41 protein-coding genes and 2 tRNA genes (1 of these 43 only partly in view) are annotated in these 55,432 nt (G+C 62.8%); 15 read left to right on the forward strand and 28 right to left on the reverse strand.

The genetic code is table 11. The annotated features are described in order from the left end of the window. The 5 genes from CSQ87_RS08040 to CSQ87_RS08060 form a co-directional block, all read right to left on the reverse strand. Positions 1 to 917, reverse strand: the 5' portion of a protein-coding gene (locus CSQ87_RS08040; RefSeq protein WP_100513360.1) for a homoserine dehydrogenase. Its footprint begins 406 nt before the window's first position; the window shows 917 of its 1,323 coding nt (coding positions 1-917); the start codon lies at positions 915 to 917; its stop codon lies beyond the left edge, outside the window. A gap of 368 nt (positions 918 to 1,285) precedes the next feature. Further along, positions 1,286 to 2,887 carry a diaminopimelate decarboxylase family protein gene (locus CSQ87_RS08045; RefSeq protein WP_100513361.1) on the reverse strand — a complete coding sequence of 534 codons (1,602 nt, stop codon included), beginning with the start codon at positions 2,885 to 2,887 and terminating at the stop codon, positions 1,286 to 1,288. A 2-nt stretch (positions 2,888 to 2,889) separates the two neighbouring features. Next, entirely contained in the window at positions 2,890 to 4,686 is a 1,797-nt protein-coding gene (argS, locus tag CSQ87_RS08050; protein ID WP_100513362.1) for an arginine--tRNA ligase, read from the reverse strand. A gap of 28 nt (positions 4,687 to 4,714) precedes the next feature. Next, the gene (locus tag CSQ87_RS08055) at positions 4,715 to 6,133 is read right to left on the reverse strand and encodes an amino acid permease (protein WP_100513363.1); all 1,419 of its coding nucleotides are present in this window, start codon (positions 6,131 to 6,133) and stop codon (positions 4,715 to 4,717) included. Positions 6,134 to 6,295: 162 nt separating this feature from the next. Beyond that, a complete protein-coding gene (locus CSQ87_RS08060) occupies positions 6,296 to 6,499 on the reverse strand; it encodes a hypothetical protein (RefSeq protein ID WP_133122376.1) in 204 nt (67 codons plus the stop codon). Between the two features lie 157 nt (positions 6,500 to 6,656). Between CSQ87_RS08060 and CSQ87_RS11035 the strand changes: the two genes are divergently transcribed. Then, positions 6,657 to 7,538, forward strand: coding sequence for a hypothetical protein (locus CSQ87_RS11035; protein ID WP_207761119.1), 882 nt, complete (start codon positions 6,657 to 6,659; stop codon positions 7,536 to 7,538). 166 nt (positions 7,539 to 7,704) lie between these two features. Here CSQ87_RS11035 and CSQ87_RS08070 read toward each other — a convergent pair whose 3' ends face one another. Then, the gene (locus CSQ87_RS08070) at positions 7,705 to 8,106 is read right to left on the reverse strand and encodes a Rid family detoxifying hydrolase (protein ID WP_100513365.1); all 402 of its coding nucleotides are present in this window, start codon (positions 8,104 to 8,106) and stop codon (positions 7,705 to 7,707) included. A 493-nt stretch (positions 8,107 to 8,599) separates the two neighbouring features. Between CSQ87_RS08070 and CSQ87_RS08075 the strand changes: the two genes are divergently transcribed. Together CSQ87_RS08075 and CSQ87_RS08080 are read left to right on the forward strand one after the other, a co-directional pair. Further along, positions 8,600 to 8,896: a helix-turn-helix transcriptional regulator gene (locus CSQ87_RS08075; protein WP_100513366.1), complete on the forward strand. Its 297-nt coding sequence runs from the start codon at positions 8,600 to 8,602 to the stop codon at positions 8,894 to 8,896. Beyond that, entirely contained in the window at positions 8,893 to 9,339 is a 447-nt protein-coding gene (locus tag CSQ87_RS08080) for a hypothetical protein (RefSeq protein ID WP_100513367.1), read from the forward strand. Before CSQ87_RS08075 ends, CSQ87_RS08080 begins: the two co-directional genes overlap by 4 nt. Positions 9,340 to 9,429: 90 nt before the next feature. Here the strand turns inward: CSQ87_RS08080 and CSQ87_RS08085 are convergent. Next, positions 9,430 to 9,505: transfer RNA gene (locus CSQ87_RS08085), tRNA-Arg, on the reverse strand. A gap of 159 nt (positions 9,506 to 9,664) precedes the next feature. On the opposite strand from CSQ87_RS08085, the gene CSQ87_RS08090 reads away from it, so the two are divergent. Further along, positions 9,665 to 10,297, forward strand: a complete 633-nt coding sequence (locus tag CSQ87_RS08090) for a CYTH domain-containing protein (protein ID WP_100513368.1) — start codon at positions 9,665 to 9,667, stop codon at positions 10,295 to 10,297. A 9-nt stretch (positions 10,298 to 10,306) separates the two neighbouring features. Here the strand turns inward: CSQ87_RS08090 and CSQ87_RS08095 are convergent, their stop codons facing one another. From CSQ87_RS08095 to CSQ87_RS08105, 3 genes are all read right to left on the reverse strand, one after another. Continuing rightward, positions 10,307 to 11,272, reverse strand: a complete 966-nt coding sequence (locus CSQ87_RS08095) for a tetratricopeptide repeat protein (RefSeq protein WP_100513369.1) — start codon at positions 11,270 to 11,272, stop codon at positions 10,307 to 10,309. Positions 11,273 to 11,920: 648 nt separating this feature from the next. Continuing rightward, a complete protein-coding gene (locus CSQ87_RS08100) occupies positions 11,921 to 12,928 on the reverse strand; it encodes a DUF8094 domain-containing protein (protein WP_100513370.1) in 1,008 nt (335 codons plus the stop codon). Then, positions 12,928 to 14,550 carry a hypothetical protein gene (locus CSQ87_RS08105; protein ID WP_100513371.1) on the reverse strand — a complete coding sequence of 541 codons (1,623 nt, stop codon included), beginning with the start codon at positions 14,548 to 14,550 and terminating at the stop codon, positions 12,928 to 12,930. The genes CSQ87_RS08100 and CSQ87_RS08105 overlap by 1 nt, the downstream gene beginning before the upstream one ends. A gap of 109 nt (positions 14,551 to 14,659) precedes the next feature. Here CSQ87_RS08105 and CSQ87_RS08110 point away from each other — a divergent pair, with 109 nt between their 5' ends. Further along, positions 14,660 to 15,658, forward strand: coding sequence for an FKBP-type peptidyl-prolyl cis-trans isomerase (locus tag CSQ87_RS08110; RefSeq protein WP_420868087.1), 999 nt, complete (start codon positions 14,660 to 14,662; stop codon positions 15,656 to 15,658). 590 nt (positions 15,659 to 16,248) lie between these two features. Here CSQ87_RS08110 and nucS read toward each other — a convergent pair. From nucS to CSQ87_RS08160, 10 genes are all read right to left on the reverse strand, one after another. Beyond that, positions 16,249 to 16,992: an endonuclease NucS gene (gene nucS, locus CSQ87_RS08115; protein WP_100513373.1), complete on the reverse strand. Its 744-nt coding sequence runs from the start codon at positions 16,990 to 16,992 to the stop codon at positions 16,249 to 16,251. A gap of 411 nt (positions 16,993 to 17,403) precedes the next feature. Beyond that, positions 17,404 to 17,694 carry a F0F1 ATP synthase subunit epsilon gene (locus tag CSQ87_RS08120; protein WP_100513374.1) on the reverse strand — a complete coding sequence of 97 codons (291 nt, stop codon included), beginning with the start codon at positions 17,692 to 17,694 and terminating at the stop codon, positions 17,404 to 17,406. Further along, entirely contained in the window at positions 17,694 to 19,184 is a 1,491-nt protein-coding gene (gene atpD, locus CSQ87_RS08125) for a F0F1 ATP synthase subunit beta (RefSeq protein ID WP_100513375.1), read from the reverse strand. Before atpD ends, CSQ87_RS08120 begins: the two co-directional genes overlap by 1 nt. A gap of 7 nt (positions 19,185 to 19,191) precedes the next feature. After that, positions 19,192 to 20,103: a F0F1 ATP synthase subunit gamma gene (locus CSQ87_RS08130; protein WP_100513376.1), complete on the reverse strand. Its 912-nt coding sequence runs from the start codon at positions 20,101 to 20,103 to the stop codon at positions 19,192 to 19,194. Between the two features lie 3 nt (positions 20,104 to 20,106). Beyond that, on the reverse strand, positions 20,107 to 21,771 hold the full coding sequence (gene atpA, locus CSQ87_RS08135; protein WP_100513377.1) for a F0F1 ATP synthase subunit alpha: 1,665 nt from the start codon (positions 21,769 to 21,771) through the stop codon (positions 20,107 to 20,109). 66 nt (positions 21,772 to 21,837) lie between these two features. Beyond that, entirely contained in the window at positions 21,838 to 22,656 is an 819-nt protein-coding gene (locus CSQ87_RS08140; protein ID WP_100513378.1) for a F0F1 ATP synthase subunit delta, read from the reverse strand. A gap of 54 nt (positions 22,657 to 22,710) precedes the next feature. Further along, positions 22,711 to 23,247: a F0F1 ATP synthase subunit B gene (locus CSQ87_RS08145; protein ID WP_100513379.1), complete on the reverse strand. Its 537-nt coding sequence runs from the start codon at positions 23,245 to 23,247 to the stop codon at positions 22,711 to 22,713. A gap of 61 nt (positions 23,248 to 23,308) precedes the next feature. Further along, on the reverse strand, positions 23,309 to 23,539 hold the full coding sequence (gene atpE / locus CSQ87_RS08150) for an ATP synthase F0 subunit C (RefSeq protein WP_100513380.1): 231 nt from the start codon (positions 23,537 to 23,539) through the stop codon (positions 23,309 to 23,311). A 189-nt stretch (positions 23,540 to 23,728) separates the two neighbouring features. Further along, a complete protein-coding gene (gene atpB, locus CSQ87_RS08155) occupies positions 23,729 to 24,523 on the reverse strand; it encodes a F0F1 ATP synthase subunit A (protein WP_165776802.1) in 795 nt (264 codons plus the stop codon). A 314-nt stretch (positions 24,524 to 24,837) separates the two neighbouring features. Then, the gene (locus CSQ87_RS08160; RefSeq protein ID WP_100513382.1) at positions 24,838 to 25,884 is read right to left on the reverse strand and encodes a homoserine O-succinyltransferase; all 1,047 of its coding nucleotides are present in this window, start codon (positions 25,882 to 25,884) and stop codon (positions 24,838 to 24,840) included. 228 nt (positions 25,885 to 26,112) lie between these two features. On the opposite strand from CSQ87_RS08160, the gene CSQ87_RS08165 reads away from it, so the two are divergent. After that, positions 26,113 to 26,186: transfer RNA gene (locus tag CSQ87_RS08165), tRNA-Met, on the forward strand. 482 nt (positions 26,187 to 26,668) lie between these two features. Here CSQ87_RS08165 and CSQ87_RS08170 read toward each other — a convergent pair. Beyond that, complete coding sequence (locus tag CSQ87_RS08170) at positions 26,669 to 29,725, reverse strand: HAD-IC family P-type ATPase (RefSeq protein WP_165776803.1); 3,057 nt, start codon at positions 29,723 to 29,725, stop codon at positions 26,669 to 26,671. Between the two features lie 322 nt (positions 29,726 to 30,047). Between CSQ87_RS08170 and CSQ87_RS08175 the strand changes: the two genes are divergently transcribed. Further along, positions 30,048 to 30,317 carry a metal-sensitive transcriptional regulator gene (locus CSQ87_RS08175; RefSeq protein WP_243388891.1) on the forward strand — a complete coding sequence of 90 codons (270 nt, stop codon included), beginning with the start codon at positions 30,048 to 30,050 and terminating at the stop codon, positions 30,315 to 30,317. Between the two features lie 404 nt (positions 30,318 to 30,721). Here the strand turns inward: CSQ87_RS08175 and CSQ87_RS08180 are convergent, their stop codons facing one another. Continuing rightward, a complete protein-coding gene (locus CSQ87_RS08180; protein WP_100513385.1) occupies positions 30,722 to 31,138 on the reverse strand; it encodes a glycerophosphodiester phosphodiesterase in 417 nt (138 codons plus the stop codon). Positions 31,139 to 31,741: 603 nt separating this feature from the next. On the opposite strand from CSQ87_RS08180, the gene CSQ87_RS08185 reads away from it, so the two are divergent. The 3 genes from CSQ87_RS08185 to CSQ87_RS08195 all read left to right on the forward strand — a co-directional run bounded on the left by CSQ87_RS08185 (position 31,742) and on the right by CSQ87_RS08195 (position 35,421). Next, positions 31,742 to 33,823: an alpha-1,4-glucan--maltose-1-phosphate maltosyltransferase gene (locus CSQ87_RS08185; protein WP_243388892.1), complete on the forward strand. Its 2,082-nt coding sequence runs from the start codon at positions 31,742 to 31,744 to the stop codon at positions 33,821 to 33,823. 288 nt (positions 33,824 to 34,111) lie between these two features. Then, positions 34,112 to 34,606: an inorganic diphosphatase gene (locus CSQ87_RS08190; protein ID WP_100513387.1), complete on the forward strand. Its 495-nt coding sequence runs from the start codon at positions 34,112 to 34,114 to the stop codon at positions 34,604 to 34,606. A gap of 248 nt (positions 34,607 to 34,854) precedes the next feature. Continuing rightward, positions 34,855 to 35,421, forward strand: a complete 567-nt coding sequence (locus CSQ87_RS08195; protein WP_165776798.1) for a manganese efflux pump MntP — start codon at positions 34,855 to 34,857, stop codon at positions 35,419 to 35,421. 52 nt (positions 35,422 to 35,473) lie between these two features. Here the strand turns inward: CSQ87_RS08195 and CSQ87_RS08200 are convergent, their stop codons facing one another. After that, complete coding sequence (locus tag CSQ87_RS08200; protein WP_100513389.1) at positions 35,474 to 36,226, reverse strand: hypothetical protein; 753 nt, start codon at positions 36,224 to 36,226, stop codon at positions 35,474 to 35,476. A 276-nt stretch (positions 36,227 to 36,502) separates the two neighbouring features. Between CSQ87_RS08200 and CSQ87_RS08205 the strand changes: the two genes are divergently transcribed. From CSQ87_RS08205 to valS, 4 genes are all read left to right on the forward strand, one after another. Continuing rightward, positions 36,503 to 37,279 carry a winged helix-turn-helix transcriptional regulator gene (locus tag CSQ87_RS08205; RefSeq protein ID WP_100513390.1) on the forward strand — a complete coding sequence of 259 codons (777 nt, stop codon included), beginning with the start codon at positions 36,503 to 36,505 and terminating at the stop codon, positions 37,277 to 37,279. A 118-nt stretch (positions 37,280 to 37,397) separates the two neighbouring features. Continuing rightward, positions 37,398 to 38,030 (forward strand): endonuclease III, encoded by a 633-nt coding sequence (nth, locus tag CSQ87_RS08210; protein WP_100513391.1) that lies wholly within the window; start codon positions 37,398 to 37,400, stop codon positions 38,028 to 38,030. A 143-nt stretch (positions 38,031 to 38,173) separates the two neighbouring features. Further along, positions 38,174 to 39,910 (forward strand): ABC transporter substrate-binding protein, encoded by a 1,737-nt coding sequence (locus CSQ87_RS08215; protein WP_100513392.1) that lies wholly within the window; start codon positions 38,174 to 38,176, stop codon positions 39,908 to 39,910. 108 nt (positions 39,911 to 40,018) lie between these two features. After that, complete coding sequence (gene valS / locus CSQ87_RS08220) at positions 40,019 to 42,775, forward strand: valine--tRNA ligase (protein WP_100513393.1); 2,757 nt, start codon at positions 40,019 to 40,021, stop codon at positions 42,773 to 42,775. 298 nt (positions 42,776 to 43,073) lie between these two features. Here the strand turns inward: valS and CSQ87_RS08225 are convergent, their stop codons facing one another. The 4 genes from CSQ87_RS08225 to CSQ87_RS08240 form a co-directional block, all read right to left on the reverse strand. After that, positions 43,074 to 43,427: a chorismate mutase gene (locus tag CSQ87_RS08225; RefSeq protein WP_243388893.1), complete on the reverse strand. Its 354-nt coding sequence runs from the start codon at positions 43,425 to 43,427 to the stop codon at positions 43,074 to 43,076. A gap of 370 nt (positions 43,428 to 43,797) precedes the next feature. Next, on the reverse strand, positions 43,798 to 44,952 hold the full coding sequence (locus tag CSQ87_RS08230) for an aldose 1-epimerase family protein (protein WP_100513394.1): 1,155 nt from the start codon (positions 44,950 to 44,952) through the stop codon (positions 43,798 to 43,800). A gap of 320 nt (positions 44,953 to 45,272) precedes the next feature. Then, positions 45,273 to 47,435: a transcription termination factor Rho gene (gene rho / locus CSQ87_RS08235; RefSeq protein ID WP_243388889.1), complete on the reverse strand. Its 2,163-nt coding sequence runs from the start codon at positions 47,433 to 47,435 to the stop codon at positions 45,273 to 45,275. Between the two features lie 1,503 nt (positions 47,436 to 48,938). Beyond that, complete coding sequence (locus CSQ87_RS08240; RefSeq protein WP_165776799.1) at positions 48,939 to 50,996, reverse strand: InlB B-repeat-containing protein; 2,058 nt, start codon at positions 50,994 to 50,996, stop codon at positions 48,939 to 48,941. Between the two features lie 371 nt (positions 50,997 to 51,367). Between CSQ87_RS08240 and CSQ87_RS08245 the strand changes: the two genes are divergently transcribed. Further along, positions 51,368 to 52,597 (forward strand): ATP-binding protein, encoded by a 1,230-nt coding sequence (locus CSQ87_RS08245; RefSeq protein WP_100513397.1) that lies wholly within the window; start codon positions 51,368 to 51,370, stop codon positions 52,595 to 52,597. Positions 52,598 to 52,937: 340 nt separating this feature from the next. Here CSQ87_RS08245 and CSQ87_RS08250 read toward each other — a convergent pair whose 3' ends face one another. After that, positions 52,938 to 55,238 carry an InlB B-repeat-containing protein gene (locus CSQ87_RS08250; RefSeq protein WP_100513398.1) on the reverse strand — a complete coding sequence of 767 codons (2,301 nt, stop codon included), beginning with the start codon at positions 55,236 to 55,238 and terminating at the stop codon, positions 52,938 to 52,940. Between the last annotated feature and the right edge of the window lie 194 nt (positions 55,239 to 55,432).

Here is a 55,432-nt window from a genome sequence, read left to right on the forward strand (position 1 = left end):
CCGCGACCGTAGAACATCAGGTCGTCGGCGGCCTCGGCCTTGACGAACACGGCGTTGAAGCTGCCGTGCACGCTGGCGAGCGGGTGCTCGTTCGGGATCAGCGCCGGGTACACGCGGGTGGAGATGCCGGCCTCGGTGTTCTCGCACACGGCGAGCAGCTTGATGACCTTGTTCTCGGCGGTGGCGGCGGCGATGTCGTCGGCGGTGATCTGGGTGATGCCCTCGACGGCCACGTCGTCGATGCGCACGTCGGTGTGGAAGGCGAGGGACGACATGATCGCGGCCTTGTTGGCGGCGTCCTCGCCCTCGATGTCGCCGGTCGGATCGGCTTCGGCGTAGCCCTTGGCCTGCGCGTCCTTGAGTGCCACGTCGAAGTCGAGGCCCTTGGTGGTCATCTCGTCGAGGATGTAGTTGGTGGTGCCGTTGACGATGCCCATGATGCTGGTGATCTTGTCGCCGACCATGGATTCGCGCAGGGGGCGGACGATCGGAATCGCACCGGCCACGGCGGCCTCGAAGTAGAAGTCGACGTGATGGGCTTCGGCGGCCGCGTAGATCTCGGGGCCGTACTTGGCGATCAGCGCCTTGTTCGCGGTGACCACGGAGGCACCGGATTCGATGGCCTTCATCACGAAGGTGTAGGCCGCGGTGGTGCCGCCGATCAGCTCGATCACGATGTCCGCCTTGGTGCACAGACCGGCGGTGTCGGTGGTGAGCAGCGACTTGTCGATCCACGGGACGTTGACCTCGCTGGGGTCGAGGCAGGCCACGCCGACGAGCTCGAGCGGACGGCCGATGCGCTGGGCCAGCTCCTCCTGCTGCTCCACGATCAGACGGGCGGTGGCGGAACCCACCGTTCCGGCTCCCAGCAGTGCCACGCGAATGGGGGTCACGTTCTCTACCGCGTTCTCTACCATGTGTGCGTCCTTCCCGACGACGATGCCTTATGTCTCGATGTGTCTCGATCCTGACGGACGGGACCGCCCATGCGCAGTGTCATACGGATAGGCGTCCCGCCCGCAAAAATACAACCTCATTCATCCTACGGTCGTAAAGCGACAGGCAGGATAACGGCGACCGTTAATCTTTCCCGGCTTCCCCTTGAGGGGAAGCTGTCAGCGATGGTAACGGCCCGATCCCCGGCTTCCCCTTGAGGGGAAGCTGTCAGCGGCAGCTGACTGATGAGGTGACCGCGAATCCTCTCCGACCGTCACCTCATCCGTCCGGCTTCGCCGGCCACCTTCCCCTCGAGGGGAAGGCAAAGAGGTTTCTGCCCCCGATCCGGTCAGTCCTGATCGAGGTCGAGCAGGTCGTCGATGGTCTGGCGACGCAGCATCACGCTCGCACCCTCCTCGCTCACCGCAACCACGGCGGGGATCAGCGCCTGATTGTAGTTGCTCGCCATGGTGCGGCCGTACGCGCCGGTGACCGGTACGGCCAGCACGTCGCCGCGACACAGATCACGCGGCAGACGCACCTCGTGCACCACGATGTCGCCCGACTCGCAGTGCATGCCCACCACGCGGGCGAGCATGGTCTCGTCGGAACCGTGGCGGTTCGCCAGACGGGCCGTGTAGTCGGCTCCGTACAGTGCCGGGCGGATGTTGTCGCTCATGCCGCCGTCGACGGAGACGTACACGCGTTCGTCGATCGGATTGCCCGCGGAATCCTTGGCATCATTGAGATGCACCGGCTTGATCGTGCCGACGCGGTACAGGGTCACGCCCGCGGGGGCGACGATGTAGCGGCCGGGCTCGAAGCTGATGGCTGGGGCCGGCATACCGAGCGCGCGGTTGACGGCGGTGACCGCGTCGCCGAGTCGGCGCAGCTCGACGTCGATGTCCATCGAATCCTCGCCGTCGGTGTAGGCGACGGAGTAGCCGCCGCCGAGATCGACCTCGGGCAGCGTGTAGGCGTCGGTGGCGTAGAAGGTGCGGCGCAGCAGCATCATGCGCTTGGCGGCCTGGATGAAGGCGTTCGCGTCATGGATGTTGGAGCCGATGTGGGAGTGGATGCCCACCAGTTCCAGATCGTCGGAACGGGAGAGGATGTCCTTGAGGACGGCGATGGCCGGACCGGAGGCCACGGCGTTGAACGCGGGCAGCAGGGCCTTGTCTGCGTCGGAGGCGTCGTCGTGCAGGGCGTACGGGGAGTTCTGGCCGATCTTCGGCTCGCTCTCGTCCGCAGACTTTGCGCCCGAGCTCCCGCCGGCGGGAGCTGTCGGCACCGCCGACTGAGGGTGGTCGAACTCCGTATCAGTCGGATGATCCAGCGATCCCAGCGTTTCCAGCACGTCAAGCACGGAGGCGTCGGCTCCGGCGGGCAGCAGCGGCACGCCGAACTTCTGATCCTCATGGGCGGTGGAGATGTATTCGTGGCCGCCGGCGTGGATGCCGGAGGTCACGCGCAGCATCACCCGCGCGCGCTTGCCGAGCCGATGCGCGATCTCGGCGATACGGGCCGGTTCTCCCGGCTCGTCCACCACGATCTTCGCGAATCCCTGTTCGACGGCGAGCGCGATCTCCTCGTCGGACTTGTTGTTGCCGTGCAATACCAGACGGCGGCCGGGGGCTCCGGCGGCGAGCGCGATGCGCATCTCCCCCATCGTGCAGGTGTCCACCAGCATGCCGGCGTCGATCACCTCGCGCACGACGCGCTTGGAGAGGAACGCTTTGCCGGCGAAGCTCACATGGGTGGTGGCGTTGCCGAACGCCTCGGCCGCGGCGCGCACGAAGTGGCGGGCGCGGTCGTTCACCTCGTCGGTGTCGATGAGGTAGAGCGGGGAGCCGAACTCCTCGAGCAGGCTTTCGGCGGTGCGGCCGTGGAAGGTGATCGCTCCGTCGCCGTCGATGGCAGTGGCCTTGGGCCAGATCGGTGAAATGGCCATGATCACATCTTCTCCGGGGCGGTGACGGCGAGCAGGGCGAGGCCGTTGGCGATGACCTGCTTGGCGGCGTCGTTGAGCTTGAGTCGGGCGGCGGCGCGGGCCGGTTCGGGGTTCTTGGCGATCTCCAGGACCTTGCGGTCCGCTTCGGGCAGGGCCTGCTCGGCGTCGGTGAGGGCCATCGGCACCACGCGCTCGGCGGCGTACCACTTGTGGTAGCGGCCGGCGAGGTCCTCGAGGTAGTGGGCCACGCGATGCGGTTCGCGACCGTCTCCGGCCTGCGACAGCATGCTCGGGTACTGGGCGAGCGCGGCGAGCAGATCGCCGTCGGCCTCGGTGTCGAGCAGGGCGAGATCGGCGCCTTCGGTGGTGACTCCGGCCGCGGCGGCGTTGCGGTCCACGTTGCAGGAGCGGGCGTGCGCGTACTGCACGTAGTACAACGGGTTCTCGTTGGTGTGGCTGGCGAGCAGGTTGAGGTCGATGTCGACGCTCTGGTTGTAGTCGGTGCGGGCCAGCGAGTAGCGGGCGGCGTCCACGCCGACGGCCTCGACGAGGTCCTCGAGCGTAACGACGTTGCCGGCGCGCTTGCTCATGCGCACGGGCTTGCCGTCCTTCATCACGTTGACCAGCTGGCCGATGAGGATCTGCATGTTCTCGCCGGGCTTGTCGCCGAACGCGGCGCACATGGCCATCATGCGGCCGATGTAGCCGTGGTGGTCGGCGCCGAGCATGTAGATCGCGGTGTCGGCCGGGTTCACGGTGCGGTGGCGCTTGTTCCAGTAGTAGGCGATGTCGGCGGCGAAGTAGGCGTACTCGCCGTTGGACTTGATGATCACGCGGTCCTTGTCGTCGCCGTGCTTGGTGGAGGCGAACCAGGTGGCGCCGTCCTTCTCGAAGATGTCGCCGCGCTGGCGCAGCTCCTCGATGGCGCGGGTCACTTCGCCGTCCTGGTAGAGGCTGTTCTCGTGGAACCACACGTCGAAGTTCACGCGGAATTCCTTCATGGACTTCTGGATCTCGTCGAACATCATCGGCACGGCGCGCTTGCGGAACTCCTCGCGCAGCTCGGAATCGCCTTCGCCCAGCGGGTTGCCGTCCTTGTCGACGCCGCCGTCCACGCGTTCGAGGGCGTTGAGGTCGACGCCGTCGGCCGCCGCCTCCTTGACCACGCGTTCGGTGATCTCCTCGATGTAGGCGCCCTTGTAGCCGTCGGCCGGGGTCTCCTCGCCGGCCCATGCGGCCACGAGGGACTTGGCGAAGCGGTTGATCTGCTCGCCGTGATCGTTGAAGTAGTATTCGCGCACCACGTTGGCGCCGTTGGCCTCGAGCACGCGGGCCATGGAGTCGCCCACCGCGGCCCAGCGGGTGCCGCCGATGTGGATCGGACCGGTGGGGTTGGCGGAGACGAATTCGAGGTTCAGGGTCTTGCCGGCCAGATGGTCGTTAAAGCCGAACGAGTCGCCGGCGGCGAGCACGGCGTCCACCACCGCGGCCGAGGAGGCGGAGTCGAGGGTGATGTTGATGAAGCCGGGGCCGGCGACCTCGACGGACTTCACGCCTTCGGACTTCGGCAGCTCCTTGGCGAACAGTTCGGCCAGATCACGCGGCTTCATGCCGGCCTTCTTGGCCAGCTGCATGGCGATGTTGGTGGCCCAGTCGCCGTGCGCGCGATCCTTCGGGCGCATCACGGCGATCTTCTCGGCCGGGGGGATGAGATCGCGGGTCAGGGAGCCGGCCATTTCGGAGGAGACCAGCTCTTGGGCAATTTCGTAGATCAGAACACTAAGCGCTTCAGGACTCATTCTCCCAAGTCTACCGACGGCACTGACACTACGGCCTGCCTCCCCGCCGCTTCCGCCACGCCTCGCGGGCGTAGTGGAATCCGTAGCACAGCGCCACGAACGGGATCATGTAGTACAGCGTGCTGCGCTGCGAGGGGTCGAGCACCACGAGCACGAGGGCGAGCACGCACATCACGATCGCCGCCCACGGTACGAACGGATACCCGGGCGCCTTGTATCCCAGCTCGTCCACGGTGTGCCCCTCGGCCAGCCACTGCCGGCGGAACCGGATCTGGCAGACGGCCACCGACGCCCACACCACGATCGTCGCCAGACCGGAGACGGCCACCAGCGCCAGGTACACGGTGCTTGCGGCGATCACCGACGAGAGCAGGGCGAGCAGGCTGCCGGCCATGCTCACCATCACGGCGAACACCGGCACGCCGCGGAAGTTGGTCTTGGCGAGCCGCATCGGCAGCATCCGTTCCTTGGCCAGCGACCATACCATGCGCGAGCACACGTACAGGCCGGAGTTGGCGGCCGAGAGCACGGCGGTGAGCACCACGAAGTTCATCACGTCGCCGGCGAACGGCATGCCGATCGACTGGAACACCAGCACGAACGGACTGGTCTCGACGCCGGACTTGTGCCAGGGGATCAGTGCGGCCATCACGGCGATGGAGCCGATGAAGAAGATCGCGAGACGCAGCACCGTGGTGTGCACGGCCTTGGGGATCGCGGTGCCGGGGTCGCGGGTCTCCCCGGCGGCCACGCCGACGACCTCGGTGCCGGAGAACGCGAACACCACGGTGAGCAGTGTGGAGAAGATCGGCGCGATGCCGTTGGGCAGCAGACCGTCGGCCGTGAAGTTGCCGAACAGGGGCGCGTGATCGTATCCGGCGATCGGGATCGCGCCGAAGATGGCGAGCAGACCGATGACGATGAACGCCACGATGGCGAACACCTTGATCGAGGCGAACCAGAACTCCGATTCGCCGTACAGTCGTACGGACAGGATGTTCAGCGCGAAGACGACCGCGATGAACACCGCGCTCCACACCCATGCGGGACTGCCGGGGAACCAGCGTTGCATGAGGAGTCCCGCCGCGGTGAATTCTGAGGCGAGCGCCACCGCCCAGTTGAGCCAGTAGAGAATCGCGATGGTGAACGCGGTGCCGGGGCCGATGAATCGGTTGGCGTACAGGTGGAAGCTGCCGGCGTACGGCATGGCCACGGAGAGTTCGCCGAGGCACAGCATCACGAAGTAGACGAGCATCGATCCGATGGCGTAGGCGAGGATCGCGCCGAGCGGACCGGCCTGCTGGATCGTGTATCCGGAACTCAAAAACAGGCCCGTGCCGATCACGCCACCGAGCGAGATCATGGTCAGATGGCGAGATTCCATCTTGCGTTCGAGACCGATCTCCTCGGTATTCGCGGCCGTGCCGCCGTTGTTCGCCTCACTCATGCCTGCTCAATCCGTTGTGTGTTGTCCGTGTGTTGTGTGTTGTCCGTGCTATCCGTTGTCTGTGCCGTCCGCGCTATCCGTCGTCCGTTGATCCGTCGATTCGGGCATGGTCATAGCGATCGCGACGATTGCCGACTCTCTATCGTACCGGAGGACGATCGGTCAGCCGGCGAGCGCAGCGATGGCGTAGGAGAGAAAGATCGCGAGGAAGGCGACGGTGGCCACGGAGGCGACCAGTCCGACGACGAAGGCGATCGCGAACAGCGGATCGTGGCGATGGGCGCGGCCGAGCCGCACGCAGCCGGTCAGGATCGCGGCGGCCACGACGGTAAGCGCAAACATCAGCACGAGGAACATGATTGCCATTGTAGGCCGCGGAAACGGGAAGGACGGTGTTCGCAACGGGTTTCGGCAATCCTCGCCGAGTCGGCGCGAACCACCGCGTCGCGTATTCCGATCGCACCCCCTTGTGCCTAAGATGGCAGGGAGAGCAAGAACAACAATGAGGTAAGTGAGGCTCATCATGACATCACATCGCTCACGCCGCCTGCTGGCCTTCGTGGTCGCGATCTTCTCCATGCTGGCGCTGGGGTTGACCGTCGATTCCGCGAGCGCGGCCACCGTCGGCGGACAACAGCCCATGTACCGTCTGTACAATCCGAACAGCGGCGAGCATTTCTACACCGCAAGCAATGCCGAGAGCTTTAGATTGCAACGGTTCGGCTGGAAGTACGAGGGCATCGGCTGGGTGGCACCGACGTCCGGCCGCAACGTCTACCGTCTGTACAACCGTCACGCCGGCGATCACCATTACACGATGAGCGTGGCCGAGCGCAACATGCTGATCGCCAAGGGATGGAAGTATGAGGGCGTCGGCTGGAAGTCCGGCGGCAGCGTGCCGGTGTACCGCCAGTACAACCGTCGCGCGAAGAAGGCCGGCGCGCACAACTACACCACCAACAAGGCGGAGAACAATATGCTGGTGCGTGCCGGCTGGAAGGCCGAGGGCATCGGCTGGTACGCCACGGCCCATGACATCAACACCTGCGCCCCGGTGCAGGGAGTGTACACGAGCCGTGCGGGACGGAAGGTGTCTGTGGCAACGAACTGCACGATTACCGAGAACGGCAAGCGTTACCGTCAGATCAATGTCGTCACCTCCGGAGGCGCGGTGATGAACCACATGAACACGAAGGGCGTCTTCGAGATCACCCTCGATCCGAATGCCAATGGCTGGGGTGGCAACGTCCATGTGTATTCGCTGTATCCGAGGGGCGTGAAAGCCGGGTTCCAAGGAGTGCGTGAGGATGTGAGCCGCAATCGTCTGGTGCAGCACTCCGGCGGTCCGTTCTACTACGACGCCACCAACTACGGCTACTTCATGCAGACCGCGTATTTCAAGTGACCAGTCGGGTGATCGGATAATCAGCCGATTGACTGATTGATCGGCTGATCGTTCCTCGGTGATCCCGATCGGTGGCTCAGATCGGCGAGCCCGATCACCCGTCACCGAAACCGATTGACCCCGTCGGATGCAATATCCGGCGGGGTCAATGCGTTGTCAGCGTCAATCAGTCGACGTCGTTGGAGACGGCGATGGCGTCGATCTCCACGAGGGCGCCCTTGGGGATGTCGTTGCCGCCGAAGGCCACGCGGGCGGGCTTCACGGAGCCGATGAACACCTTGGCGTACTCGGCGTCCACCTCCTTGAAGTCGTCGACGTTCTTCAGGTAGATCGTGGCGCGGGCGATGTTCTCGATGGCGCTGCCGGAGGCGTCGAGGATGTTCTTGATGTTCTTCAGCGCCTGCGCGGCCTGTTCGCCGGCGGTCGGTCCGGCCAGTTCGCCGGTCGCCGGGTCGATGCCCAGCTGACCGGAGACGAAGACGAATCCGTTCGCCTTCACGGCCTGGCTGTAGGCGCCCAGTGCGGCGGGGGCGTAGGCGGTGGCCACCTCTTCCAGCTTGTCGCTCATGATTGTTCCCTTCTGTGTGTTCCGCATGGCGGTGTTCTGCCGATATTTGGATATACCACCGATTATCGGCCGGCGTCTCCGGTTCGCAGCCGCTTTGCCCGGTATTCGGCCGATTAGTGGATTATTTCCCACTATCAGACGTCGAGAAGAGTCTTTTTACCCATCTGAAGCTCCTCAGAACAAGCTATCTTCGTTCTGAGGGCAGATTTGAGCGGTCTGCAACCATCTATCTCCATTATGTGGGGCTTATTCGCATTGATACTGCGAGTATGGGCGTTGCAATTCCAAGGCTCATACATGGCGAACGCCGCTATAAAGGCCCCAAGAATGGAGTTAGGTGTCTGCAAGTAGGCAAAAACTGCCCCAAGAACGGAGATAGCTCCCATCACGGCCGAAAATCAAGGTATTATGAAGGTAACTTCACATGAAGCGAACTTCATATTACTGATTGCCGTCAACTGCCGTCACTCATTGCGATGCGGGAGGTGAACCGATGAAGACCAGAGTCCGTGAATACCGCAAGGCCGCGGGCATGACGCAGCAGCAGCTGGCCGACGCCGTGTTCGTCTCCTCCCGAACGATCATCTCCATCGAGAAGGGGCAGTACAATCCCTCGCTCATGCTCGCCTACCGCATGGCCCGGGTGTTCGGCGTCAGCGTCGAGGAGCTGTGCCTGCTGGAGGAGAACCGCAGGATCGAGGACGGCGAGCCGCCGGCCGAGCCGCCAGTGGAAACCGGCGAGCCGACCGCCGCAGTCATCGAGGACGAAGGCAAGGAGGCCCGATCATGACCGTCATCAACCGCAAGGCGCGCAATCGCGCGATCAGCTACTTCGTCATCGCGGCGCTGAATGTCGCCGCCGCGCTCACCACCGACCCCGAAGCGGCGACGAACATGCTCGCTGGCAGGGCGTTCAACTGGATCCTCGCGGCCACGTTCGCCGTGTACGGCGCGCTGGCGCTGGCGAGCGCGTTTTCGCCGAAGATGGCATTGGCCTCCGGGGAGATGGCTCCCGTGGATGAACGCGACCGCTACATCATCATGAAATCCAACAGCATGACGCTTAAAGCACTGGAAGGCATCAACGTGGCGATCGCCCTCGTGCTGATGGCCGTCTACCTGTTCGTCACGCCCAACGTCACGGTCGGCGTGATCTGCCTGTGCTGCCTGGGATTCGTAATGCTCTGCGCCGTCCTCCGCATGAGCTTCGCCCTGTACTGCCAGCGCGAGTAGCGATCCAAGCCCAGCAATGTCCCCTGAAGGCCCCCTACGACGCAAAAAGGCGGAATTCCACGTCCTGAACACATTGGAATTCCGCCATGCTGGTGGGCTCGATGGGATTCGAACCCACGACCTTCTGTTCCGGAGACAGACGCTCTATCCACTGAGCTACGAACCCGAGCCGCCGTTTGCGAGGCAGACCTCGCGAAACATGCACCACACTAGTTTACACGCCATCCGGACCAAAACGCGGCATACGTGCGGAAAAACCTTCCGCGACCGCCGATTTTCGTTGCAAAGACGCCAAAAATCGCCGGTATGCAAGTACGATGGTGTTATGTCTGACGAATTCGAATATGAACGACGCTTCTTCTGCCGGGAGTTCCCGGCGGAATACGATGATGGGGATGCGCCGCTCCTGATCGTGCAGAACTACTACGTGCATCAGGACGGTTTCGCGCTGCGCGTCCGCATGCAGGCCCACGGCGTGAGAATCCCGATGACCGCCGAAACCGACGGGCTGACCACACTGCTCAACCACCGCGACGCCTTCGACGAGGCGTTCGTGACGGTTCAGGGCACGGCGGTGGGCGGCACACGGTATGAGGCTGCCCGGTCGATCGACCCGAACATCGCGCTGGAGCTCATGTTGCGCGGCGGCGTGCCGATCGTGAAGAACCGGTTCAGCGTGTGGCTGGACGAGGATGGATGGAACATCGACGTGTTCGGCGCGAACAATGCGCCGCTGATCGTCGCGGAGGTGGAGCGCAGCAGCCCGGTGACGAATCTGGTGATCCCTGAATTCTGCACGTCGGAGGTCACGGATGATCGCCGCTTCTACAACGACGGTCTGGCGTCGGAGGCGTTCGTCACCTGGAAGGACGCGTATTTCAAGGAGCTGGAGGAGTTCGGCCCGCAGTTCTCGCAGCTGTTCGGCAAGAACCGCAGGCGCAGCAGTCAGGCGTTGTGAAGCACTGAACTAGTACATCAGCGTGGCGAGACGGCGACGGGCGCGGGCGACGCGCTGGTCGGTCGGCTCGGGGATGGCGAAGTATTCGAGCAGACGCTGGCGGACGGGCTCCACGTCGGCCTTGTGCCCGGAGAGGAAGTCGAGCAGACGGCCGAAGGCGTCCTCGATCTGTCCGCCGATCATGTCGATGTCGGCGACGGCGAGCTGGGCGTTCACGTCGTCGGGGTTGGCGGCGGCGGTTTCGCGTACGACGCGCACGTCGGCGTCGGCGGAGCGGGCGAGCAGCAGGGCCTTGGAGCGTTCGCGGGCGGCCAGCGTATCGTTCGGATCGGCTTCGACGAGACGGGCGTATTCGGCGGCCGCACCGGCGTAATCGCCGTCCGCGGCAAGCTGATGCGCCTTCTGGTGGGCGACCGGGATTTCGGGCTCGGCTGCGGTGCCGGCTGCGGCATCGTCGGACTGGGGTGCGCCGGCGCCTTCCACGTAGGGTGCGGTGCCGGTGACGCCGGCCTGCTGGGCCATCTGGATGATCTGCGGAATCAGGGTTTCGGTGATCTGCTGCATTTCGGCGGCGCCGGGCACGCCCTGCAGAATCGGCATCGGCCGGCCGCCGATCAGACCGTACAGTGCGGGAGCGCCCTGGGCCTGCAGCGCCTGCGCGATGGTGGGGTTCTTGGCGATGTCGATGCGGGAGAGCTGGATCTTGCCTTCGAGCTTGTTGACGGCTTCGCCGAGCTTGCGGGCGATGTCGAAGCAGCGGTCGTCGGTGGGCACCCACAGCAGCAGGAGGATCGGGAAGGTGGCGGAGGTCTGCACCATCGACTGGAAGGTGGACTCGTCGGTGTCGATGACGTAGCCGCCCGCGGCGGGGGCCCCGCCGGCCTGACCGGCTTCGGCGTCCACCTTGTGCTTGAGCGATTCGAGATCGACGGCCCCGGCGAGTGAGAGACCGGGGTTGAACTTCTGTTCTGCCATGTGCGATACCTCCTGATGATCTAGCAATACAGACTACCCGCAGCCGGGAATAGTCCGCGAAAGAATCAACGCCCCGCGAACAGATGGCGCAATGCCACGAACGGTGCGCAGGCTCCCGCTGGATGGACAGTCCAGTGGACTGTCCATAGCAGCATGGCCCCAACGGGCCATGCGTCGCACAACACGACGGGAGCTGGACGCCGGCAGGCGGACTGAGGGTGGTCAAGCGGTACGACGTTCAGTCACCCCAACATCGATCTGACATGAGGCTCTCGCACCAAACCTCGTTCGACCACCCCCAGTCCGCTATCGCGGCCAGCCCCCGCCAGCGGGGGCACAGAGAGCTATCGGCTCAGCCTAAGGGGAAGGCAAGAGTGGATGTATACCCCGAGCCGTGGAAGCTCAGTAACGCGTGCGGCTTCGGTCGGGCAGGAGACGAAGGCGTACAAAGGTACGTCGACCCTCTAACCCGTGAAAACGCGATAACGCGTGCGGATTTGCGACGATGGAAAGTGAAGACGTATTCACATACGTCGAACTTTCCACCCCCGAACCGTGGAAGCTCAGTAACGCGTGCGGATTCGGTCGGGCCGGAGGCGAAGGCGTACGAGGGTACGTCGAGTCTCAGGCCCGGCCGAAGACGCTCCGTTACTGAGCTTCCACCTTGATTGGCTGGCGCTCGGCGCCGACAGCTTGTATCTTCCCGTTGGACGCCTTGGTGGGGATGTAGAGGGCGATGACGTTGACGTAGGTGACTTTCATGGTGCTGGTGGCTTTGCCGTTGCCGAAGAGGGCTTTTTCGGCGTCGGAGGCGGGGAGGGATTCGCGGCCTTCGCCGGCGGAGCGGGTCCAGGCGGAGTTGATTTGGGCGACGACGAGGTCACCGCCGTTGGCGGCTCGCATGACCTTGATCTGGTCGGATTGGGGGGTGAAGGTCTGGGATTGGGTGCCTTTGTTGTCGGCGATGCCTTTTTGGACGGTGGCGGTGAGGGTGGCGAGGTCCTTGCGGAGCTGGTCGTCTTCGAATTGGCTGGCGTATTTGCTGGAGGAGCCGTTTTGGAGGAGGTCGGCGTAGTGGGCGACGGCGTCGGCGGGGGTGGCGACGAGGCCGGTGTCTTTGAGGGTGCCCATGGAGGAGCCGATCTTGGGGATTTCGAAGGCGGGGAGCTGGGCGCCTTGGAAGAGTCGGGCGACGCCCCAGAGCTTGTAATTGCTGCGGGCGGAGTCCTGGTTGAGGACGAGGAGTCGCTGGGACTGCTGGTCGTCGGTGGTGGTGGTGATGGTGAAGACGGATCGGGGCCAGCTGGAGTCGGTGGGGATGACGGTCTGGCTGATCTTGCTGGGGATGGTGCTGTGGGGGTCGTTCTTTTTGGTGGCCTTGGCGATGGTGAGCTGGCTGGCACGAACGGCGAGTTCGGGGCCTTCGACGCGGGCGGAGAGCGACTTGACGTCTTTGCTCTGGTCGGTGGCGTTGAGCACCTTGAGGATTTCGCCGCGGATCTTCTTTTCCTGGCTTTCGCTGATCACGGGGGATGCGGAGGCCGAGGCGGTGGGGGTGGCCACCTTGGGGACGCGCTCGTCGCAGGCGGCGAGGGGAATGAGCATGGCTGCCGAGATGGCGGCTGCTGCGATTCGTGCGATTGTGGACGTGCTCATCACTTGGCCTCCTTGTCGGCGTCGTCGGTGTGGGTTTCGTGGGCGGAATCGTCATCCACGGGTCCGGATTCCGCTACGGAGTCGGCTGTGGTCGCGGCATTGGCCGCGCTTTCGGCACGCAGTCGGGCGAAGTATTCTTCGAGCTCGTTGCTGCTGACGGTGGGGGTGCTCTGCTGGAGCAGGTTGACGGAGGTGGCGTCGGAGACTTCGGGCTCGTTCGTCTGGGTTTCGACGGCTTCCTGGGCCCGGCGGGTGTGGCCGGTGTGGCTGTGCCGACGTCGGCGGCTGCGTCCGCTGGGGGCGGGGGGCTCGGATCCGGGTCGCATCCACGCGGGCGGTTCGGTCGGTTCGGGTTCGGGTGCCGCGGCTACGGCGACCGGCGTGGATTCGACGGTTCGCGCCTTGCGGTTGCGGCGGCGATGCTGCTCGACCGCGAACAGGGATGCGGTGAGGATGGCCATGACGGCGAGGAGTCCGCCGACGAAGAAGCAGGGGGTGGCGAAGTCGGGCACCTTGGCTCGGGTCCATGCCATGTCGACGGTGCCGGTCGGGTTTTCGCTGCCGGATCCGAGGTCGACCAGCACGACCTTGTCGTCGCCGGAGTCCTTCCATTTCAGGGTTGCGGAGCCCTTGCCGCACTGGACGGCGTACCACATGTCGGACTGCTGGAATGCGATTTCGACCTTGTTGGCGTCGCCGGCGGTGGTGCCGTCCGCGGTTTCGGTGGAGAACGTCTTCCAGGTGTCGAGTCCGGTGACTCGCGTGTAGTGCTGGTTGGCCAGCCATCCCGCGGCGTCGCGCGGCGAGGCGACGGCGATGCAGACCGAGGACGCTGCCGAGGTATCGGCCTTGACGCTCACCGTGTTGTCGGCGAGCGCGAGCACGCCGGGGTCGGTGACGGTGTATCGGGTGGAGACCTTGCTGGAGACGGAGACGTTGGGGTTCGGCTTCCAGATGGTCATGTTCAGCCAGCCGAGCACGATCGCCGCGACGGCGAGCAGGGCGAGCGCCGGGGTGACGATGCCGCGCATCACCATGACGTGACGGCGGTGACGGCGTGCGCGCTCTTCGGAGTGCTGGTCGTCGTGATCGTGGTGCCGACGGTGGAAGATCGCGTGATGCCAGTCGGGGGCATTGTCAGCCGGCTTGAAATTGTCTTCCGGCTTGAAAGTGTCCGTCGGCTTGAAGACGACGGTGGTCTCCCCGGCCGATTCCGCGGCGGTCTCCCCTGTGCCGGTCTTATCCGCGGCGTCGTGGTCGGAGTCCGCGCCGTTGGCGGTCCTGCCGGCCGGATCGTGCTTCGTCGTTTCGGACGTGGCGGCGTCGGTTTTTGCCAGAACGTTCTGATGAATGGTCACTCGCGGACCGCCGTGCGGTGGCGCGGGTACGTCGGATGTGCCGCTCATGGCGCGGACGGCCTCCCCCACGCCGTCGAGCACCATGGTCTCGTTGTCGGAACCGTCGAAGTCGTCGTCCACCGAAGGCATATCCAACACCACATGGTCCGGTTCAACGGGCTTCAGCGGAGGCATGTCGAACAGCGCCGGCTCTTCGCGATCCTCGTCCGCGCCGCGCTGTGCCCCTTGGGCTTCCTGCTGATTCTTCGGATTGATTTCACTCATATTGCCCACCATTTTACATTCCCCTATGCACGCCCGTCCCGATCGGGGCCCCGCCGACGGCCGGATCGTGCGCCCGGGGAGGTCAGCTTATCCCGTTAGAGTAAGGGCTATGCATATGAGTCCAAGCAATGTCGGGCGCGCCGTGCGCCGTACTCTCGCCCTCGCCTGCGTGGCCGCGATGGGCCTTTCCCTTGCCGCATGCGGCGGCAGTTCCTCCAGCTCCAGTTCCTCCAGCTCGTCCAGCTCCTCCTCGTCCTCGCTGGCCAAGATGACCGGCATCACCGCCACGGGCGAGCTCGGCAAGAAGCCGACGGTCACGTTCAAGACCCCGTTCGAGGTGAAGAACAACAGCTATCAGATCCTGCAGGATGGCAATGGCGAGAAGATCGCGGACGGCGATCGCGTGTGCACCCAGCAGATGATCATCAACGCCACCGACGGCAAGCAGCTGATGAACACCTGGGACAAGAACACACCGGACTGCACGCTGGTGGTCAACAGCAAGCAGATCGACGCCTCCTTCTACAACCTGTTCAAGGGCATGAAGCTCAACACCACGATCGCGCTGGGCATCAACACCGGTTCCTCGTCCACGTCGGGTTCGTCGGCGAGCGCCTCGGCTTCCTCCACCCAGCAGCAGTACATCAACGTGGTCACCGTGGTGTCGAAATCGAAGGCCGCGACCCGCGCGTCCGGCGACAAGGTGGCGAACATCCCGTCGAATCTGCCGAAGGTGACGTTGGCCAAGAACGGCAAGCCGTCGCTTGATCTCAACGGATACAAGGCCGGCAACAAGCTGGTGGTGCAGACGCTGATCAAGGGCAAGGGCGCGACCGTGAAGTCCACCAACACCGTCGAGGCGCATTACACCGGCTGGCTGGCGTCGAACGGCAAGCAGTTCGATTCCTCCTGGGATCGCGGCGCCCCGTCCGATTTCTCGCTCAGCGAGGTGATCGCCGGATGGACGCAGGGTCTCGCCGGTCAGACGGTCGGCTCCCAGGTCCTGCTGATCATCCCGCCGGATTTGGGATACGGTTCGACCGAGAAGAGCGGCATCCCGGCGAATTCCACGCTGATTTTCGTGGTGGATATTCTGGCCGCCTACTGATCGCTGATCGCCCGGCAATGGAGCGTCATGGACTGAGCGGAGGATTCGACGTACCCCCGTACGCTTTCATCCTCCGCTCGGCCCATGCCACACGCATTGCCTGACGATCAGGCCCGAGAGCATAGCGATTATTGATGAAGCTCCCGCACGGATTGCGGGGGCTTCATCGTATTGGATGCGTCGCTTGACCACCCTCAGTCCGCCTACCGGCGTCCAGCTCCCGTCGTGTTGTGCGACGCATGGCCCGTTGGGGCCATGCTGCTATGGACAGTCCACCGGACTGTCCATCCAGCGGGAGCATGTGCGTCTTTGCCCCCACTGACGGGGCTGTCAGCGGAGCTGACTGGGGATGGTCACACGACAATAGCGCACTCGTCACCTCATCCGACCGGCATCCGCCGGCCACCTTCCCCTCAAGGGGAAGGCAAGGCAGAATACGGGCTCCCATCGGCGGAACGAAGGTACTGTACTCTGCCCACGACGCAGATGATCGTCGGATCATGCATGTGGCATTCGAGGATCGGAAGGCGAAGGCGTACGGGGGTACGTCGAGTCTTCAGATCGTCGAATGACACTCCATGATCCGGCGATCAGAAGAGGCGGAGTTCGTCGGAATCCTGCCCCTTCATCTCGTCGTAGTCGAGGATCAGGCATTCGAAGCCGCGGTCTTTGGCGAGCACCTGCGCCTGGGGGCTGATGGTCTGTGCGGCGAAGATGCCGCGGACGGGGGCGAGCAGGGGGTCGCGGTTGAGCAGCTCGCAGTATCGGGTGAGCTGTTCGACGCCGTCGATGCCGCCGTGGCGTTTGATTTCGATGGCGACGTGTCGGCCGTCGGCGTCCGTGGCCATGATGTCGACCGGGCCGATCGCGGTGGGGTATTCGCGACGGACCAGTTTGGCTCCCTCGCCGATGCGTTCGATCTGCTCGGCCAGATACCGCTGGAGATGATCCTCCACGCCGTCCTTGCGCAGACCGGGGTCGATGCCGAGATCATAGGTCTGGTCGGAGTAGACGTGGTAGAGGGAGACGACGAGGACGTCGGAGGTCTTGTCGGCGCTGACCCGCAGGGTCTTGACCGGCTGCGGTTCGGCCACGGTTTCGGGATCGGACGACGTCTCCCCGGTGGTATCGGCCTGATCTGCCCGATCCGCCAAATCGGTCTCCCTGAGCGTGCAGGGCGCGGCCATCCAGTTGAGCGGCTTGTACGATCCCAGTTCGGAGAAGATCAGGCAGCTCTGGTCGGCCTTGATCAGGATGACCCTTTTCGCCTGAGGCAGGGAGGCGTTGAGACGGCCGGAGTATTCGGCGGAACAGTCGGCGACGATAATACGCATAGGCACCCAGCCTATCAGATGGCCTGCGAGGCGCCGTATCGGCAAACCTGAGGATGCCCTGTCCGCGACCTACCGAGGTCTGACCGGACCTATCTGCGTTCTTAGGGCAGATTCAGGGGCATTGCAGACACCTATCTGCGTTCTTTGGGGCTGATAAGAAGCGTAACCAGAAGTATCCTCCTTGAAATAGCAACGACGATACCGGGAATTCCGTCATCAAACGACCCTCAGAATGAAGATAGGTGTCTGCAGGACAGCCAAATATGCCCTCAGAATGGAGATAGGTCGTAATCTGCCGGCAAGGATCGCATCTCACCTCCGATGACCACGGCTCACCGACCGCCGGATATGAAAAGGCCCCGAAGCGATCCGAGGATCGCCGCAGGGCCAATAGAAAGGAAACCGTACCGATTACTCGGCGGTAGCGGAAAGGTCGGTCTCTTCGCAGGTCTCAACCGCAACGACGAGCTTGTTCTCGTCGAAGGCGATGAATCCGTCGGTGACGTTGAATCCCAGCTTGTTGCCGCTGGGCTCGGTCACCTTGACCAGACCGTTCTTGGTGGCGGTCATCACCGGCTCGTGGTCGGCGAGGATTCCCATGGAACCCTCGGAAGCCGGCAGGGAGACCTCCACCGCCGCGCCCGACCACACAGGGCGGTCGGCCGCAACGATGTTCACGCTGAAAGTGGGCTTGTCGGCCATCAGGCTGCAAACTCCTTCTGCATGTTGTGCCACTTCTCCTCGAGGTCGTCGATGCCGCCGATGCCGGAGAACGCCTGCTCCGGAACGTCGTCATACACGCCGTCGCAGATGCGCTTGAAGGCCTCGACGGTCTCGTCCTTCGGCACGTAGGAGCCGGGACGGCCGGTGAACTTCTCGGCCACGTAGAAGTTCTGACCAAGGAACTGCTCGATCTTGCGGGCACGGTTGACGGTGGTCTTGTCTTCCTCGCCGAGCTCGTCGATACCGATCAGGGCGATGATGTCCTGCAACTCCTTGTTACGCTGCAGAATCGCCTTGACGCGGTTGGCGGTCTCGTAGTGCTCCTTGCCCACGTAGCGCGGGTCGAGGATTCGCGAGGTGGAGGCCAGCGGATCCACTGCCGGGTAGATGCCCTTCGAAGCGATCTCACGGGAAAGCTCGGTGGTGGCGTCCAGGTGGGCGAACGTGGTCGCAGGTGCCGGGTCGGTGTAATCATCGGCCGGCACATAGATGGCCTGCAGCGAGGTGATCGAGTGACCACGGGTCGAGGTGATTCGCTCCTGCAGGGCGCCCATCTCATCGGCCAGGTTCGGCTGGTAACCCACGGCGGAAGGCATACGGCCCAGCAGGGTCGACACCTCGGAACCGGCCTGGGTGAAGCGGAAGATGTTGTCGATGAACAGCAGCACGTCCTGGTTCTGCACGTCGCGGAAGTACTCGGCCATGGTCAGAGCGGTCAGCGGCACGCGCAGACGCGTTCCCGGGGGCTCATCCATCTGGCCGAAGACCAGTGCGGTCTTCTCCAGCACGCCGGCCTCGTCCATTTCGCCGATCAGATCGTTACCCTCACGGGTACGCTCGCCGACGCCGGCGAACACCGACACACCACCGTGGTTCTGGGCGACTCGCTGAATCATTTCCTGAATCAGCACCGTCTTGCCCACGCCTGCACCACCGAACAGACCGATCTTGCCACCCTGCACGTACGGGGTGAGCAGATCGATGACCTTGATGCCGGTCTCGAACATCTGGGTCTTGGACTCCAGCTGATCGAATGCGGGCGGGTTGCGGTGGATGGGCCAACGCTCGGTCACGGTGACGGTCTCGTCGGGCTTCTTGTTGAGGATTCGGCCGGACACGTCGAACACGTGACCCTTGGTCACGTCGCCGACCGGCACCTCGATCGGGCCGCCGGTGTCTTCCACGACGGCGCCACGAACCAGACCATCGGTCGGCTTCAGGGCGACGGCGCGCACGATGGAATCACCAAGGTGCTGCTCGACCTCAAGCATGATCTTGTGGCTGGCTTCGCCTTCGATATTGCCGGCGGCGCTGATCTCCACGGTCAGTGCGTTGTAGATATCGGGCAGGTGACCCACCGGAAACTCAATATCAATAACCGAGCCCTGGACACGAACAACGCGGCCTTGCGACGCTGCCTGGGCATCAGCCTGAGCAGCAGTTGCCGCGGCTACATTTTCTTCTGCCATGGCACTCCTATTCTTTCTCATTGTTCAGCGCGTCGGCGCTGCCGATGATTTCGGTAAGTTCCTGAGTAATGGCGGCCTGACGCGTCGCGTTGAGCTTGCGCGTCAGCTCGTCGATCAGGCTGCGTGCGTTGTCGGTGGCGGTGTGCATGGCGTTCTGCCTGCTTGCCGTCTCGGATGCCGCCGCAGTGAGCAGGCATTCGTGGATACGCGACTGCACGTACTTCGGAAGGACGCGATCGAGGACCTCGTCACGACTGGGCTCGAAGGTGTACAGCGGGCGGGCGGCCGGGACCTCGGGATCCTTGGCCTTCTCGCCCTCGACCTTCACGATCTCCACAGGCAGCATCCGCAGGATGCGCACCTTCTGCACCACCATGTTGATGAACTCGGTGAATACAATGTAGAGCTCGCTCACGCCGCCTTCGTCAGCCGGCTTCATGTATGCGTCCAGCAAGGCATCGGAGATCTTCTCGGCGACTTCAACGCCGGGGGCATCCGAATTGCCTTCCCATGTCGCGGCGACGTCGCGGCCACGGTACTTGTAGTACGTGACGCCACGTCGGCCGTATACAAAAAGCTCGGGCTTCTTGCCCTGGTCATCAAGCCTGCTCAGCAGCCCCTCGGTCTCTCGGATGATCGAGGACGTGTAGGGGCCGGCCATGCCTCGATCCGCCGTGAGGGCGAGGACGGCCACACGCGGGTTGTCCTCGTTCTTCCTCACGATCGGATGCGAGATCTGGGTGTGCTGGGCGAGAGCCTGGACGGCATCGTAAATCGCATCGGAGTAAGGCTTCGCGGCCAGGGCCACGTCGCGGGCCTTGGCGATGCGCGATGACGCGATCATTTCCTGCGCGTTGAAGATCTTCTCCAGCGACGACGTGGAATTGATGCGTGCCTTGTATGCGAGCTGCGATGCCATGGTTTACTCCTCGTCCGCCTTATCGTTGGCAGCTGCCGCCGCGTTGCGCGCGACGAGCTTCTCCTGCTCGATCGGAGCGGGCTGCTCGACGGTTTCCTTCTTGTCGGACACGAGCGGGGTGCCATCGTGCTGGACGAAGGTCTTACGGAACTCCTCGACGGCCGCTTCCAGGGCCTTCTCGGTCTCATCCGTGAAGTTTTCGGTTTCGCGGATGGTGGTGAGAATGTCGGTGTTGTGGTCGAGGTAGTCCAGCAGACCCTGCTCGAACGGCAGGACGTCCTGCAGATCGAGATCGTCGAGCTTGCCGTGGGTACCCGCCCACACCGAGACGACCTGCTGCTCCATGGAGTACGGCGAGTACTGGGGCTGCTTGAGCAGCTCCATCAGTCGCGCACCACGGGTCAGCTGGGCCTTCGATGCGGCATCCAGATCGGAGGCGAACATGGCGAAGGATTCCAGGGAGCGGTACTGGGCCAGCGAGATCTTCAGCGTACCGGCGACCTTCTTCAGCGCCTTGGTCTGGGCCGCGCCACCGACTCGGGACACGGAGATACCGACGTCCACGGCGGGGCGCTGGTTGGCGTTGAACAGGTCGGACTGCAGGAAGATCTGGCCGTCCGTGATGGAGATGACGTTGGTGGGGATGTAGGCCGAGACGTCGTTCGCCTTGGTCTCGATGATCGGCAGGCCCGTCATCGAGCCGCCGCCGAGATCGTCGGACACCTTCGCGCAGCGTTCGAGCAGACGCGAATGCAGGTAGAACACATCACCCGGGTAGGCCTCACGCCCCGGCGGGCGACGCAGCAGCAGCGAGATCGAGCGGTAGGCCTCGGCCTGCTTCGACAGATCGTCGAACACGATCAGGACGTGCTTGCCGTGGTACATCCAGTGCTGGCCGATGGCCGAGCCGGTGTACGGGGCGATGTACTTGAAGCCAGCGGAATCGGAAGCCGGGGAGGCCACGATCGTCGTGTACTCCATGGCGCCGGCCTCTTCGAGGGCCTGACGCACGGAGGCGATGGTGGAGCCCTTCTGGCCGATGGCCACGTAGATGCAGCGGACCTGCTTCTTCGGGTCTCCGGATTCCCAGTTGGCCTTCTGGTTGATGATGGTATCGATCGCGATGGCGGTCTTACCGGTCTGGCGGTCGCCGATGATGAGCTGACGCTGACCACGGCCGATCGGGGTCATGGCGTCGATCGCCTTGATGCCGGTGGCCAGAGGCTCGTCCACAGGGTGACGGTGCATCACATCGGGGGCCTGCGCCTCCAGAATACGACGACCTTCGCTCTTGATCTCACCCAGGCCGTCGATCGGCTTGCCCAGCGGGTCGACGGTGCGACCGAGGTAGCCGTCGCCGACCGGCACGGACAGCACTTCGCCCGTACGGCGGACTTCCTGGCCTTCCTCGATGCCTGCGAAGTCGCCGAGGACCACCACGCCGATTTCGCGAGCATCCAGGTTGAAGGCCAGACCGAGCGTGCCGTCCTCAAAGGTCAGCAGCTCGTTGGCCATGCAGCCGGGGAGACCCTCCACGTGCGCGATGCCGTCGCCAGCGGTCTTGACGTAGCCGACCTCCTGGGCCGGGGCGTCAGACGGCTTGTAGGACTCGACGAACTGGTCGAGCGCCTGGCGTATCGCCGCGGGATCGATGGTCAATTCTGCCATTGATCACTCCTTTTGTTTATTGTCTATACGAGAACGTTCGTAGGGCGTGCGTCGCGGGCCGAAGCCTTACGCGACCGCGCGCTTGAGGTTCTGCAGTTGCGCCGCAACGGTGTTGTCGGTGACTTCCGAACCGACCTGGATGCGCATGCCTCCAAGTACCCTCGGATCGACCACACAGTTGACGTACACGTTCCGGTTCAGCTTGCGCCGGTAGGCGTTCTTGATCCGAACGATCTGCTCGTCCTTCAGCGGCACCGCGCTGGTCACCGTCACCATGGACCGGCCACGGTGTTCGGTGATCATGTCGATCACCCAGTTGATGGTCGACAGATACCGGCGGTTGCGAAGGTTGCGCGTCGCGTGCTCGGCCAGATCAAGGGTGATCTGATCGAGCGGCTGGCCCTTGAGCAGCGTGTCGAGGAACTTGACTCGCTGTTCGGGCTCGGCGTGCGGATCGGACAGACGCTGGCGAACCACGGGAAGGTTCAGCAGCGCCGAATGCAGATCGGCGAGCTGGAACGACACCTGGGCGGTGACGCCGCGGGCGTCGGCGTTGGCGAGCAATGCGTCGATGGCCACGTCCTCGACGGCGTCGGCGATGTGCTCGGGCCGGCTCCAACGGCGGGATGCCACGGCCTGGGCGACCTCGAGGGTCAGCGGATCGACATGGCCATCGAGGATGGTCGTGATCAGCTTCACCTTGTCGTCGGCGCTGCGGGCCGGGTCGGTGAGCGAACGCTCCAGCTGACGGTTGCCGTCGAGCAGTTCCGCGAGGTCGAACAGCTCATCGCCGATCGCCTTCGCATCCGTGCCCTTGGCCGCCAGCTTGTCAAAGAACGCGCTGCGCACGGCCTTCACCGAGCTCAATGAAGTCTCTCCATGCATCGAAAGTTCACCTCCTGCCCTTTGCGTACCCGTCTTGTACCGTACTGGCCATAATCACTTGGCCTTTCCGGCGGAATCCTTGTCGATGTCCTCGATCATGGAGTCGAGCATCGAGGTCTGCACATCGGCGTCCTGCAGCTTGCTGCCGAGGATCTTGCCGGCCAGGGCCGTTGCCAGAGCACCGACCTCGCCCTTCAAGCTCACCAGCGCCTGCTGCTGCTGGGATTCGATGGACTTCTGGGCATTCGCCGTGATCTGCGCGGCATCCGCCTCGGCCTTCACGCGGGCGTCGGCGATGATGTGCGAAGCTTCGGTACGGGCATCGTCGCGGATCTTGGCCGCGTCAACACGGGCGGTGTTGAGCTGATCCTCGTACTTCTTCTTGGCGGCGTCGGCATCGGCCTGAGCCTTCTCGGCCTTGGCGATGCCACCCTCGATCTTTGCGGCCCTCTCGTCGAAGATCGCCTGGAACTTCGGCAGGAAGAACTTGTAGAAGAACACGGCGACGACGACCAGAACGACGGCCGACCAGAAGATGTCGTAGGTCTCCGGAATGAACAGCTTCACGCCATCCACTGCCTGGGTCTCCATATCCGCCTCCTTTCAACTTCCTTGTGTAATTCGGATAATGGTGGGAATACCGTTATTCGATTTAGCGGAAGATGAAGCCGGCGATGAAGCCCAGCAGGGCAAGGAACTCAACCAGACCGAAGCCCAGCCACATCAGGGTCTGGATACGGCCGCCGAGTTCGGGCTGGCGAGCAGTGGCCTCAATGGCCTTGCCGAAGATGATGCCGACGCCGACGCCAGGTCCGATAGCAGCGAGGCCATAGCCGACGGCGGACAGCGAGCCGGTCACCTCAGCGAGAGTGATGAGATCCATTGTTGTTTCCTTTCTTTTTGGGTTCGTAAGAGATACGAATCAAAATCTTTGGTTGTTCGGTTGTTCGGGGGTAAATCCTTGGGGTTCCTGTGCTTCCTCAGGGCTTCCGGTGGGTGCCCATCCGGGATGCTCCGGGGGCTCCGGGACCCGGCGGAAGTTCCGTTCTCCGTGACGATCGGTGTCGCGGGATCAGGCCTCTTCCGGGTAGCTCAGGTTGATGTACACGCACGACAGCGTGGCGAAGATGAACGCTTGCAGCGCGGCCACGAAGGCCTCGAACAGCGTCATGATGAAGCCACCGGCCAGCGTGAGCACGCCGAAGCCCGCCATCATGTTGTGCGACTCGATCAGGAAGAACTGGGTCGCCGCGAAGCACAGCGCCACGATGAGGTGGCCCGCCACCATGTTGGCGAAGAGTCGGATGGCCAGCGATGCGGGGCGGATCAGCACGATGTCGATGAGCTGCATCGGGGCCAGGATGATGTACACGGGAATCGGGACGCCCTCGGGGAGCAGCTCCTCCTTGAGGTAGGCCAGCAGACCCTTCTCACGGATGGCGGCACGCCAGTACTGGACGAACGTCCACACGGCGAACAGCAACGGCATCACGAAGGTGGCGTTGGCCGACATGTTCGCGAAGGGGATGATGCCGCACAGATTGAACACCATGATGGTGAGGAACAGCGTGGTGATCATGGGCACGTAGCGCTTGCCGCGCAGCTCTCCCATGACCTCGTACACGATGTTGTTCTGTACGAACTCGATTAGCCACTCGACGGCTCCCTGCCAGCGACCAGGAATCAGCTTGGCGCGTGCGGCGGTAATGCCGAACACCAGCAACATCACGGCGGTGGCGATGAGACGAACCATCACGATTCGGTTCATCGCAAACGGCGTGCCTGCGAAAATGATCTCTGGAGGAAGGAACTCGTCGATCTGTGGAACATGAAACTCAGCAGCCAGGGCGACGCCTGTCGTCCCCATCAACTCTGCAACGCCTGCCATAGTCCGCGCGCCTCCTCATTTCTCGAACCTGAACAAATATAGCGCGCTCCGAACGCAATTTGTGTCATCAAGATTAACTTTATGATCACAAACCATAGCCTCGTTGCGGGTACATCGTTCGCCGTTACAGAATACCCTGAAATCAGGAAAATCAAAATATCAGCGGGGTCGGTTTCGGACACGGTATCCGTTCAGCCGGAGCGGAAAAAGCGAATCTCACCATACGGACAAATCCGACGGAAAGCCAACATGATGTCGTTTCGTTTTCGCCCCAGCCGTCCCCGATCGGCCGATCAATCCCGGTCCTTCGGTTCGATCACCCCGTATCCGCATCCGTCAAAGGTGTGGAAGTCATCGCCGCGCGGACCGGCCGGACTGCGTCGATACCGCCGGTCGGTGCCGAGACGCTTCTCCGCGCGCAGCCGCGGCACCTCGGTCAGATCGTACGGCGTGGTCTGATACACCCAATTCAGCCAGTTGCGCCACAGCAGGTTGGCGTGCGACCGCCAGGCGAACAGCGGTTCCTGGGTCGGATCGTCATGCGGATAGTAGTTCGTCGGGAACGGGACGTTGTCGAGCCCGCGGGCCATGTCCCGCTCGTACTCCTCGGCCAGCGTCCACTTGCCGTACTCCCAGTGACCGAGGGCGAACACCTCGGAGAAGTCGCGGGTGGAGACCAGACCGGGACCGCTCTCCGGCCCCCAGGTGAGAATCTGCAGATCGGGATTGGACCGGATCGCCTGCTCGTCCACGTCGGCCAGACGGGAGTGCGGCTGCAGCGCGATCTCGTCGAACCCGTTGGTGATGAAGCAGTATTCGTCCTGCAGACGCTGCGGGAACACCCCGAAGATCTTCTGGTCGAGCACGTGCTTGCTCACGCCGTACCGGTAGTAGAGCGCGCCCATCGCGCCCCAGCACAGATACATGGTGGAGAAGACGTGGCTGCCCGCCCAATCGAGGATCTCCTTGAACTCGCCCCAGTAGTCCACGTCCTCGAACGGCAGATGCTCCACCGGGGCGCCGGTGACCACCAGACCGTCGTAGTAGTTGTCTTCGAAGGCGTCGAGGTTCTCGTAGAACTTGAGCAGATGATCGCGGCTGACGTGGGTAGCCTCGTGTGTGCTCGTCTTCATGAAGTCGATGTCGACCTGCAACGGGCTTTTGGAGATCAGCCGAAGCAGCTGCGTTTCGGTCTCGATCTTCTTGGGCATCAGATTGAGGATCACCAGCCGCAACGGACGGACTCGCTGCGTCTCGGCATCGGCCTTCTCCAAGGCGAAGATGCGTTCGGAATCGAGTATCGCGCGGGCCGGCAGACCCTCAGGAATCTTGATAGGCATAGTAATAATTATGTCAGCACGAGACGGAGGTGGCCACGGTCAGGCCGGCGGATCGGCCATGCGCCTTATCGATTCTGGCTATGGCGGATTATCGGCCTCATTGCGACACGCCGAAGAACGCTTGCAATAACAACGATTTTCGCCATGCGACACAAAAACGACGGTTTCGCATTTGACATGCCGGGAAATGTACGTAATATAGTTCAGGTTGTCCGAGATAAGGACCGACGCGGGGTGGAGCAGCTCGGTAGCTCGCTGGGCTCATAACCCAGAGGTCCATGGTTCAAATCCATGCCCCGCTACTAACAAAGGCTAGGAATCGCAAGGTTCCTAGCCTTTTTGTTTCTCCGGTAGTTCACTCTTTGGAGGAGGCCCGAAAAGAGTGAAGTGAAACCGAACAGTTGCGCACACCCCAGCGTCATTTCAACGATGACACAAACGACTTTCGTGTGAACCCAGACAACAACCACTTCACTCTTTTAAGAAGCCTCAAAAGAGTGAACTCGTTATCGACGATTACAGGAACAGCCACAGGTCGACGCCGACGATGAGCACCACCCAAAGCACCAGCAGCAGGATCAATTTGATCCATGCCTCCGTTTTGCTCATCGACGGTTTTTCCGTCTCGATTCTGATCAGAAGCCAACGTCGTCGTTTTCTCATGGACTCACCCTATCAGGACCGAGCCCGGCTTTTTTGGCAAATCCAAGCTTGAATGACCCGATGACGGGCTCTTCAAGCTTGGATTTGCCAAGAACCGGATTCCCCGGACCCTCTACGACCCTTACTTCGCGAAGGAGGCGGGGTTCTGGTCGAAGTGGGCGGCGCAGCCGGCACCGCAGAAGTAATAGGTCTTACCCTCATACTCGCGGGAAGCCGCGGCGGTCTCCGGGTTCACGCTCATGCCGCACACCGGGTCGACGGCCGAGCCGGCACCAGCCTCGTGATGCATGCCGTGCATGTCGTGAGATTCGGAGTGATGACGATTGAACAATGCCATGATGGTTCCTTTCATTGTGTTCATGATTGTTCCAAAACTTCCAGACCCGGCACCAGCCACGCCACCGGCACCAGCCGCGCGACGCCCGGCCTTCACCCGATACGGCCGAACCTTCGCGGGATCGAACCCGCCCAGCCGGCTCGCATTGAGCACCACCGACAGCGACGAGCAGGCCATCGCGGCCCCGGCGATCATCGGGTTGAGCAGCATGCCGGTGAGCGGATACAGCACGCCGGCGGCCACCGGAATGCCAATGCCGTTGTAGCCGAACGCGAATCCGAGATTTTGCCGAATGTTGCGCATGGCGGCGTGGGCCAGATCGATCGCGGTGACCACGCCGGTCAGGCTGCCGCCCATCAGCGTCACGTCCGCGGACTCGATGGCCACGTCGGTGCCGGTGCCGATGGCGAATCCCACGTCGGCCCGAGCCAGCGCGGGCGCATCGTTGATGCCGTCGCCCACCATCGCCACCACATGCCCTTCGGCGGCCAGTCGCGCGATTTCGTCGGCCTTGTTCCCCGGGCGCACGTCGGCCACCACCCGTTCGATGCCGACCTGCGCGGCCACTGCCTTCGCGGTGTCGGCGTTGTCACCCGTCAGCATCACCACGTCGATGCCGCGATCCCGCAGCGCATCCACCGCCTGCCGAGACGTGGGCTTCACCGTATCGGCCACGGTGATCTGCGCGGCGAGCAGCCCGTCGACGGCCACCAGCATCGGTGTCTTGCCTTCGGCGGCGAACCGGTCAAGCTGATCGAGGATCTCGTCCACGCTCTGCGGATCGTCGGGCATCTGCACGTCATATGAATCGATGAATTCCGGATTGCCCACCAGCACGTCATGGCCATCCACCCGCGCCCGCACACCCAATCCGGGCGTCGAGGCGAACTGCGAGTCCGAGGGAATCGTCACGCCACGGTCCTTCGCCCCGGCCACGATCGCCGTGGCCAGCGGATGCTCGGAATCCTGCTCGGCCGCCGCCGCAAGAGCCAGCACACCAACGCCGGAACCATCGGAACCAGCACCAGCAGAGTCAACGGAACCATCAAAACCGCCGGAATCAGAATCACCCGCAACACCATCAGCGCCGGCGGAACCAATACCAATCCCCCGCCACTGCCCATACGGCAGTACGTCCTTGAGCTCGGGACGCCCTTCGGTGACGGTGCCGGTCTTGTCGAGCACGACCACGTCCACACGCGCCGCGGTCTCCAAGGCCTCCGCCGAGCGGATCAGCACACCGTATCGGGCGGCACGTCCGGTGGCGATGGTGATCGACAGCGGCGTGGCCAGACCCAGCGCGCACGGGCAGGCGATCACCAGCACGCTCACCGCGCACACCAGCGCATACGTGATCCGCGGCTGGGGCCCGAACGCCCACCACAACGCGAACGCCCACACGGCGATCAGCACCACCGCCGGCACGAAAACCGCGGAGATGCGGTCGGCCAGACGCTGCACCGGCGCCTTCGAACTCTGAGCGGACCGCACCAGCGCCACGATCTGCGCCAGCACCGTGTCCCGTCCCACCTGGGTGGCCCGGTACCGGATCGATCCCGATCCGTTCACCGTGGCCCCGGTCACCGTATTGCCGGCGCCCTTGACCACCGGCATGGGTTCGCCGGTGATCATCGACTCGTCCACCGAGGTCTGTCCGGAGATCACCACGCCGTCCACCGGCATACGGTCTCCCGGGCGAATCACCACCACATCCCCGACGACCACCTGATCGGCGGGGATCTCCTCGATCTGACCGTTCCGTTCAACCCGGGCGGTTTTCGGCTTCAGGCCCATCAGCGACCGGATCGCGCGACCGGTGCCCAGACGGGCGCGAGTTTCGAGCACCTGACCGATCAACATCAGGGTGATAATCGTGCCGACCGCCTCGTAATACGGTTCGCGCGCCCCGACCGGCAACGCCTGCGGGGCGATCGTGACCACCAGACTGTAGAGGAACGAGGCTATGGTGCCCAGCGACACCAGCGCGTTCATCTCCGGCGCGCGGTGGCGGATCGCGGCCCAGCCGGTGGCGTAGATGGGCCGGCCCGAATACAGCATGACCGGGGCGATCAGGACCAGCTGCCACCATGGATCGAGGTGATAAAGATGGACCATCGTGGCGATGAATACGGGGATGGTGAGGACCGCGGCGACGATGAGCCGGCGGATGAGGGAATGCAGCTCCTCGAGGCGTGCCGCATCGTCGGCGTCGGCGGGATCGGTATCGACGGAATCGGCGTCGGCTGGATCGGAAGAGACGGAGTCCGCCGGAACGCCGGTATCGATGGGTAAAGAGGTATCGGCAGATCCGACAGACCCAGCAGACCTGACAGATCCGGTTTCCGCTGCGACTGCGGCAACCGCCGAATTATGTCCTGTAGCCGAATCATGGTCAGCGGCCGGATCAGGGTTGACGGCCACCGATTCGGACGGGGCCTCAGCGACCACGCTGGATTTCCCAACCACGCTGGATTTCCCAACCACGTGGAGGGTGCCGTGCAGCATGTTCATGCCGCAGGCGAAGCCGTACTCCCCCGGCTGTTGCGGGGTCAGAGTGACCGTGGTGGTGCGGAACGCCGGCAGCACCTGGTCGATGCCGAAGTCGGGGAACACCACATGCGACGAGCATTCGCCGCTTTCCTTGCGATCGAACATCAGCCGCAGCGGCACGCCGGCCTCGGCCTCGATCACCGACGGGCTGTAGCCGCCCTTGACCTCGATCACCGCCTCCTGCACTGATCCTTCGCGGCGGGCGCGGGTGGCCGATTTCGGCGCGAAGAAGAACCACAGCACCCCGACGCTGAGCACCAGCGCCGCGATCACCGCCACCGCGATATCCATCATGACCTCCCCGTTCGCCTTTCCTGCCAACCGACCTCACCATATACCCCATGGGGGTATACTCGCAAGTGTCGGTTCACCGAAGGAAAACACCGGACGGGGAGGACACCGACCGGGGGAACACCGGCCCACGCGGGCGGAACCACGAGGACGGAACCACGTCTATGAAACGAGGACATCAATGACGAACGCCACCTGCGAGCATTGCGACGTGCACGAACCGCACGAAGCTCATGAAGTGCACGAGATTCACGAGACGCACGACCAGCAAGGAGACCGCGACCAACACCGCGAATGCGATCAACACGCCGCCGGCGGGTACATCGAGGACCAGAAGAGGATCATCGCTCGGCTCAGCCGCATCGAGGGGCAGATCCGCGGCATCAAGCAGATGGCCCAGGACGGCGAATACTGCATCGACATCCTCACCCAGATCTCCGCGGCCAACAGTGCGCTGAAGTCGGTGGCGCTGATCCTGCTCGACGATCATCTCAATCACTGCGTACGGCAGGCCGCTGCCGAAGGAGGGGACGTGGCCGACGACAAGCTTGACGAGGCCAGCGCCGCCATCGCCCGACTCGTACGGTCCTGAGGCCGGCCACCCGACTCGTACGGTCCTGAGGCCGGCCACCCGAACGACCTGTCCGAGCGGTCTGTCCGACGCCGGCCACCTGACATTCCCAAGGCCGACTGTCCGATATGCGGGCACGGTAGGGGTAACACCATCAGCCCGCAGCGACGGCAAACAAAAACCAAACCCGATCACACATCAAACGCACAGAATCGCACATCCGCAAACAGCGCCCACGTTCACCGAACAGCGCCGAACGGACCCCGCAACAACCACCGAACATCCCCTGCAACGACGATGCCCCGGCCTGAAATCAGGTCGGGGCATCATGTCGAACGTCAGTCGGTCACCGGTCCAACCACCGCGAGTTTCCGATCATCGTCGATCGGAACGGGCCGCGGCTCCCATCACCGGAGACCTTCCGATCACCAGTGGTTGGCGCCGGGGCCTTCGAACTTGACGTTGAAGCCGCGCTCGTAGTGCAGGAACATGTTGGCACCGTAGCGGTCGACGTCGCGGTGGGTGAAGAGCATACGGATCGCGAAGGCAGTCTGCACGTCGTCAGGCAGGGCGCGGAAGGCCTTGTAGGCGTCCCAGCCGTCCTTGGCAACGGCCTGATCGGAAACGAAGGCGTAGCCGTAGCCGTCCTCGTTCACGTAACCCAGGAAGGGCAGGTCCCATGCGTCGTGCTCGGTCAGCGCGGCCTTGTAGTCCTCCACCTTGGAGAGCGCCTCTTCGGAAATGCCGAAGGAGCGAGCCACTTCGTTGGCGGCGGCCGTCTTGCGATCGGCATAGGCGCCGTACAGTGAGGTGTCGACGGTAATCTGCTTGTTTTCCGCCATAATCATCCTTCCCCCGCATGCTCACCACTGAGGACCATGCGTTTGTTTCAGCGATGTGCGATGTAACATGAAAATGTCACATTCATCACATCTGAGTTATCTGCAATCCACGTCTTGCGGACCGCACATAGAACACCATACCCCACTTTTTCAGGCAAATTTTGCCAGTTCATTCGCTTTTTACAGCGAATTCTTGCTTTTGTCACAAAGACACCATTGATGATCAGTTAGAACAATCAAAATGTTCGGTTTTTGTTATAATTCGTTATAAATTCGCGCTCGGAAAACCAAAAGTTTACTTTTCCATCGGCGTTTCCGGCGTGTCGCACAATCGAGTCAAAAACCGCGGCAAATCGCGTAAAAACGGTGTAAACCCTACCTCTTACAATGAGCGCTATGACTGAAATCAGCAGTAACCAAGTCACGAATTCTCCCTCCACCTCCGCTTCCGTCGATCAGGGGACGCCGACACGGAAGACCAATGGTGACAGCGCCGCCAAGAAGACTTCCGCAGCCCGAAAGACCACCCGGTCCGGACAGGGCGCCCGGAAGACCACGCGTCGCACCGCCCGCAAGACCGTCCCCCAGTCGACGGTCAAGGGCATGGCCATGTCGGCCCCCGCGCCGAGCATCCCGGTCACCGAACCCGGCCAGTTCGGTCGCATCAACGTTCTTGATGTCACCCCCAACGCCGAGGGTGGCGTGTTCCCCGCCCGCGTGGAACTCGGCGAACAGTTCCATGTCACCGCCGAGGTGTTCATCGAAGGCCGCACCAAGGTCGGCGCCACCGCCGTGCTGAAGACCTCCCGAGGCAAGATCATGCAGACCCGTCCGATGACCTGCACCAACCCCGGCCTCGACCGCTGGGAAGTGGATCTGCAAGCCGGCGAGCACTCCGACGTCAAACCATGGGAGGACGGCTTCGCCGACGTCAAGCGCCAGCTGGGCAACTGGAAGGTCGTCGTCGAGGGCTGGGAGGACACCTACGCCACATGGCTGCACGACGCCACCATCAAGGTGGGCGTGCGCGACAACGACGTGGAGAACGCGCTCGACGAGGGCGCCGAACTCCTGCTGCGCTGGGCCAAGACCCGCGACGCCGGACTCAACGCCGCCCAGAAGAAGGTGCTGCGCGACGCCGCCGAGCAGGTGCTCAACAAGGAGCTGAGCATCACCGAGCGTCTGGCCGCCGCCGACTCCCCCGAGATCCACGAGCTGCACGACACCAACCCGCTGCGCGACGGCATCAGCGCCGGACGCCCGGTGAACCTGCTGGTGCAGCGCCCGAAGTCCTCCTTCGCCGCCTGGTACCAGTTCTTCCCCCGTTCCGAAGGCGCCTACGTGGACGAGAACGGCAAGATCGTCCAGGGCACGCTCAAGACGTCCGTCTCCGGACTCGAACGCGCCAAGGCCGAGGGCTTCGACATCGTCTACCTGCCCCCGATCTTCCCGATCGGCGTGACCAACCGCAAGGGCCGCAACAACACGCTGGTGGCCGGCCCCGACGATCCGGGCTCCCCGTTCGGCATCGGCAGCGAACTCGGTGGCCACGACACCGTCGACCCGCTGCTCGGCACCATGGACGACTTCAGGGCCCTCACCGCCAAGGCGCATGAGCTCGGCCTCGAGATCGCGCTCGACTTCGCCCTGCAGTGCTCGCCCGACCACCCGTGGGTCAAGCAGCACCCGAACTGGTTCCGCCACAAGCCGGACGGCACCATCGCCTTCGCCGAGAACCCGCCGAAGAAGTATCAGGACATCTACCCGATCGACTTCAACGCCGACATGGAAGGCATCGAGAAGGAAGTCGAGCGCCTGATGGAGCTGTGGATCGACGCCGGCGTGACGATCTTCCGCGTGGACAACCCGCACACCAAGCCGGTGCGCTTCTGGCAGGACGTGATCGGCGCGGTGACCAAGCGTCACCCGGAGATCCTGTTCCTCGCCGAGGCGTTCACCCGCCCGGGCATGATGCGCGCGCTGAGCTACGCCGGATTCACCCACTCGCACTGCTACTTCCCGTGGCGCAACACCAAGGAGGAGCTGGAGGAGTACCTCAACACCACCAACTGCGACAACGGCTACTACCAGCACAACACCTTCTGGCCCACCACGCCCGACATCCTCACCGCCTACGTGCGCGACAACGGCATCGCCGGCCACGCCGTGCGCGCCGTGCTGGCCGCCATGGGCTCGCCGAACTGGGGCATCTACAACGGCTACGAACTGATCGAGAACCGTCAGCGCCCCGGCTTCGAGGAGCAGATCGACAACGAGAAGTACGAGATCAAGGTGCGCGACTGGTCCAAGGCCAAGGAGTACGGCATCGCCGAGATCCTCACCAGCCTCAACCGCATCCGCCGCGCCCACCCCGCCACGCACAGCTACCACAACCTCACCGTGCTGGACAGCGCCGACGAGAACATCCTCGCCTTCGTGCGCCACACGCCGGCCGAGTTCACCGGCACCGGCAAGCCGGACACGCTGATCGTGGTGGTGAACCTCGACGGACACAACGCCCACCAGTCGATGGTGCACCTCGAGCTGAGCGACTTCGGCATCGAAGGCGACTCGGTCGACGTGCACGACGAGCTCACCGGCCGCGACTTCACCTGGAGCTGGGACAACTACGTGTCCCTCGCCCCGTGGGCCGACGTCGCGCACGTCCTCAGCGTGAAGTACTGAGCGTGCTGCGTGTACTGCGCGGGCCTGCGCACTGAGCTGACGCACTGACGCCGGCGGAGACCAACTTCGCCGGCTGAATCACCCGAAATCCGCGATTGACGGTGCCAAATGGTCGTTTTCCAGCCGAAAAAACGACCGAAAAGCACCACGAATCGCGGATTTCGGGGTTTTAGGCCCCGAAGTCCCGCCAAAGTCGGGTCAAAGTCACGCATGCGCGGGCGGTTTGCCGGGGCATTGAGTATTCTTGGATGCGGTAACACACAATGTCAACTCGCAAAGGAGACAGACATGGCTGAGACGTTCGACGTGGTCGTTGAGATCCCCCGCGGCTCCAAGAACAAGTACGAAGTGGATCACGAGTCCGGCAAGATCCGCCTGGACCGCATCCTCTTCACCTCGATGCAGTACCCGGATGACTACGGCTACATCGACGGCACCCTGGGCGAGGACGGCGATCCGCTCGACGCTCTGGTGATGATTCCGAATTCGGTGTTCCCCGGCTGCATCGTCGAGTGCCGCGCCGTCGGCCTCTACCACATGGAGGACGAGGCCGGTGGAGACGACAAGGTGCTGTGCGTGCCCGCCGACGTCCGTTTCGACAACATCAAGGACATCGACGACGTCTCCGAGTACCACAAGGCCGAAATCAAGCACTTCTTCGAGCAGTACAAGGCTCTGGAGCCGGGCAAGGAAGTCAAGCCCGGTGACTTCTGGACCGGTGCCGCCCAGGCCGAGAAGGAGATCGTGGAGGCCCGCAAGCGCCTCGCCGACTCCGAGAAGTGAGCGACGGTGATCGATCGGGGAAATGAGTGATCGGGAATCAAAAGTCCCGTAACGATCCGATGATCCCCGACCAGTCATCCGACAGAACGCCCGCCGTGCCATACGCCGGCGGGCGTTTTGTATGCCCCACTGCCTAGAATCGAGCGAGTACCTAGGCGTAGGCGGTGATTTGGAAACCGTCGAGGCCCATCCCGTACCGTGGTTCCGCATCGATTCGGCAACCGGGGATGAACCTACATACACCATTCATGATTATCGCAGTTCTGCTTATCGCCGTATCCGTATCCATGGACGCCTTCGCCGTTTCGATCGGCAAGGGTCTTACCGTCACGAAGGTCCATCCGGTCGACGCCCTGAAGACCGGCCTGTGGTTCGGCGGATTCCAGGCTCTGTTCCCCCTGCTCGGCTATTTCGCGGCCTCCACGTTCAGCAAATACGTGATCGCGGTCGATCACTGGATCATCTTCGGTCTGCTCGCCTTCATCGGCGGCAACATGATCCGCGAGGCCTTCGAGGAAGAGGAGGAGAACGAGCGGGAGACCGCCCAGTTCGACTGGAAGCATATGCTGCCGCTGGCCGTGGCGTGCAGCATCGACGCCTTCGCCGTGGGCGTGAGCTTCGCGTTCATGAAGATCAACATCATCGCCTCGGTACTGTGCATCGGCGTGACCACCGGCCTGTTCTCCGCAGCGGGCCTGTACATCGGCCGCGTATTCGGCTCCCGTTGGCAGATGCCCGCGCAGATCGCCGGCGGCGTGGTGCTGATCCTGATCGGCGTGAAGGTGCTGCTCGAGCACATGGGTCTGCTGCCGTAAGCCGTTCCGGCCCGTCAGACCATTGCAGACCATCACAGTCAAACCGTCACGGTCAGAACACCGCGGGCCCGAAGTGCATGGCGAACGCCGCCACGAAGATGCCGTAGCCGAGCATCAGCACCGGCACCATGCCCATGCCCATCCATGAGAACGGCAGCTTGCGCGGCTTGCCGTTCCACCAGGTGATGGAGGCCGCCAGCAGGGCCACCGCCGCCGCCAGCAGCACGACGATCACCGTCACCGCCAGGGAGGTCGGCGTCTGCTCGGCATTAAGATCGCGGACCAGCGACGGCAGGAACATCCAGCACACCGCGCCCAGCGTGGACAGCGAGGCCATGAGCCCCACCGACAGCGAACGGATGAGGTGGGAGCGGTTGCGACGCATCATCTGCCGCAGGAACGAGACGAACACCATCACCCAGAACCAGATGACCAGGAAGCCCGCCCAGCGCAGGAACGTCTGGTCGGTGTAGAACTCCCCCGACGCGAGATAGCCGAATCCGACGAGGAACGTCACCGAGGCGAGCACGCGGGCGAACACCGATTCGCGGGCCTCGCCCTCGAACGGCCATCCGACCAGCATCACCATGCTGCCGCTGAGCAGCAGAAAGCCCAGACCGATCAGACCGCTGACGGTATGCGTGCCCAGCGTGAACACCGCGAACAGCAGCACCGCGTACGAGGCGATCTGCGTGACGGCCACGGAGAACCCACCATGCTTGGTCATCCCCCGCTTGAGCCACTCCTGCTCGCCCGCGCGGGGTTCCGGCGCCGGGGTCTTCTGCCAGCTTCTGAGCTTTGCCATGACATCTCCTACATCGTCATCAGTCAGAATCTCAGTATAAAGCCACGCACGTATACGAAGACCGGCGAAAGAACGGAGCCGAGGCCGCGACTTGCAGCGAAAAGACTCACGATTTGGATACATTTGCCGGAAAACGATCACAACGTCCACAACCCTGTTTAATAATGAGTGAAAATGTAACGAACAGCAGCCAATGCGACGACACAAATCGTAGATACAATAATGCAGTCGCTTGACGGAGGGCCGAGAGTCAGCATCTAAGGGGAGTTTGCAGCCGTGACAGATTTAACGTTGATGACATCCGCCGATGATCCCGCCTCCGTGCTGCCGTCGCTCGCCCTGCTTTCCCATCGCGTCCGCGTGCTGCCGATGGATGCGGCGTCGCTGGTGAAGATGCCGGAGAACACCATCCTGTTCCTCGACGCCCGCGACGATCTCGCCACCGCGAAGACCCTGTGCCGTCTGATCCATGCCTCCGGCCTGACCATGCCGATCGTGCTGATCCTCACCGAAGGCGGGTTCACCGTCGTCACCTCCCAGTGGGGCATCTCCGACGTGGTGGTGGCCAGCGCCAGCCCGGCCGAGGTCGAGGCCCGTCTGCGTCTGGTCTCCGAACGCGGCAACTCCTTCTCCTCCGGTTCGACGAACTCCACGACCAGCGAGCAGACCCAGGAGGGGCAGATCCGCTCCGGAGAACTGGTGGTGGACACCAACGGCTACACGGCCAGTCTGCGCGGCCACCCGATCGATCTGGCCTACAAGGAATTCGAGCTGCTCAAGTATCTGGTGCAGCACCCCGGCCGCGTGTTCACCCGCGCCCAGCTACTGCAGGAGGTGTGGGGCTACGACTACTACGGCGGCACCCGCACCGTCGACGTGCATATCCGTCGTCTGCGCGCCAAGCTCGGCGGCGAATACGAGCATCTGATCGGCACCGTGCGCAACGTCGGCTACCGTTTCGATCCTCCGGAAGAGGAGGAGGCCGACGACAAGGCCAAGGCCGAGGCAGCGTCCAGCAAGCCGTCGGGCACCTCGGCAAACACCGCGGCCTGATCCGGTGACCGTCATGCCGAAACCGGCCGATCACCGCAGTACCGCACCGTCCGGTAGCCAGTCCGGCAAACCATCACGCCCATCCGGCAGGAAGACGAAATCCGCCCGTCTCGCCCGCATGCACGAGGAGTATCGCATCCTGTGCGAGGAGATCCCCACCCCCGCATGCGCCCTGCACTTCTCGTCGCCGTTCGAACTGCTGGTGGCCACGATCCTCAGCGCGCAGACCACCGACAAGCGCGTCAACACCGTCACGCCCGAACTGTTCGCCACCTACCCCACCCCCGAGGACTACGCGGACGCGAACCCCGAGGACGTGGAGCGCATCATCCGCCCGCTGGGCTTCTACCGTTCGAAAGCCAAGCATCTCATCGGTCTCGGCACCGCCCTGGCCGATCGGTTCGACTCCCGGGTGCCCGACACCATGGATCAGCTGGTGACCCTGCCCGGCGTGGGCCGCAAGACCGCGAACGTGGTGCTCGGCAACGCGTTCGGCATCCCCGGCTTCCCCGTCGACACCCATGTGATGCGGGTGACCGGCCGTCTGCGCTGGCGGACCGACTGGCGATCGAAGAAACCGGATCCGGTGAAGATCGAGAAGGCGATCTGCGCCTGCTTCCCGCCCGAGGAGTGGACCGACCTGTCCCATCGGCTGATCCTGTTCGGCCGGTCCACCTGCCATGCGCGCGGACCGCAATGCGGGGTCTGCCCGCTGGCCGCCACCTGCCCCAGCGCGGGACTGTTCGTCTGACCGGACTATCTATCTGAACGGATTGTCAGTCTGACTGGACCGTCTGCCTGACCGGACCATCCGTCTGACCGGACCGTCAATCTGACCGGACCATCCGTCTGACCGGCCGGTTTTCGACCAGCCGTGCGCATACAGTCGTACTCATGCGCAGTGTTCCAGAACCCAACCGACCCGTCACCCCCGACGCCGGTGCCGCCGATCCTGCATCGGCCGACGTCATGACCCCGGCCACTCCCCCGATGTCCCGGCGTCAGGCGCGGGAGGCCCGGGCGGCACGGCGGCAATTACAGCACGGCGGCATCAAGGCCATCGCGGTGTTTCTGGTTTCGCTGCTGATCCTCGGCACCTGCGGCCGCGTGGTCTACGGCATGATCATCGATCACCGCGCACCCCTCGATCTCGGCGGCTTCAACGCCGGCGGATCGGTGACGATCGGCGTGGTGGGAGCCCCGTCCTCCCTGGACATCCGCAAGGCCGGCACCGCCACCGACGGCACCGCCACCACCGGCGGCACGAACGGCATCAATACGGACTCCGGCAGCACCGCCGTCCAGCAGGCGCTGCTGGGCAACGTATACGAGTCCCTGCTAAGCCTCGACGAGCACAACACCGCCCAGCCGGGCGTGGCCGACTCCTATGCCGTCTCCGGCGACGGACTGACCTATACGTTCACGATCAACGCCGGCAAGACCTTCTCCAACGGCGATGCGCTCGACGCCGACGACGTGGTCTGGTCGCTGCAGCAGACCATCGGCAACCATTACGCACAGGCGGACCGTCTCACCGGACTGAAATCCGTAAAAGCGGACGGCGCGAACACCGTGACCGTGGCGCTGAGCCAGCCGAACCCCGATCTGCCGTGGCTGCTCGCCGGACCGACCGGCATCGTCTACGACAAGGACGCGAAATACAGCTACGACACCACGGCGATCGGATCCGGACCGTTCACCGTACAGTCCTGGGAGAACGGCACGTCCCTCACGCTCAAGGCCAACGGCCGGTATTGGGGGCAGAAGGCGAAGACCGGGACGGTCACACTGAAATACTATGGGGACGATACCGCGGCGGTCGCGGCGCTGGGTCGCGGGGACGTGGACGCGATCACCCCCGTGGCCGAAAGTCAGCGGACCGCATTAAGCCGAATCGACGGGGTGAGCGTACGGCAGGGAGACAGCACCCATCGGATCGTGCTCGGCTTCAACAACGGCACCGACTCCATCCTCTCCGACAAGCGATACCGGCAGGGCATCCGATATGCGATCGACCGCACGGCACTGGCGAATGCGCTGGTCGGCGGCAGCGGCGGACGGACCCTCGGCGGACCGTTCACGCCGTTGGAGCCCGGATACGAGGATCTGAACGCCCTGTTCCCGCACAGCAGCGAGAAGGCCACCGATCTTTTGGCGTACTTCTTCTACGTGAGCCACCGACGCACGCTCACCTTCGTCTATCCGAGCCGATACGGCACGCAGGTGGGCGAACTGCTCAAGCAGCAGCTGCAGCCGATGAACGTGGATCTCGACGTGAAGGCCGTGGACGACGCGACCTGGCGGCAGACCGTGCAGGAGAAGAAACAGTACGATTTCACGCTGTTCGACATGGACGACAGCCATGATCTGGCCACGCTGATGGATTCCGGGAACTTCATCGGCTACGAAAGCCCCGCGGCGCAGGCGCTGTGGGCGAGCGCGCAGAAGGCGGGGACGGCGAGCGCCTACGAGACGGCCATGAAGCGGCTGGCCCGGCAGATCTCGGACGATTCGCCGTTGGACTGGCTGTGCGAGCGTCGGCCGCTGACCGCGCAGCGCGGGGGTGTGACCGGACTGCCGGCGACGATGACCGACCGGCGTCTGCCGCTGGCGGACGTGACGAAGGGGTGATCGGGGCCGGACGGGGCTGAACCGGGGTGATCAGGGCCGAACGGGAGCGGGTCAGGGCCGATCAGGGGCGAATACCCGTTGTCACAACGCGAACCTAAACTTGCGCGTATGACTGACACCGAGAATGAAGGCATCATCAGCGCGCATCTGACCGCGCTTCCCGACAAGGTCGGCGTCGAGGGTCTTGAGGGCAAGTGGGCCAAGGAGTGGAACGATTCCCAGGTCTACAAGTTCGGCGGCACCCGCGATCGCAAGGCCGTCTACTCCATCGACACCCCGCCGCCCACCGTGAGCGGCCACCTGCATGTGGGCCATGTGTTCTCCTACACCCATACCGACGTGATCGCCCGCTACAAGCGCATGCGCGGCTACGACGTGTTCTACCCGATGGGCTGGGACGACAACGGCCTGCCCACCGAGCGCCGCGTGCAGAACTACTACGGCGTGCGCGTGGACACCTCGCTGAAGTACGATCCCGATTTCAAGCCCCCGTTCGAGGGCACCGAAGGCAAGAAGATCCAGGCCAAGGATCAGGTGCCGTGCTCCCGTCAGAACTTCATCGAGCTGTGCGAGAAGCTCACCGCCGAGGACGAGAAGCAGTTCGAGGCGCTGTGGCGTGAGCTGGGCCTGTCGATCGACTGGTCGCAGACCTACCACACCATCGGCGAGCATCCGCGCCGCGTGGCCCAGAAGGCGTTCCTGCGCAACCTCGCCCGCGGCGAGGCCTATCAGAAGGACGCCCCGGGCCTCTGGGACGTGACCTTCCAGACCGCCGTGGCCCAGGCCGAGCTGGAGAGCCGCGAGTACGACGGCTTCTACCACAAGATCGCCTTCCGCTTCGAGGACGGCACCCCGATCTACATCGAGACCACCCGTCCCGAGCTGCTGGCCGCCTGCGGCGCCCTGATCGCCCACCCGGACGATGAGCGCTACAAGCCGTACTTCGGCCAGTACGTGTACTCCCCGCTGTTCAAGGTGAAGGTGCCGATTCTGGCGCACAAGGCCGCCGAGATGGACAAGGGCGCCGGCATCGCCATGTGCTGCACCTTCGGCGACGTGACCGACGTCGAGTGGTGGCGCGACCTGAATCTGCCGACCCGTTCGATCATCCAGCGCAACGGCCGCATCGTGATGAACGTGCCGGACTGGATCACCGACGAGGGCGGCCGCGCGATCTTCGAGGAGACCGAGGGCAAGACCACGTTCACGGCCCGTAAGATCATCGTCGAGCATCTGCGCGAATCCGGCGACATGGACGGCGAGCCGAAGCCGACCAAGCGTATGACGAACTTCTACGAGAAGGGCGACAAGCCGCTGGAGATCGTCACCTCCCGTCAGTGGTACCTCAAGAACGGCGGCACCGACGAGAAGCTGAACGCCGAGCTGATCGAGCGCGGCAAGGAACTGAACTTCCACCCCGACTTCATGCGCGTGCGCTACGACAACTGGGTGCACGGCCTCAACGGCGACTGGCTGATCTCCCGCCAGCGCTTCTTCGGCGTGCCGTTCCCGCTGTGGTACCCGGTGGACGCCAACGGCGAGCCGGACTACGAGCACCCGATCACGCCGAGCGAGGACATCCTGCCGATCGATCCGACCACGGACGTGCCGGCCGGATACACCGAGGACCAGCGTGACCAGCCGAACGGCTTCACCGCCGAGAAGGACATCATGGATACGTGGGCGACCTCCTCGCTCACCCCGCAGATCGTGACCCGCTGGGAGGAGCCCGGCGAGGAGAACCAGGCGCTGCATGCCGCCACGTTCCCGATGGATCTGCGCCCGCAGGGTCAGGACATCATCCGCACCTGGCTGTTCAGCACCGTGGATCGCGCGCACCTTGAAAACAAGTGCCTGCCGTGGGCCCATGCCACGCTGTCTGGCTGGATCCTCGATCCGGACCACAAGAAGATGTCGAAGTCCAAGGGCAACGTGGTCGTGCCGAACGAGCCGCTGAAGAAGTTCGGCGCCGACGCGGTGCGCTACTGGGCCGCCGCCGCCCGACTCGGCCTCGACGCCACCTACGACGAGGGCCAGATGAAGATCGGCCGTCGTCTCGCCATCAAGCTGCTCAACGCCACGAAGTTCGCGCTGGCCATCGGCCGCGAGGACGAGAACCATCATGTGGGCGCCCCGGCCGAGGCCGTGTGGAACCCGAAGGACGTGACCGAGCCGCTGGATCGCGCCGCCATGGCCAAGATGGCCTTCGTGGTGCGCACCGCCACCGACGCCATGGAGGCCTACGAGCATTCCAAGGCGCTGGAGATCATCGAGAGCTACTTCTGGCAGTTCTGCGACGACTACATCGAGCTGGTGAAGAACCGCGCCTACGGCACCCCGGACGAGCACGGCAACGTGCCGAGCGAGAAGGCCGTGCTGTCGGCCCGCACCGCGCTGGGACTGGGCCTTGACGCCTTCGCGCGCCTGCTCGCCCCGTACCTGCCGTACGCCACCGAAGAGGTGTGGAGCTGGATGCACGCCGGCGAAGGCTCCGTGCACCGCGCCGCATGGCCGACGCCGGAACCGTACGTGGTCGCCGCCTCCGGCGTCTCCCCCGAGACGCTGGCATGGGCCGGCAAGGCCGTGGAGCAGCTGCGCAAGATCAAGTCCGAGGCGAAGGTCTCCATGAAGACCCCGATCCTCTCCGTGGCGCTGTCCGCCGCGAAGGAGGGTGTGGAGGCGATCCGCGCCTCGCTCGGCGACATCGCGCAGGCCGGTCGCGTGGTCGGCAAGTTCGATCTGGTCGAGAAGCACGCCGAGGAGGCCGCCGCCTCCGACGAGGCGGGCGATGCCGAAGCCGAGACCGTGGTGATCGAGACCAGCGAACTCGGAGAGCCGCCGGCCAAAAAGCCCAAGAAGAAGTAACGAGCAGCGGCCGGCGGCCGTCGCGTCCCGTAAGGGCCGCTCCCATCGCCTACGGGGAGTCCACTGGACTCCCCGCTTCACGGCTCAGCCGGCCAAAAAGCCCAAGAAGAAGTAACCTCTCAGCTACCGCCCCCGCCGGCGGGGGCTCCCGGCGCAGGCCGGGTGGGGGTGGTCAAACCGCGCAAGCAGTCAAACCCGACCGCCTTCAGTCCCAGCGGGAGCATGACTAGGGCATGCAGGCATGGCCATAACGAATGAAGGGAGACGCCTCATATTGGGGAGTCTCCCTTCATTCGTCTCACGCAAACACGTCAAGCACACCGGGATCTCCCCCGGCGTCGGCGATCCGCTTGTGCCGCTTCTTCGATTCGGTGACCACGAATTCGCGGTACATCTCGGCGATGTTCGTATCCAGTCCGGCGTCGATGGCGATGCGCTGCAGACGGGCGATCTGATAGTCCTCGCGCTTGTAGTCCGCCGGGGCGAATCCGGCTCCGGCCTTGAGCACACCCACCGCGGCCGTGGCCTTGAACCGTTCGGCCAGCAGGTGGATCACCGCGCCGTCGATGTTGTCGATGGTCTGCCGCAGCGCTTCGATGCGCTTCACCGCCTCGGCCACTTCGGGGTGCTTGGCGGCCTCCTCCGCGTCGATGGTGGAGGATTTCTCGGCCTCGATCTCGTCGCTGACCGACGAGGCCCGGGCGATCGCCGCGGCGCTGATCGGCGTCGTCTCGGCTGCCGACTCGGTCACGGTACCGGTCTCGGCCGCGATTCTGGCCGCCGGGGCGTCCGCTGAGGGATTCGTATTGGTCTGGGTGTCCGACGGCCGAAGCCAGTCGCTGCTTTCGGGTTCGCTCATGGTTCCTAGAATATCCCGAACCTTGGGCGATAGGTGGGATCCGACGCCGTTGTGGAATCCGACGACGTTGTGAGATCCCGGGTTCCACCCCGCCATGGGTACTGCCGGCGGTTACGGCCGACAACTACGGCCGGCGTCGCGACACCCGGCAGTAACGGCGCGGTTACGCCAGCAGTGCGGTGCGGCGGCGCTCGAGCTCGTCAAGCGCGGCCGCACCCTCGTGAATGCGGAACGTTACGCGCTTGTGCTCGCTGGCCCCGGGGGCGATGGTGTGCAGATCGCCGCGCTTCTCGTGGTAGCCGCGACCGTGCACGCTGGAGTTCGCCGGCTCGAGACCGACCACATAGTCGCCGGCCGCCACGGACTTCCACTGCATGAAGTACGGGAAGTCCGCCGTATCGAACTCCACGGAGAGACCCAGTCCCAGCTTCCGATTCATCACGGCGGCGAAGCTGCGTCCTTCCGGATCCGCGGCCAGGGTGTGGATGAAGACGCTTTCCGGCTTGTTCGGCACCGGCTCGCCGATCTCGCTCCACGGCGTCGTATCGTTGGCGGCGTCCTCGTTGCGCGGCTCGGCATGACGGCTGGGGATGATCACCTGCGCTCCCTCGGCGAGCAGCGGCCATCCGGCGTTGCAGTGGTACATCCACATCAGCGGCTCGTCACGGAATCCCTCGTTGGTCACGACGTCGTCCACGACGATCTCCGGCCTGCCGTACACGGTGGTGATGGTGCGGCGCATCACCAGATTCTCGCCGAACAGTTCGGCTTCGCGCACCTCGCCGGAGACGCTGATCACGTACTCGCCGTCGTCGGTCCAATGGGCGTCGGCGCTCACATGCTCGGCCGGCGTGGTACGGATCCGGCCGTGCATCGGGTACTCGTGCCCTTCGGGGTCGGTGTAGGGGGCGCCGATGTTTTCGAATCCGCAGGTGAAGAACAGGCCGCCCATGATGCTGCGCTGGGCTTCGGCGCCGTGGGTATCGAACGGGTTGCGGCCGTTGAGGCCGGGTTTGGAAAGGAAGGTGAGGTTTTCGCCGCGGTATTCGAGCTGGGAGACGTCGAGCGCCTTGTCGGCCATGGAGACGAACCGCATCGGCCCGTTCTTGACCTCGAACGCGCGCATGCCGCCGGCGCGCCCCTCCTCGTAGCGGATCGGCCGCACGTAGGCCATCTGCTGGATGCTGCCCACATGCGCCTGCACGGCACGGCGGGAGAGTCGTTCGGTGGCGAGGTCGGCTGCGGCGGTGGCGGTCGCAGGGGTGCCGGCGTTACCGGATACCGCGGATTCGTTGGGGTTGACGGTGATATCGCCCATGATATGCTCCAGTCCTGTTTGCGATGAGACGTACCCCGCTGATCATACGGTCACGGTACGGGCAACGATACGGTCAACGGTTCGGTCATTGGTTCGGTGTTCACGATCCATCTTATGAAACCGATTTCTTAATCCAGTCTACGCCATCGGGACCGACTCGTATCACACGAAACCGATCTGGGTCACCATCGATCTCCACAACCAAAAAATGGCGGAACCGTTCACGGGGAGGCCGTATTCGGTCTCTTCATGAACGGTTCCGCCATATTACCGGGCGGATACCGCGGACTCTCGGTCGTTCCGCGGTATCCGGATCCGGACTACTTGTTCTGCGGGATCGTGGAGGTGATCGCCGCCAGGAACTCGCGGTTCGTGGCGGTCTTCTTCAGACGCGGCACGAGGGTCTGGTAGGCCTGCTCCGGCTCCATGCCGCCGAAGAGGCGACGCAGACGGTAGATCACGGCCAGCTCGGCCGGCGGAGTGATCAGCTCCTCGCGGCGGGTGCCGGAGGCGTTGATGTCGATGGCCGGGAACAGTCGCTTGTCGGCCAGCTCGCGGCTCAGACGCAGCTCCATGTTGCCGGTGCCCTTGAACTCCTCGAAGATCACCTCGTCCATCTTGGAACCGGTCTCCACCAGCGCGGAGGAGATGATGGTGAGGCTGCCGCCGTTCTCGATGTTGCGGGCCGCGCCGAAGAACTTCTTCGGCGGGTACAGGGCCTGCGCGTCCACACCACCGGACAGGATGCGGCCGGAAGCCGGCTGGGCGATGTTGTAGGCGCGGGCGAGACGGGTCATGGAGTCGAGCAGCACGACCACGTCCTGGCCGAGCTCGACCAGACGCTTCGCACGCTCGATGGCCAGTTCGGCGACGATCGTGTGGTCGGAGGCCGGACGGTCGAAGGTGGAGGAGATCACCTCGCCCTGCACCGTACGCTCCATGTCGGTGACCTCTTCGGGTCGCTCGTCCACCAGCACCACCATGAGGTGGACCTCGGGGTTGTTGGCGGTGATCGAATTGGCGATCTGCTGCAGGGTGATGGTCTTGCCGGCCTTCGGCGGGGAGACGATCAGACCACGCTGGCCCTTGCCGATCGGGGAGACGATGTCGATCAGACGGCCGGTGAGCTTGGTCGGCTGGGTCTCCATGCGCAGACGCTCCTGCGGGTACAGCGGGGTGAGCTTGTTGAAGTGCGGACGATTCTGCGCCTCCTCGATGCTCATGCCGTTGATCGTCTCGATGGACTGCAGCGGCACGAACTTCTGACGCTGGTTGCGGCCGCCCTCGCGAGGCGGACGGGTGGTGCCCTGCACGGCATCGCCCTTACGCAGACCGTACTTCTTCACCTGACCCATGGAGACGTACACGTCGTTCGGGCCGGGCAGGTAGCCGCTGGTGCGCACGAAGGCATAGGAGTCGAGCACGTCGACGATGCCGGCCACCGGCACGAGATCCTCCTGCGGCGCATCGTCGCGCATCCGGTCGTTGCGGACGTCGCGATCGTTGCGGGCGCCGCGCAGATCACGGTCACGACGATCCCGGCGATCGTTGCGGTCATTGCGATCGTTGCGGTCGTTGCCGCGGCGATCGTTGCGATCATTGTGGTTGCGGCGGGAGAACTCGCGATCATCGTCCTGCTCGTACCGGTCGTTACGGCCTTCGCGGTCGCGGCCGGAACGGTCGAGATGACGATCGTCGTTGCGGCGCTTGCCGTTCTTGCGGTCGTTGCGATCGGCCGGACGGTCGGAACGGTCCGGCAGTGCGGCGAGGATATCGCCCAGATCGCGAACGTGCTCGTTGGTCTCCGGCTCCGGCGCGGTCTCCTTGCGGCGGCGGATGCGCGGCAGATCGAGATCCAGATCAAGCGTGCCGGTGTTGCCGTGGTTCGATCCGCGGCCGGCACCGTCATCGGTGTGCTGGGGCTTGCGGGTGCGGGTCCGGCGTGCGGGAGCCTCCTTGGGCTCGGGCAGGGCGATATCGGCGAGCGACAGCGGCTCGGCGTCGCGCTTCTGCGCCGGCTTGCGGGACGTGCGGCCGGCCGCGGGCTCGGTGGCGATCGGCAGGGGGAGATCAATCGGCAGCGAGGACTTGGCGGACTCGGTCGGCTGGGCGGACTCGGTCTTGGCGGGCTGCGACTCAGACGGCTGAGAGACGGCCGACTCGGACTGGGCGACGGCAGACTGAACGGCAGCGGGCTGAGCGGCATTGGGTTCGGCGGCCGGCTGATCCTGCGGGGCCGAGTCCTTGGCGGGCCGCGTCTTGGCGGATTGAGCCTTGGCGGACTCCGTCTTGGTGGACTTCGCGGCCGTCTTCGGCACGCGCACGGTCACGCCGGCAGGGGCCTCTCCCCCGTTGCGAGCGGCCTCGATGGTGCTGACCAACTCGCCCTTGCGCATGGTTGAGGTACCACGCAGACCCATTTGCTTGGCAAGCTCCTTGAGCTCGGCCAACTTCATAGCTGCAAGATTCTGGCTATCTGCCACGTTGTGTTGCCTTTCGTCTGACCTGCGACTCCGACCCGCAACGACGATTGAATCAATGATTCAACCACACGACCCAGAGGTGTGATCACAGGGTATTCTGACGGGATACATCTGCCGGAACGACGAGCACTACCTCGCCGCGGACATCATCTCGTCATCGAAAAATCCGAACCAAGAAGTCGTTCGGACTGCCCTAACTATACGACGAGTCGGCGACCGGTGCAATTCGGCGTGAGCCGGCATGACCGAACCGTGGACGATGATATGAGATCGTGATGTGCGGGGTGATGGGGATGTGGGTTGTCGGTGTGGTGGTGTGGGGACGGTGTGGGTAGCGGTGTGAATTGGCGGTGTGGGTGGAAGGTTAATTGGCTAACCCGCCTATCCGGCCATCGACAGATCCCCTACTTGGCCATTCCGTTCATCCCAAACCATCTATTTGGCCATTTCGTTCACGAGGACCTTGTTTTCGACTCGTTCGTGAACGCCTAGGCCAAGTAAGGGGTTTCGTGATCGGTTGGGCCAGTGAATAATGAACGGTTTGGCCAACCAATGAAGATCCGGAGATTTTCATCGAAGACCTCAGGGATTTTTCTCGAGGGGAGGACCGAGGAATCCCGAAGTCCCACACTTCCCGACGGTCCAATGGTCTGATGTATTCGACTACACATTGGAATTCGGCCGCATAGTGACGTTTTTACGCTCCAATCCAGCGGGCATCGGAAATTGCGACGGATTTCGACGAATTCGACCGCATATCGGCAATTCCACGTTCCTTGCCATCAAAGGTCAGCCGATTCTGATGGATTGCGACGCATATCGGCGTTTTTACGCTCCGATCCACCAAATATTGCCGGATTCCGATGGATTCGGCTGCAAAACCGGGATTCTGCACTGCAATCCATCGACTGCCGAAAATGCGGTACCGGGAAACCGCATGATTTCAATGATCTGAAAACCACGGTCACCGAATTGCGATGGATTGCGCTGCATATCGGCGTTTTTACGCTCCAATCCATCGAATAGCGGCACATTCCGATGGATCGGAGCGCAAAAACCGGGATTCCGCGCCCCAATCCATCAAGACAGGACTGCACCGACCGCCGCACCGCCCGACCGGCTTCCTCTTAAGCTGAGTCCGTAAAGAACATGCCGACGGCATTTTCAGGACTCAGGCGAGCGAAGGCCCGAAGCGCCTAAATCAACCTTCCCCTGTGAGGGGAAGGTGGCCGGCGAAAGCCGGTCGGATGAGGTGACGGCGAAAGCTGCGATCCAGCCCATGCCCCCGCTGCTATGGGCCATACGTCGCACAATACGTCGGGTCCGGCCGCCGCAAGGCGGACCGGAGGTGGCTGAACCGCCATGTGACGGGACTTGACCACCCCCAGTCTGCGGAGCAGACAGCCCCCGCCAGCGGGGGCAAAGTTCAGACGACGTGCGCCTTCGGGGCGCACTGCCACGAACGATCGCCGATCGTTCGTCCGGCGGGGGCGGAGTCAGAGGCTACAGGCTTTTCCATGCGATGCCTTCGCCGCGCCAGCCGGCACGCTGGACGGCGACGTACTCGCCGTAGCTCATCGTGTACACGTGCTCGCCGGAGTTGCGGTTGTACAGGCGGTACACGTTCTTGCCGGAGCTCGGTGCGTACCAGGCGACGCCCTCGTTCCTCCAGCCGAGCCTGACCAGCATGTCGTGCTCCGCCTTGTTGAGGGTCCAGTTGTGGTTGCCGGTCCTGCGGTTGTACTCGCGGTACACCGGACGGGCGCCCGGCGTGCCCTTCGACACCGTGATGAACGAGGCGGCCTTGCGGCTCTCGTCACGCCAGCCCAAGCGCACCAGCATGTCCTTCTCCGCCTTGTTCGTCGTGTAATGATGCAGACCACTACGACGGTTGTAGACACGATAGACGGGCACCTGCTTCACCGTGGGCTTCGACGGGGTCGTGTTCTTCGTCCACTTCGCGGTCAGCGTGATGTTCGCGGTGACGCCGCGGTTGAAGTCCCACTTCGCGTTGCCGTAGTACCAGCCCGCGAACGCGTAGCCCGCACGCGTCGGGTTCTTCGGCTGTGCGACCTTCGCGCCGTTCGCCACCTTCTGGGAGGCCACCTTCGAGCCGCCGTTCGAGTTGAACGCCACCGTACGGTACACCACCTGTGCGGGCGCACCCTTCATGGTGAAGCTCACACTGGCATGCAGCGTGCCCGAGGCGCCGGCCGCGTAGTCATAGGAGACCACGGCACCGGCCTTCGCGCCCGCAACGGGAGCGATCACGCCGGTGCGGGAGATCGTACCGCCCCTGACGTTCGACACCTTCGACAGATCAAACCACGGGATCAACTGCCTGAGATTCAACGAATAACCATCCACCGGAAATGCGCGCTGACCAGTCAACGATAGCTGTTCACGCTTAGGAGACTCACGATAAGCAAGCAGGCGATTATTGATTAAGCCTTGATTGCCATGCCACCCATCGAATGCTTTCAAGCTAGTCCGAGAAGCATCCACCGCATACAGCTGGCTTCCCCGCGCATCCAAAGTCTCCAACAACGCATTGTGAGAAAGATCCACAGAAGAGACTCTTGTGTTCGACATCGTCAAATACGACAACTCCGGGTTGCGCGATACATCTAGCCTGAGCAACGGATTATTATCAATACGGAAATCCGAGAGTTTCGGATTGTGCGACACATCCACAATAGACAGGCGGTTGTTTTCCACATCTAACGTGGCAAGTTGCGGATTGCGAGTGACATTCAGTGAAGACAGCTGATTATCCTCAGCAAGTAAAAAATCGATTTCAGGATTGTGCGATACATCCAAAGAAGACAAACGATTATTGCCCACAGTCAACCGACTAAGTTTCGGATTGTGCGACACATCCAATGAGGTTAGTCGATTGCTATCGACCGTTAACGTTTGAAGCTTCGGATTGTGCGACACATCCAAAGAAGACAAATGATTTCCCTCAAACTCCAGTTCCTGAAGTTCCGGGTTGCGCGACACATCCAAAGAGGACAGGGGCTTGCCGTTCGTATAAGCGGTTTTACCTGTAACACTTAACGTTTGAAGCTTCGGATTGTGCGACACATCCAAAGAAGACAACTGGGCACCTGTTAGATGCAGTTCCGTCAATTGAGCATTATGGGATACATCCAAGGAGGTTAATGCACCGCCCCCTAAAGCATTAAGACTCACAGCGGAAAGATTGGGAAACAGCTCAATGCCTTTGGCTGATTTAACATCCCCACCAAGCTCTATTTCAGTGACATCATTTCTTTCTGCAGGATCAAGGAGACCATCCATATTCTTGTCGTAATCACTGTCGCCTATGTCCTCACGAAACGCGGCGTCCGGGAAGTACTTGGCGGTGATGGGGATGTCGCCGGCGGCGGCCGAGGCACCACCGGCGGCCGATGACGCCGAAGCGGCGGCAGACCCCTTCACCCCCTCTTCCGCGGCGTTGGCCACGGCCCCCATCGGCAGGAGCATAGCCACCGACGCGACGGCGCCGATGCCGATCTTCCACAGTCTGCTCAGATACGCTGGTCTTCCAGTGCGCATAACCGATCCTTCCTTTCGGAGTTTCCCCTTTGCCCCCATGACGGAAAGCCGAATCCGCAGGTCTCGCCACCGTCACGGCAGGCCACCCGACCGCACTCGTCCGGCGTCTTCGGCGAACGGCAGCGCAGCTGCCAGTTCGAACCGGAACACGCCGTCCGAACGATCAGGCAACACCCCCTATATTCCCACTTAGCGACGACAGCCCCCCCCCGAAACGACACGGCCTCGGTCGAAACGACACAGCTTCGGCCGAAACGACACACCTTCAGACCTTCGCTCTCCTGCGAAATGACATTGAATGTGATCACGCCTAAGATCCTTGATTCACTATCGTCTTATTTTTAGTACACTAGAAATAAGGAGGCTTAACGATGACAGATTACATTGCACGCGAAAAGTTGATGACGACGCTGACGGATCATCGGAACACTCCTGAAATCAAAGTGCTGACGGGAGTCCGTCGCTGCGGCAAAAGCACGTTACTGCATCTCTATGCGCAGTCATTGCGGCAACAGGGCGTACCGGAGCGCAATATCTACCATCGTCGGTTCGACTCCTTCGACACCCCCATCGGCTATACGGCGACCGATCTGTACGACGACTTGCGGCAGGCCTTCGATACCGCGGAACCCGGTCCGTTCACCGTCCTCCTCGACGAAATCCAGGACGTGCCGGACTGGGAGCAGGTCGTTCGCCGCCTGCATACGCGCGACGATACCGACGTCTACATCACCGGCTCGAACGCGCGACTGCTGTCCGGCGAACTTGCCACATATCTGACGGGACGCTACGTCACCATCCCCGTGTATCCACTGTCCTACGACGAATACGCGACGCATATGGAGCGGAAGCACCCCGACGTCAGCGAGGAACAACGGTTCGCCGAATACATGATGTACGGCGGCATGCCGGGACTATACGCGAACGGCACCGGAAAACCGGACCGGTCCAGAGCCGGCGAGGTGCTCGACGCCGTCTACGAGTCCGTGGTGGTCAAGGACGTCGCGCGACGCTACGGCATCCGGGATCTTGCAACGCTGGAAAAACTGAGCCGATACCTGTTCGCGACGTCCGGCAATCTGTTCTCCACCAACAACGTGGTGAACACGCTCAACAGCGCCGGATTGAAGGTGACGTACGCGACCGTCGACAATCAGATCGATGCACTGGAGAAGGCGTTCATCGTCTACGGTTGCGAGCAGTCGAGAATCCGCGGCAGGCAGCTGCTCAGACCGCAGCGCAAGTACTATCCCGTCGACAACGGATTCCGCAATCTCGCCAATGGATTCAACGGAGCGGATCGCGGCGCCCAGCTCGAAGGCATCGTGTACATGGAACTGCGCAGACGGGGATGGAGCGTATCCATCGGAGCACTGCCGGGCGGCGAAATCGACTTCGTGGCCCGGAATGGTTCGGACCGCCAGTATATTCAGGTCACGCTGAACATGACGGAGGAGCACACTCGCGAGCGCGAACTGGCACCATTGCGTAGGCTCGACGACGCGTTCCCGAGACTCGTGCTCACCCTCGACCGGTTCAGCGAGGGAGTGACGCAGGAAGGCATCCGCACCATCAACGTGATGGATTGGCTGCGAGAGTAAGGCGCGCGATACGTCGAGGGGCTGTCCGGCTGTGCCGGACTGAGGGTGGCCGAACCGCCACGGAATGGGATTCAGCCACCCCCGGGCTTCCCCCTCTGGGGGAAGCTGTCGGCGAAGCCGACTGATGAGGGCGAGGACAAGTTCATGCTCCCGCCGGACGAACAGTCCAGTGGACTGTTCGTAGCAGCATGGCCACTAAGGGCCCATGCGTCGCACGATACGTCGGGAGCTGTCCGGCTGTGCCAGACTGAGGGTGGCCAAATCCCGTCACAAGGCGGTTCCACCACCCCCAGTCTGCCTTACGGCAGCCAGCCCCCGCCGGCGGGGGCGAGGGCGGAAGCTATAGCGACTTCCATGCGACGCCCTCGCCGCGCCAGCCGGCACGCTGCACGGCCACGTACTCGCCGTAGCTCATCGTGTACACATGCTCACCACTGTTGCGGCTGTACAGGCGGTACACGTTCTTGCCGCTGGACGGCGCGTACCATGCGACGCCCTCGTTTTTCCAGCCGAGGCGCACCAGCATGTCATGCTCCGCCTTGTTCAGCGTCCAGTTGTGGTTGCCGGTACGACGGTTGTACTCGCGGTACACCGGACGGGCGCCGGGCGTGTCCTTCGACACGGTGATGAACGAGGCGGCCTTGCGGCTCTCGTCACGCCAGCCCAGGCGGACCAGCATGTCCTTCTCCGCCCTGTTCGTCGTGTAGTGATGCAGACCGGACCGACGGTTGTAGACACGGTAGACGGGCACCTGCTTCACCGTGGGCTTCGACGGGGTCGCGTTCTTCGTCCACTTGGCGGTCAGCGTGATGTTCGCCGTCACCCCGCGGTTGAAGTCCCACTTCGCATTGCCGTAATACCAGCCCGCGAACGCGTAGCCGGCACGGGTCGGGTTCTTCGGCTGAGCGACCTTCGCGCCGTTGGCGACCTTCTGCGAGGCGACCTTCGAGCCGCCGTTCGAGTTGAACGCCACGGTACGGTACACCACCGGCGCGGGAGCGCCCTTCATGGTGAAGCTCACACTGGCATGCAGCGTGCCCAGTGCGCCTTTGTAGTCATAAGACACAATTGCACCAGCTTTCGCTCCCGCCGACGGAGCAATCACCCCAACAGGTGAGATTGAACCACCTTTAATATTTGACACTTTCGACATATCAAACTGAGGAATCAACTTCTTCAAATTCAGCGAACGTCCATTCACTGGATATGGCTTTTGCTTATCAAAAGTACCCATATACCATCCCGAAGGCTTTTTTCCTGAGTCGCGATAAGCAAGAAGATAGTCCCCAAATGACCCAATGCCATCAAGATCGGGATTCTGCGACACGTCTATAAAAGTCAAATGATTATTAGATGAGCCATCATACCGGTAATCATCATTACCGATCCCCAACCCCTGAAGTTGTGAATTATGCGACACATCCAACGCGGTCAATCGGTTGTTATATACACCAATATTTTGAAGGAGAGGATTACGCGACACATCCAACTTCGTCAATCGATTACCACCGGCATAGAGTTGCCGCAGATCACGATTGCGAGACAAATCCAAAGTCGTTAGATAATTTCTCTCAAGAATCAATTCCTGAATCCGCGGATTATGCGATACATCAATCTTTGAAAGCTGATTGAGAGCTAAATCCAACTTAGTCAGTTGAGGAGCTCCTGAAAGATCGACCGAAGACAGATGACCTCTACGATTGTTACGAGGATTCTTGGGATCTTCATAACCGGTCACAGTCACAGCCGATAACTTTGGATTGTGCTTAAACGTCAAAGAAGACATGTGACTTTCTTTAGCCGTAAAAGAAACGAGCTCCGAATTTTTTGACAAGTCTATAGAAGACATGGGGGTTTCAGAAATATCCAAATTTTTCAGTTTTGAATTATGGGATAAGTCTAATGAGGACAGCTTATTCCCGCTAACGTCCAATGCCGTCAATTGCAAATTATGCGTTAGGCCCAACGAACTCAGTCGATCAAACATGGCGTTCAATGTCACCAGGTTGGGCACATGAGACAAATCCAAAGAGGTTAAGGCATTAAAGGAGACATCCAATGACTCCAGTTTGGGAGTATGCGATAAATCCAATGATGTCAGGCGGTTATTGATCACGTTAAGTGTGGTCAATTGAGGATTATTTAGCTTCAGGGAAGCCAGTCCGTTGGCATTGCCCGCATCCAATTCCTTCAACTTGGAATTATGGGATACGTCCAAAGAGGACAAAGAGGTTGAGGAAACCATTAGTTTGGAAAGATTAGAGAAGAACTCGATACCTTTGGCAGATTTAACATCTGATGGAATATCCATATCGGTAACGGAATTCCTCTCAGAAAGACTGAGAACTCCATCTTCATTTTCATCGTATCCAACAACGCCACTACCGTCAGCATCAAATTCGCCCGTCATCATCTTACGGAATTCCGCATCCGGGAAATTCGTGGCGTTGATGGGGATGTCACCGGCGGCGGCCGAGGCACCACCGGCAGCCGTTGACGCCGAAGCGGCGGCAGACCCCTTCGCACCCTCCTCCGCGGCGTTGGCCACGGCCCCCATCGGCAGGAGCGTGGCCACCGACGCGACGGCGCCGATGCCGATCCTCCACAGTCTGCTCAGATACGCTGGTCTTCCAGTGCGCATAACCGATCCCTCCTTTTAGGAACGTTCCCTTCGATCCCATGACACCGGCCAAAATCCGCAAGACCGCACCGCCACGGGACGCCGCCCGACCGCACTCGTCCGACGTCTTCGGCGAACGGCAGCGCAACTGTCGCCCCGAACCGGAACACGCCGTCCGAACAATCAGGCAACACCCCCTATAATCCCACCCGGCA

Source organism: Bifidobacterium simiarum, from assembly GCF_002802905.1.
GTDB classification, from domain to species: Bacteria; Actinomycetota; Actinomycetes; order Actinomycetales; family Bifidobacteriaceae; genus Galliscardovia; species Galliscardovia simiarum.

Coding starts and splice junctions, on each gene's coding strand:
- CSQ87_RS08140 (WP_100513378.1), bottom strand. CDS start 22,656: ATGCATGGAGAGACTTCATTGAGCTCGGTGAAGGCCGTGCGCAGCGCG.
- atpA (WP_100513377.1), bottom strand. CDS start 21,771: ATGGCAGAATTGACCATCGATCCCGCGGCGATACGCCAGGCGCTCGAC.
- CSQ87_RS08055 (WP_100513363.1), bottom strand. CDS start 6,133: ATGAGTGAGGCGAACAACGGCGGCACGGCCGCGAATACCGAGGAGATC.
- CSQ87_RS08060 (WP_133122376.1), bottom strand. CDS start 6,499: ATGGCAATCATGTTCCTCGTGCTGATGTTTGCGCTTACCGTCGTGGCC.
- valS (WP_100513393.1), top strand. CDS start 40,019: ATGACTGACACCGAGAATGAAGGCATCATCAGCGCGCATCTGACCGCG.
- CSQ87_RS08095 (WP_100513369.1), bottom strand. CDS start 11,272: ATGGCAGAACAGAAGTTCAACCCCGGTCTCTCACTCGCCGGGGCCGTC.
- CSQ87_RS11035 (WP_207761119.1), top strand. CDS start 6,657: ATGACATCACATCGCTCACGCCGCCTGCTGGCCTTCGTGGTCGCGATC.
- CSQ87_RS08120 (WP_100513374.1), bottom strand. CDS start 17,694: ATGGCCGACAAGCCCACTTTCAGCGTGAACATCGTTGCGGCCGACCGC.
- CSQ87_RS08160 (WP_100513382.1), bottom strand. CDS start 25,884: ATGCCTATCAAGATTCCTGAGGGTCTGCCGGCCCGCGCGATACTCGAT.
- CSQ87_RS08145 (WP_100513379.1), bottom strand. CDS start 23,247: ATGGAGACCCAGGCAGTGGATGGCGTGAAGCTGTTCATTCCGGAGACC.
- nth (WP_100513391.1), top strand. CDS start 37,398: ATGCACGAGGAGTATCGCATCCTGTGCGAGGAGATCCCCACCCCCGCA.
- CSQ87_RS08130 (WP_100513376.1), bottom strand. CDS start 20,103: ATGGCATCGCAGCTCGCATACAAGGCACGCATCAATTCCACGTCGTCG.
- atpD (WP_100513375.1), bottom strand. CDS start 19,184: ATGGCAGAAGAAAATGTAGCCGCGGCAACTGCTGCTCAGGCTGATGCC.
- CSQ87_RS08200 (WP_100513389.1), bottom strand. CDS start 36,226: ATGGCAAAGCTCAGAAGCTGGCAGAAGACCCCGGCGCCGGAACCCCGC.
- CSQ87_RS08185 (WP_243388892.1), top strand. CDS start 31,742: ATGGCCATGTCGGCCCCCGCGCCGAGCATCCCGGTCACCGAACCCGGC.
- atpE (WP_100513380.1), bottom strand. CDS start 23,539: ATGGATCTCATCACTCTCGCTGAGGTGACCGGCTCGCTGTCCGCCGTC.
- CSQ87_RS08070 (WP_100513365.1), bottom strand. CDS start 8,106: ATGAGCGACAAGCTGGAAGAGGTGGCCACCGCCTACGCCCCCGCCGCA.
- atpB (WP_165776802.1), bottom strand. CDS start 24,523: ATGGGGACGACAGGCGTCGCCCTGGCTGCTGAGTTTCATGTTCCACAG.
- CSQ87_RS08090 (WP_100513368.1), top strand. CDS start 9,665: ATGTCTGACGAATTCGAATATGAACGACGCTTCTTCTGCCGGGAGTTC.
- CSQ87_RS08100 (WP_100513370.1), bottom strand. CDS start 12,928: ATGAGCACGTCCACAATCGCACGAATCGCAGCAGCCGCCATCTCGGCA.
- CSQ87_RS08075 (WP_100513366.1), top strand. CDS start 8,600: ATGAAGACCAGAGTCCGTGAATACCGCAAGGCCGCGGGCATGACGCAG.
- CSQ87_RS08170 (WP_165776803.1), bottom strand. CDS start 29,725: ATGGATATCGCGGTGGCGGTGATCGCGGCGCTGGTGCTCAGCGTCGGG.
- CSQ87_RS08250 (WP_100513398.1), bottom strand. CDS start 55,238: ATGCGCACTGGAAGACCAGCGTATCTGAGCAGACTGTGGAGGATCGGC.
- CSQ87_RS08110 (WP_420868087.1), top strand. CDS start 14,660: ATGCATATGAGTCCAAGCAATGTCGGGCGCGCCGTGCGCCGTACTCTC.
- CSQ87_RS08105 (WP_100513371.1), bottom strand. CDS start 14,550: ATGAGTGAAATCAATCCGAAGAATCAGCAGGAAGCCCAAGGGGCACAG.
- argS (WP_100513362.1), bottom strand. CDS start 4,686: ATGAGTCCTGAAGCGCTTAGTGTTCTGATCTACGAAATTGCCCAAGAG.
- CSQ87_RS08045 (WP_100513361.1), bottom strand. CDS start 2,887: ATGGCCATTTCACCGATCTGGCCCAAGGCCACTGCCATCGACGGCGAC.
- nucS (WP_100513373.1), bottom strand. CDS start 16,992: ATGCGTATTATCGTCGCCGACTGTTCCGCCGAATACTCCGGCCGTCTC.
- CSQ87_RS08230 (WP_100513394.1), bottom strand. CDS start 44,952: ATGGGCGATATCACCGTCAACCCCAACGAATCCGCGGTATCCGGTAAC.
- CSQ87_RS08195 (WP_165776798.1), top strand. CDS start 34,855: ATGATTATCGCAGTTCTGCTTATCGCCGTATCCGTATCCATGGACGCC.
- CSQ87_RS08245 (WP_100513397.1), top strand. CDS start 51,368: ATGACAGATTACATTGCACGCGAAAAGTTGATGACGACGCTGACGGAT.
- CSQ87_RS08080 (WP_100513367.1), top strand. CDS start 8,893: ATGACCGTCATCAACCGCAAGGCGCGCAATCGCGCGATCAGCTACTTC.
- CSQ87_RS08240 (WP_165776799.1), bottom strand. CDS start 50,996: ATGCGCACTGGAAGACCAGCGTATCTGAGCAGACTGTGGAAGATCGGC.
- CSQ87_RS08180 (WP_100513385.1), bottom strand. CDS start 31,138: ATGGCGGAAAACAAGCAGATTACCGTCGACACCTCACTGTACGGCGCC.
- CSQ87_RS08190 (WP_100513387.1), top strand. CDS start 34,112: ATGGCTGAGACGTTCGACGTGGTCGTTGAGATCCCCCGCGGCTCCAAG.
- CSQ87_RS08215 (WP_100513392.1), top strand. CDS start 38,174: ATGCGCAGTGTTCCAGAACCCAACCGACCCGTCACCCCCGACGCCGGT.